Below are 57,671 nucleotides of genomic sequence, written 5' to 3'. Positions count from 1 at the left end.
CACAAATCGCTTTATTCCAGACAGTTGTTTTTAACCATATTCAAATATCGATACATGCTTATGTGTATACATTTGCAGAGCAGTGGGCGATCAAAAAAGGGGGCTTGCCGCCCCCTTTGTTTTAGCACGTGATGACAGTCGGCTCAGACATGCCAGCCGTATTCATACGCCTTCTGCCGGGCCAGTGAGGGCACGTCTGTGGCAACGAAATGCTTGTGCAGAATTTGCACGCTGATCATGTGATTGATGACCGCATCGAGCTTCACCTGCGTCGAGGCCGTGGTGTCCTCGGACTCGTGCAGATCGAACAGCGCCTTGACGCCGGCCTTGTCCAGAATCCCCGCCTGCTCAATCGCCTCATCGGAAAGGTAATTGTCGGACAGGACCTTGAGCGCGGCCCATTTTTCCGGATCGGTATGCGCGGGAGGCGCCATGAAGGCGAACTTTTCCCGTTCGTACAGCGTCGTGGGCAAAATGCCCTTCATCGCTTCACGCAACACGTATTTCTCGGTGCGCCCCTTGATACGCATGGAGGGCGGCAACTGGGCGCAGTACTCGGCCAGGTGATGATCCAGGAACGGCGGCCGGGACTCCATGGAGTTGGCCATGTCGACCCGATCCCCGCCCCAGGTGAGGATCTGGCCTTCCAGCATGGTCTTGATCCAGACGTACTGGGCCTTGTCGAGCGGATGACGCCCCTCGAGCATGTCGCCATCCAGCGCTTCGGCAATCGCCTGACCGGGGGCATACCCTTCGACCTCCTGACGCAATGCGGGCGACAGCAAGCCGGGCACATGTACCGCCGAGGCGAGCCAGGGTTGCAGGCAACTGGGGGTGAAGCCCATCAGTTCGTTCAGGGCCGGATCGCTAACTTCGTCCTCGGCCAGCATCGCGCCCTGGAACAGCTTGTTGGCCTCGGCCAGGATGCTCTCCCATTCGGCCCGCTCGGCCGGCGACAGGGTATCCATGCCGTGCAAAAACATGTCGCGGCGAAAGGCCGGATAACCGCCAAACAGTTCATCCGAGCCCTCGCCGGTCACCACCACCTTGTAACCAGCCTGGTGCACATGCCGGCTCATCAGCAGCTTGGCCACGCCCAGGGTGTTGTAAATGCTGCGCTCGGTATGCCAGAGCGTTTCCTCGAAGTTCTCGTACAGATGACCGGCGTTGAGCAGCATCACATCCTGATCGGCCCCGACCGACTCGGCCATCTCGGTGGCAATCGGGGTTTCGTCGTAATCGGCATCGTCAAAACCGATGGTGAAGGCCTTGACCGGTGATTGCTGACTGGCCGCCGCCATCCCCAGTGTGGAACAGGAATCGATCCCGCCCGACAGGTAGCAGGCGACCGGCACATCAGCTTCCAGGCGCAGTTGAAGTGCATGCAACAGCTGCTTGCGTACACCTTCGATGTAATACTCTTCATCATCGCGATCGTTTTTCTCGCGTTCGCTCTGCAACGGAAAATCCATGTCCCAGTATTTCTGGTCGGTCACCTGGAACTTGCCGTGTTTGCGTTCGATGATGACCACATGGCCGGGTTTGACCTGATTGATATTATCGAAGGCGGTATGCCCCGGCACGGTAGTCTGCATCAACTGATGAAATACCCCTTTGGCATTGAACCGGCGCGGGACATCGGGATGGGCGAACAGCACCTTGAGCTCGGAGCCAAACACGATCTTGTCACCGGTATTGCTCCAGTACAGCGGTTTGACCCCGAAACGATCGCGCACCAGCATCAGCCGATCATGCTGTTTGTCATACAGGGCAAAGGCAAACTCGCCGCGCAGGTGCGGCAGCATGTCCTCCAGTCCCAGGCGCGGATAGAGGTGCAACACCATCTCCGAGTCGCTCTTGGCCTTGAAACGCGCACCTTTCAGGGTCAGTTCGGTGCGAATCCGTTTGTAGTCGTAAAACTCGCCGTTATGCGCCAGCAGCAGGTTACTGTCCTGTGACAGAAAAGGCTGGCGGGCACGCTCTTCGTTGAGATCGATAATTGACAGCCGGGCATGGGAGAATCCCACTCCCTGCTCATCCAGTGTCTTGTAACCGAATCCGTCGGGACCACGATGGTGCTGGATGGCCGCCATGTTGACCAGCAACTGCGGATCGATGGTCTGTTCGGGATTGGCGTGAAATATTCCGGCTATGCCACACATAATATAGTCAGTTAACCTCTATCGATCGTAAGTCTTGAATCGTTAGGTCGTTAGGTCGTTAGGTCGTTAGGTCGTTAGGTCGTTAGGTCGTTAGGTCGTTAGGTCGTTAGGTCGTTAGGTCGTTAGGTCGTTAGGTCGTTAGGTCGTTAGGTCGTTACGATGTGTCACACTCGCTGCCTTACACCCTCGCACTTAGTATCTAGAACCTTACAGTCATGTAGGTCACGCTGGCGTCAGCCTGCGTGACACCCCCGCCGATACGGAGAATGTCAGGTAGCGCTGCGCGGAACCTGACCTACGCCTCTACGCACCTCGCGCCTAGAATCGCACCAGGCTGTTCATAATCGCCATGCGTACATAGACGGCGCCACGTGCCTGGGCGAAGTACCAGTTGTGCGGGGTGTTATCCAGATCGGTTGCCAGCTCTTCGCCGCGCGCCAGCGGGTGCAGGATGATCGATCCTTCTTTTAACGGTGAGTGACTGTCCAGCCGGTATTCGGTACCCAGCTCTTCATAGCTGTCACCGACCCAGGCGATGGCATTGATATACACCACATCCGTATCCGGTAGCTGGGCGTCAAGATCGGCGGTCACGCGCAACTTGAGCCCGGCTTCCTCCAGTTCCTCCTTCTGCCCGCTGGAGAAGGGCTCTTCAGAATTGCAGATGATCACCACTTCCTTGATCGCCGGGCTGAACAGCGCCAGAAAAGACAACAGGCTGCGCACGGTGCGCATGCGACCCGGTACGCCGATTACACAGACGCGAATTTTCTTGTCCGCCGGCGGATTGTCCATCAGGAATTCCGGCCGCCACTTGGCAATCGCGTAGATATCCGCCAGCGCCTGGGTCGGATGCTCATCGGTGCCGTTACCGGCATTGATGATGGGAATGCGCAGGACATCGAGCATCTCGTAGATGGCTTCCTCGTTGGAATCACGCAGGACCACCACATCGCCATAGTGGCTCATCATTTCGGCCACATCGTGTAACGACTCGCCCTTGGCCACGCCGGTGGTCGACGGATCGGTGATGGAGATCACGTCGCCGCCAAGGCGGTGCCAGACGCTTTCGAAGGAGAGCCGGGTCCGGGTACTCGGCTCATAAAATGCACTGATCAGGATTTTGCCCGTGAGTGGAAACTGGCCCATGGTCTGGGTGGTTTCGAACTTGGCCGCCAGCCGACACAGCTGGGTCGCCTGCCCACGGGTAAACTGTTTGCCGGAGACCACCGAGCGATTGGCCAGATCGGCCAGGGCGGCCGGATCCTCCGGAATCTGCTCCATCAGAGACATGGGCATATCCAGCCCATCGGTCCAGTTGGCGGGTTCGATGCGCTCGTCGAGCTTGGGATGTGTTTTGTCTACCATAACTGTTGTTTTATCCAGTCTCTTATCCATAAATAAATCAGAATCAACGGCGTGAGCGCGGAGACTGCCACCGCGGCCGTTACGATAAAGGCGAGAAATCCGGCACTGGCGGTCATGTTGCGCTGCCCTCCTCGCTCTGTTTCAGTTGTTCCCATTCAAATTCGGTTTGCGATAACGCCATGCTGATAAAGACCGTCACCATGGACACCGCCGCCGACACCAGTGCCGCCACGTAAAAGCCGATGCCAAAATAGGCCCAGGTACCGCAGGCGGTGCCCAGTACCATGGCCAGCAAGGCCCCTGTGGCGTTGGCCCGTTTCCAGTATAGCCCGGCAACAACGGGCCAGATAGCACTGGCAACAAAGGCGCCCAGATATTGCAGCAGACTGCCCAGGGTGGAAATGCGCGGCAGGCAGATCAACCAGGTGACCACCCCCAGCAGAATCACGATCCGTTTGGCCATCGTCCGCAGGCGCTCATCGCTGGCCCGGGGATTGATATGGCCCTTGTAGATATCGGTCAGGACCAGATCGCTGGTCGCGGCCAGCAACGAGTCGAGACTCGAAGCCAGTGCCGAGAACACAATAATAAAGACCAGCACGGCGCCGCCAAAGCCCAGCAGTTCGGCGGCGACCATAGGCCCGACCATGTCTGCGGCCGGCACGTTCAGTCCCAGCGCCGGCGCTGCCAGAGCGATAAAGCCGGCCACGATCGGGATCGGCACCCAGATAATGCCCGCCAGCAAATAGGCCCGAAAGCCCACATCCTTGCGAAAGGCAAAGGCGCGGGACCACCAGACATTGGAGTGGAAAATTTCGCCGATGCCGAACAGCAGATTGTTGAACAGGAACATGACCGCGGCCGGCATCAGCAGATTCAGTAATTCCGGACGATCTTCCAGCAGGCTGGTGTGCATCCGGTCGAAACCCACCTCGTTGATCGTCAGGATCGCCAGGGTCACGACGCCGCCGATGATCAGCAGGGTCTGGATAAAGTCGGTGCCGATGACCGCGCGTAACCCCCCGAGCAGGGTATACAACACACAGATGGTCAGTATGACCGTCATTCCAAGCTGGTAATCGATCCCGGTCAGGGCATGAATCAGCACGCCGCCGGCCATACCCAGACTGATCAGCCAGCCGATGGCATAACAGAGTGAGATAACCAGAAACACACGCCAGGTCCAGACACCGTAGCGCAGGCGGATAAAATCCCCGCTGGTATAACCGAACGGCAGCAGCTGGCGAATACGCCGCGCCAGTGGCGCGAACAACATCAGCCCCACCGAGCCCAGCGAATAACCCAGCATGCCCCACAGCCCCAGTTGCAGGGCAAACTGGGGCGCGACCATGGTGGTGTTGCTGGTGACCCAGGTGGCCATGGCCGTGGCGGTACCCAGGGCCATGCCCACGCGCCGGCCGGCCAGCATGTAATCATCCAGCTCCTTGTTCTTGCGACCCCAGAACCAGCCCAGCCAGATCCAGACCACACTGAAAATGGCCAGGATCAGCCAGCCGACATTGGCGTCGAGAATCGCGGAGTTGACGCTATTCATGCCACGACCTTGTTGATCTCCTTGATGGCATCATCGGTGGTCATGACCCGGGAATAGCGATCCTTGACCGTGCGAATCGTCGCCGTATGTAATTCGGGCGTAACGGTAGTACAGCCATCCGCGATCAGGGTCGTGTAAAATCCGAGGTCACTGGCATCGCGAATGGTGGTGGAAACACACTCATTGGTATAGACGCCGCAGACAAACAGGCCGGTAACGCCCATGTTGCGCAGCACATATTCCAGGTTGGTGGCATTGAAGACGCCGCTGGCGCTCTTGTTGATCACGATCTCATCCCCCACCGGCGCCACTTCGGGAATGAACTCCGCCTCCCTGGAACCGGGCGCGGCATGCAAGCCAAGGCGCTTGTGCCCGGGGCTGCGATCCCGCCCGTCCCGGGTCAGGGACTGGATACGAATATGGATCACTTCCAGTTTGTTGGCACGAAAGGTATCCTGCAGGCGCCGCACGTTGGGCAGCACCGTATTCTCCAGCGAATCGAAATAAAACTCTTCGGCCTCGTGCGGCATCTGTTCCCGGTCGACATTTTCGAAAACACCGTAACCCCGTGCGGCATCCAGATATTGCAAATCGATCACCAGCAGCGCGGTATGGTGTTCCTCCAGCGATTGCTGAATCGCCTGTACCGGCGTAATCGAGGCACGATATTTTTCTTCAAGGGGATCGACATCCAGAAACTCCGGATTCAGATCCAGATCTTCACTCAGATCAAACGTCTCATCGGTCATGCGGCTTGTTCTCCGGCAATTTTATACAGAGCATTGAGCATAACATTGGCGCCGCGCTCGATATCCACCAGCTCGGTCCACTCGGCCGCCGAATGGCTGCGTCCGCCCTTGCTGGGCACAAAGACCATCGCGGCACGGGCGATGCGGGCCATCATCTGGGTATCGTGGGCGGCGCCGCTGGCCATGACCAGCGGCTCATGTTTCAACTGTTTGGCCACCGCTTCCAGATCATTGACCAGACCCAGATCGCACTTGACCGGGGGGATCTCGCTGAGAATCTTGAACTCGAACATCAGATCACGTCGCCGGGCGATGGCCGACAACGCCTTGCGAAAGGCGTGCTGCAGATCCTCGAGGGTATGCTCGTCGGTATCGCGCGCCTCCAGGGAAAAATCGACCCGCCCCGGTACCACGTTGGGTGCCCCCGGCTTGATATCCACGCGCCCGATGGTGGCCACGCTGCGTGCCGAGCCATTCTCTTCCAGGATACGTTGAATCTCACTGGAAAATTCCGCCAGCCCCTGAAAGGCGTCGTTGCGCATGTGCATCGGCGTCGTGCCGGCATGGTTGGCGGTCCCGATCAGGCTCACCTCCCACTTGAACAGGCCGGCGATGGCATCCACCACGCCCACGCTCAGCCCCATCTGATCCAGTATCGGGCCCTGTTCGATATGCAGCTCCACAAAGGCATGGATGGCCTCCGGGCGATAGCGGGCATGCAGGGCGTGCATCGCATCATAGCCGCGTTCCTGCATTGCCTCGGCCAGTGATATGCCATCCAGATCGATCGCCTGATGAATCGATTCGGGTGTTAGCTGGCCGGCGATCGATTGCGAGCCGACCATGCCGCCGAAACGGCCCTCTTCATCAGTAAACGAGATCACTTCCATCGGATAGCGCAACGGCAGATTCTGTTCCTTGATAGTGCGCAGACACTCCAGTCCGATCAGCACACCCAGCGCCCCGTCCAGATGACCGGCAGCGGGGACCGTATCCAGATGCGAACCGGTCACGACTGCCGGGGTATCCTCGTTCCAGTTGAGCCGGCCATGAATATTGGCGGCACCGTCTTCATACACTTCCAGCCCGGCCTCTTCCAGTTGTTGTTTGAACCAGGCGCGGCCTTCCATATCAGCATCGCTAAACGCCATGCGATACAGACCATGGTCCTCGTGACGGCCGATAGCCGCCAGTGTATCGATATCTTCCTGCAAGCGTTTGATATTGATTGATAATGTCACTGTGACTCCTTGCTGTGATAGCGTCGATTGCCGATCAGAATCGCGATCAGGATCGATAAAAAGACAATCGCACCGACGGTGAAAAATCCGAAAGCCCGTGACAGGGGATGATGTTCGACCTGTACCTTGACGATGTCAGACCAGGCTCCGGTCGAACCGTTCACATCAACCCGCCGGGCGCGATAATAATAAGTGCCATCGGAACGCCCGGTGACCACTCTCGCCCGATCCCGGCCCTGGTAAAGGGTTTCTGCATTTCGAAACCGGGCGTTATCGGCTTCCTGAATCTCGACATTGACGTTGTCAGCGACGCCTTGCCATTTGAGTTGATAGTACCCGGCCGTGGCGACATCTGTATCCGCCTGCAAATCAAGGGCAAAGGAAAGGGAGGGCATACACACCAGCAAACACAATACAGCCCCCCGTATTTGTCCCTGCACAAGACGCGCAGCCCGGGTGCCAACCAGCGACAGACGCCCGATCGAACGGGTAAAACGGCTTGTTGGTTCAGAAGAATTCAATGAAGTATCCATTATCTTCGCTACAACCAGGTGCCGGGTAGAAACGGCGATGACAAGTGGCCTGGGCAATGCGGCGAAATTTGTTTTCCATTCTGCCATGACTGGCAACAAAATTCACATTAGCCAAAAGTCTAGTTAAAAGAGAGACTTATTGCCAACAAGCTGATACAGACCAGGCGACACAGCCTGGATGTCTCGGTCACACAGGGATTTATTCCAGGGCATCCGGGCAGGCATGGCGATACCTTATATAAATACACGTTTCGGGTATTTGGAACATTTATTCCGTGACTGGCGCCCCGGAAGCGGCGGGTTGCGAAGGGCTCGCGGCTATTTCGCGCCACAAGGAATGAACAACCGTCCAGGAACACGCCGCTTCAGGGAGACTTATACCCGATCTAAATATAAGTAAATTTTATTTCTGCGAACCCGCGTGATCGGGGTTTAAATTTGCCCTCGATCAGCTATAGTTGGCGCGACCTCACCTGTAAGCTTAAAATTCCCACAAAAACAGATGCTTAGTCGGGGGATTGCTATCTCTCTTCGGGTAGGGGGCAGGCCCGGTCACTATCTCCGTCTGGGTACGGTTAATCCATAATTAATTTAGTATATAATGATTTTATAATCCTTTTAATAACCCTGATTAGTCACCGTGCGTGGAGCCCCCCTATAATCGCGCACCCCATTTAAAAGGCTAGGTTTGACGATGGCAGTGATACATGACCCGATTCAGAAGCCCGAAGGGCGCACTGAAACCAAGAACACCACCTGTTATATGTGTGCCTGCCGCTGCGGCATTCGCGTGACCGTGCGTGACGGGGAGGTGCGCTATATCCAGGGCAATCCCGATCATCCGCTGAACAAGGGCATCATCTGTGCCAAGGGCTCCTCGGGGATTATGAAACAGTACTCCCCGGCGCGGCTGACCAAGCCGCTGATGCGCAAGCCCGGCGCCGACCGCGGTGATGCGCAGTTCGAGGAGATCAGCTGGGATCAGGCCTTCGACCTGCTCGAGGAGCGCCTGGGCAACATCCGCGCCACCGATCCGAAAAAATTCGCGCTGTTCACCGGCCGCGATCAGATGCAGGCGCTGACCGGGTTGTTCGCCAAACAGTACGGCACGCCCAACTACGCGGCCCATGGCGGTTTTTGCTCGGTCAACATGGCTGCGGGCATGATCTACACCATCGGCGGTTCCTTCTGGGAATTCGGGGGCCCGGATCTGGAACGTGCCAAACTGTTCGTGATGATCGGCACCGCCGAGGACCATCATTCCAACCCGCTGAAGATGGAGCTGTCCAAGTTCAAGCGCAACGGCGGCCGCTTTATCTCCATCAACCCGGTGCGCACCGGCTACTCCGCTATCGCCGACGAGTGGGTGCCGATCAAACCCGGCACCGACGGCGCGCTGATGCTGGCCCTGACCCACGAGATCATCAAACAGGGGCTGTTCGACCGGGATTTTCTGGTCAACTACACCAACTCCGCCGAGCTGGTGAACCTGGACGAGAACAGCTCCGAATACGGCATGTTCGTGCGCTTCGAGGTCCCCGAAGAAGAGGGCTGCTTCGATCCGCAGAACAAGCTGTGGTGGGACCGCGATCTGAACAAGCCGATCTCCACCCACACCCCGGGCGCCGACCCGTACCTGCTGGGCGAGTTCAAACTGCCCGACGGTACCCCGGTCAAACCGGCCTTCCAGATGCTGACCGAACGGATCCAGCAGTACACCCCGGAATGGGCCGAGAACATCACCGGCATTCCGGCCGAGACCATCCGTCGCCTGGCCTATGAAATGGGCATTACCGCCCGCGACGAGAAGATCGAACTGCCGATCGCCTGGACCGATGTGTGGGACAACGAACACGAGTCCGTGACCGGCAACCCGGTCGCCTTCCATGCCATGCGCGGACTGGCCGCCCACTCCAACGGCTTCCAGACCATTCGCGCGATGAGCATCCTGATGTCCATTCTGGGCACCATCGACCGTCCCGGCGGCTTCCGCCACAAGGCGCCCTTCCCGCGCCCGATTCCGCCGTGCCCGAAGAACCCGACCTCGCCGGACGACGTGCAACCGAATACGCCGCTGAACGGCATGCCGCTGGGCTGGCCGGCGGATCCGGACGATCTGTTCGTCGACGATCAGGGACAGCCGGTGCGCATCGACAAGGCCTTCTCCTGGGAGCATCCGCTCTCCGTGCACGGGCTGATGCACAACGTGATCACCAACGCGCATCGCGGCGATCCCTACAACATCGACACCCTGCTCCTGTTCATGGCCAATATGGCGTGGAACTCCACCATGAACACCGATCAGGTACGTCAGATGCTCAACGACAAGGACGACAACGGCGAGTACAAGATCCCGTTTCTGGTCGTGGCCGACGCCTTCCAGTCGGAGACCGTGGCCTACGCCGATCTGGTGCTGCCGGATACCACCTACCTGGAACGCCATGACGTGATGTCCATGCTGGATCGGCCCATCTCCGAATACGACGGCCCGGTCGACTCGGTGCGGATTCCGGTGGTGCCGCCAACCGGCGAGTGCAAGCCGTTCCAGGAAGTGCTCATCGAGCTGGGCTCGCGGCTCAAGCTGCCGGCCTTCGTGGATGAAAACGGCAACCGCAAATACCGCGACTATCCGGACTTTGTCACCAACTTCGAAACCGCCCCCGGTTCCGGCATCGGCTTTCTGGCCGGCTGGCGCGGCAAGGGCGGCGAGAAGGCCATGCGTGGCGAGCCCAATCCGGACCAGTGGAAGATGTACGAGAAAAATAACTGCGTCTTCCATTACGAGCTGCCCAAGTCCTACCAGTACATGCGTAACTGGAACCAGGGTTACCTGCAGTGGGCCCAGGGCAACGCCCTGACCCGCTATGCCGAGCCGATCAACTGCCATATCTATTCCGAAGTGCTGCAGAAGTTCCGCCTGGCCGCGCAGGATCGCAACCCCGGTGGCCGGGTGCCGCCCAAACATCTGCGCAAGCGCATCGAGACCTTCTTCGATCCGCTGCCGTTCTACTATGAACCGCTGGAATCGCAGCTGAGCGACAAGCACAAGTACCCGCTCAATGCGATCACCCAGCGGCCGATGGCCATGTATCACAGCTGGGACTCGCAGAACGCCTGGCTGCGCCAGATCCATACCTATAACTATCTCTACCTGCATCCGCAGACCGCCAAAGCGGCCGGTATTGCCGATGAGTCCTGGATGTGGGTCGAGTCCATGCACGGCAAGGTGCGCTGTCTGAGTCGTTACAGTGAGGCAGTCGAACCGGGCACGGTCTGGACCTGGAACGCCATCGGCAAGGCCAGTGGTGCCTGGAACCTGAGCAACGACGCCAATGAGTCCAAGCAGGGCTTTTTGCTGAACCATGTGATTGGCGAGGAACTGCCGGCCCATGAAGCGGGCGAGCACCTCTCCAATTCGGATCCGGTCACCGGCCAGGCCGGCTGGTATGACGTGCGGGTCCGTGTTTACCCGGTCGGAGAAGGTGAAGAACCGGTCACCTTCCCGCAGTACGAGGAAATGCATGCCGTACCGGGTACCCCGCCACGGCGTAAATGGCTGCAGTACTTCGCCGGCATGTTCAACAAGCAAAAAAGCTGACGACACAAAGAGCCGCAGACAGGGACGTTTTGCCTCTTTGTGGAGAATGCATCGATAAAGGTTAAGTGATATGACTCAACTCGCACTTGTAATCGACCTGAACGTTTGCGTGGGTTGCCACGCCTGCGTGACCAGTTGCAAACAGTGGAACACGTCCGGCGCCGCCGGTCCGCTGTTCGACGAAAATCCGTATGACAAGGATCCCACCGGAACCTTCTTCAACCGGGTACAGACCTACGAAGTGGGGACTTATCCGAACACGGAAACCATCCATTTCCCCAAGAGCTGCCTGCATTGCGAGGACGCGCCCTGCGTGCCGGTCTGCCCGACCGGTGCCAGCTACAAGCGCGAGAACGACGGTATCGTGCTGGTGGACTACGACAAATGCATCGGTTGCAAATACTGCTCCTGGGCCTGCCCGTACGGCGCCCGCGAGCTGGACGAAAAAGAGCAGGTGATGACCAAGTGCACCCTGTGCGTGGATCGTATCTACGACGAATCCCTGCCCGAAGCCGAGCGCAAACCGGCCTGCGTCATGGCCTGCCCGACCAACGCCCGGCTGTTCGGCGACGTCCACGATCCGGATTCGGAAGTCTCCGTCGCGATTCGCGAACAGGGCGGTTACCCGCTGATGCCCGAATGGGGCACCAAGCCGGCCAACCACTACCTGCCGCGGCGTAAGACCAAGATGCACATCCACGAAGACGAACTGGTGCGCGTGGACAATCCGCTCAAGAAAGAGGATATCCGCCACAAAACCACCAAGGACGTCACCCTGGACGACTGGCTACTCTAAAACAAAGTGACGAGGGCCGAGTTACGAGTGACGAGGAAAAAAGAAACACCTCGATTCGCTGTTCCTCGTAACTCGGCCCTCGTCCCTCGTAACTCAAATTCGGAGAATTTGCTATGCATCCTGCATTTTCGGTTATTTTTCTCACCACGCTGATCGGTGCCGGTCAGGGGCTGTTTCTGGCGCTGTTCAGCGGTCAGCTGTACTCCGCCGTCAACCTGTTGCCGGCGCAGAGCAGCAGTTTCTATGTTACCGGCAGCATCATCGCCCTGGTGCTGATGGTCGGTGGCCTGGCGGCGTCGTTTTTGCACCTGGGTCGTCCGGAACGGGCCTGGCGGGCCGCCAGCCAGTGGCGCACCTCCTGGCTGTCTCGCGAGGTCATCATCCTGCCGGCCGTCATGGGCCTGGTGTTCGTCTACGGCGTGCTGCACTTCAGTGGCTGGCAGCCCGACTGGTTCGGCAACGGCATCCCCCACCAGCCGGCGCTGATCGTCGGGGCAGTGACGACGCTTGCCGTGTTTGCCCTGTATATCGCCACCGGCATGATCTACGCCAGCATCAAGTTCCTGCAGGAATGGGCCAGTGTCCTGACCGTGATCAACTATACCCTGCTCGGTGCCGCCTCCGGTTTCACCCTGGCCACCGCGCTGGCGGCCTGGCAGGGCTCGGGGCTGGTCGGTTTCTACGGTGTCTGGGCGGTCATTCTGACCGTGGCCGGCCTGATTAGCCGCGCCGCCTCGCTGTATCGCAACGCCCGGATCAAATATAAATCGACCGTGCAAACCGCCATCGGCATGCGCCATAACGCCGTGGTCCAGAAGTCCATGGGTATGATGGGCGGCTCCTACAACACCCGGGAATATTTCCATGGCGCCAGCGCGGCCTTCTTCAAGTCGGTCAAATACATTTTCCTGGTGCTGGTTTTCCCCGTACCTCTGGCCCTGCTATGGGCCGGGCTGGAGGAGGTCAGTGTGGTCCTGCTGGGGGCGGCCTTTCTGGTACAGTACATCGGTCTGCTTTTCGAGCGCTGGTTCTTCTTCGCCCAGGCCAACCATCCGCAGAATCTGTATTACCAGACCATCTGACCGGCCATACCGGCAACTACCTGTAAAAAGCGCATCACTCGATGCGCTTTTTTTCTGAAAATAAGGGTTTTCCCCAATAACGTTCCGCAGCGCCATGCTATATCCTTGTAGAACTTAAGTCATTGTATCGCAAGGGTTATACACCCGATTTCCCCCCCAGGCTGTAGCTGACAAAAAAATTTGAGAACCATTTCACATTGCCGATAACCCCAGATAACAGCACATTTGGGGATGGCTTCCAATCTGGAACCTCGCGAACCTGCGGGAGTAATGTGAAATGGCTTCACACTGGACAATTCTGTCCTCCGGGATGTGGGCACAGCCGGAGGAATACAGGGCAAGACAAGCAACAATAATGAAAAAACCGACCATCCATGTAGTAGACGATGATCAGGCCGTGCGTGAATCGATTCAGTGGTTAATCGAGTCGGTAGGATTGAATATTAAGACGCACGGCTCGGCCAATGAATTTCTGGACAACTACAGGGAAGACTCCCTCGGTTGCCTGATTCTCGATGTTCGCATGCCGGGGATCAGCGGGCTGGATCTGCAGCATATTCTCGCCGACCGGGGCATCGATCTGCCCATCATCTTTGTCACCGGCCACGGCGATGTCCCCATGGCGGTGCGGGCTCTGAAAAACGGCGCGGTCGATTTCATCGAAAAACCGTTTAACGATCAGGTATTGCTGGATACCATCCAGTCGGCGGTGCAAAAACATCGCGACCGGCTCAAACAGCGTGCCGAACTGGAAAACCTGCAGACGCGCTACGACAACCTCACCACCCGCGAACAGGAAGTCATGGACCGCGTCGTCACCGGCAAGCCCAACCGCGACGTGGGCGAGGAACTGGGTATCAGCGTCAAGACCGTGGAAGTCCATCGCGCCAAGGTGATGGAAAAAATGCAGGCCCGCTCCATCGCCGACCTGGTCAAAATGGCCATGATGATGCGCGAAGCCGGCAACGGCAAGAACTCACGTTAGCCGAAGTCAGCGCGTCACTTTCTAAAATCTCGGAGAATAACGCAAAGAACGCAAAGGCGCGGAGTACGCAGACATAATGTTAAATGTCTGGAATATTCGAAAACTTATATCGGAGTGCGCATCGAATTCAAAATTCAATGGATTAAAAGCTTACCCCAATACTTTGCGTTCTTTGCGACTTTGCGTCCTCTGCGTTCCTTCCACAAATCCTAAAAAATGATAGTTAGCTGTCGCTGAAGGCGATCATGCGGTTGCGGCCGGTGTCCTTGGCTTTGTAAAGCGCTTCGTCGGCACAGGCGATCAGCATTTCGGCGTTGGCGGCGTCGTCGGGGTAGCATGCCAGGCCGACACTGAGCGTGATGTTGATCGTCGTGTTGTCGCTGATGGCAAACGCCTTTTCCTCGACCACCCGGCGGATGCGCTCCGCGGTATCCCGGGCATCCGTCTCCGAGGTATCGGTGAGAATAATTCCGAACTCCTCCCCGCCATAGCGCCCCACGTAGTCCGCCTCACGGACCTGCTTTTTCAACAGCGAGGCCAGCACCCGCAGGGTATGGTCCCCCGCCGGGTGCCCGTAGATATCGTTCACCTGTTTGAAATAATCGAGATCCACCAGCAACAACACAAACGGGTGCCGGGTACGTTTGGCGCGCCGCACTTCATCCTGCAGGCGCTGTTCGAACTCGCGTTTGTTCAACAGCCCGGTGAGGCTGTCATACGAGGCGAGAAATTCGAGTTCATCGGCCATGTTGTTAAAGGTATTGGCCAACTGGCCAAATTCGTCTCGGTCTTCCAGCTCAATCCGGTGGCTCAAATCGCCCTTGCCGAAACGCTCGGTACCCTCGCTTAACACGGCGAGCGGCCTGAGCACCTGGCGAGCCAGCCGGTTGCCAATACCGATCGCCACCAGTACTCCGGCGATGAATACCACCAGCAGCAACACCTGAATCTGTTGCTGGTTATGCAGGGCATTTTGATAGTTCATCCGGATTTCGACCTGCAGGGTGGTATAAACCTCATCCAGTATCCGGCTGGTTTTCTGCTGCTGCTCTTCGAAATGGGTGATATCCGCCAGCGGAACCGTGTGGCCGGTGCTATCCCGCTCGATAATCGCCTCACCCAGCGCGACCAGTTCGCGCCAGCTTGCCGCCGCACGCTTGATATCCGTGCGATATTCCCGCTGCAGGCCGGTATTGTTCAGCAGGGTACTGAACTGGCGATCGATATCCCGGGTCTGTTGGCTGAACCGCTGGCGCTCGCGCTGGCTGCCGGTGAGCAGGTATTTGTCCAGCGGCATATCGAGCTGCAGGATGTCACGATGGAGCTCGCCGACCGGCAGGCCCACCGGCAGGCTTTCCTGAATCACCGCCTCGAACGAATCGATGGTTTGCAGATAAAGCAAATAGCCGACAATGCCCAGCAACAGCAAGGGCACCAGCATCAGGCCGGTACCGAGCAGCATTCGCTTTCGTAGGGAGTATCGCATTCAAATCGCCCCGCCACGGGGGAACAGTCTCTGTCGGATTAGGGGTTTACCCCAAGTTAAATAGGTAATAAGGATATCGGCAGAGGATATCACTACTTTAGAATATTTGAATTAGTTCCGAGTGAGCGCTCACTTATCCTCCGACACCGGATTGCACACCGTCATCCGACGGCTACTGGCTCTGTCAGATCGGCCCACAATAGCGCCAATTAACCGGATTTTTGAAGGTTTTTCAGCACATTACAAACTACTAATTTTCACCTATAATCAAAATATTTCCATGGCAACGCACTCGGTTATTGTATGGCAGACCTCATCGACCCCTTCGGCAGACGCATCGAATATGTCCGGCTCTCGGTCACGGACCGCTGCGACCTGCGCTGCAAGTACTGCATGCCCGAAGGATTCAAAGACTTCGAGGAGCCGGCACACTGGCTGACACCGGATGAAATCGAACGGGTCATCGGCGCCTTCGGCCGGCTCGGCACCCGCCGGGTACGCGTCACCGGCGGCGAGCCGCTGGTACGCAAGAACCTCCCCGGGCTGGCCGCCCGCCTGGCGGCCCTGCCCGGGATCGAGGATCTGTCGCTGAGCACCAATGCCACCCGCCTGGACAAGCACGGTCAGGCGCTGTTCGACGCCGGCGTCAGCCGCATCAATGTCAGCCTGGATACCCTCAAACCCGAGCGCTTCAAGGAAATCACCCAGGGCAAGCTGGAAAAAGTCCTCAACGGTCTGATGGCCGCCAAACAGGCCGGCTTCCATCCCATCAAGATCAACATGGTGGTGATGAAAGGCGTCAACGACGATGAAGTCGAGGACATGGTCGACTTTTGTATCGAACATGACTTCACCCTGCGTTTTATCGAGACCATGCCGGTCGGCGAAACCGGCCGCGCCGCCACCGATCAGTACCTCAGTTTGCAGGACGTCAAAGCACGTCTGGCTGAACGTTTCGAACTGCTGCCCGGCATGATGCCCGGCGGCGGCCCGGCCCGTTATGTGCAGGTGGCCGGCACGGATTTGCGCATTGGCTTTATTACCCCCATCTCGCAACACTTCTGCGAGACCTGCAACCGGGTGCGATTATCCGTGGACGGCACCCTGTACATGTGCCTCGGCCAGGAAGAGCGCTACCCGCTGCGCGAGCTTCTACGCGCCGGGATCACAGATGCCGAACTGGAACAGCACATCGTCAAGGCCATTGCCCTCAAACCCGAGCGCCACGAGTTCAACGAAAAACCGGAACAGGTGCTGCGCTTCATGTCCATGACGGGTGGCTGATATTTCCACTGTTCAAACCAGGTGGAAGTAACGCAAAGAACGCGGAGACGCAAAGTTCGCAAAGAAAATAACTTTATTTTCTTCAGTTTCCAACATATCCCTTATTGCGCGCACACGGTAAGCAGTTAATATCGAATCTATATGCCAACAAACATGTGCGCATGAAAACAGCGCAATGCCATTAAGATACAGAAAATATTTTTATAACAACTTTGCGTTCTCTGCGCCTTTGCGTTCTCCGCGTTAATTTCCAGTAACACAGATTAAAGGCGAGATACCCCGTTTATTTATCTAATGGCTGGTGCCCTCGGTGTAGCGCGTTTTGTTGTAGACGTTGTACTTGCCCGACGGTTTGTTCATCGGCAGACGCTTGACCTCTTCGAGGGTCTTTGCATCGTAGACGATGACATAACCTTCCTCGTCCCAGATACTCAGCAGGGCGTGGCGGCCGCCGCGGTCGAATTCGACATGGGCGGCGGTTTTGCCCGGCTCTGGCTTGAGGGTTTTGACGATCTCCAGCGTGGCCTTGTCGATGATGTGCACCTGGTCGTGATTCGGGCCGAAGAAAACATCGACCCAGGCGTAAGGACTGTTTTTGTGGCTGCGCATGAAAAACCCGGGGCCGCCGGTTTTGATCTTTTTAATCGTTTCCCAGGTTTGCATATCGATGATGCTGACCTCTCCGGCCTTGAGGTTGGGCGTCGCCAGCACGCGCCGTCCCTGGTAGTCCCAGCTGATCCCGGAGCCCAGATGCGGTAATCCCTGAAGATCAACCTCGGCGATCTTGCGCCCGACGATCAGATTCACCACCTGGCCATTGTTGGCATTACGTGCCGCGCCGATCAGGTGTTTGTATTCCTGGTCAAAAAAGAAATCATCCAGATAATCGTCCAGCACGATCCGTCGCAGGGGGAACGGCCCGCGATCCATGTAGCCTTCTTCATAGCGATAGTCATGCATATATCCAACCGCGACCGGCTCCGGTTCGTCCAGATAGCTAATCTCCCAGACTTCCTTGACGTCTTTCAACGCGGCAATAAAGCTGCCTCGCGGCGGAGCCGTATACACGGCGCTGACCCGTGAAGACCGGCCCTGTTTGTCCCTGACATCGAAAATCCGTATGAGGGAGAGATCCTTGGCATCAAGCAATACCAGCGTATGCGGCAGGTAGTTACCAACCATGACATAGCGCCCGTCGGCGGAGACGGCCAGATTGCGGGTATTGATCCCGGCGCGCACCTCGGCCACGGTCTTGAGGTTGTACATATCGAACTTGCTGATCCAGCCGTCACGCGAGGCAAAATAGACGTAACGCCCGCCCGGCGAATACTTGGGCCCGCCATGCAGGGCGAAATGAGTCTCGAAGCGATGAATGGGTTCAAACCTGTCACCATCCAGCACGGTCGCGTGATGATCCCCGAGTTCCACCACAATAAACAGGTTGAGCGGGTCGGCTTCGAAGATCGGTGTATCCGAGAGTTCGGACTGCCGATAATGAAGTTGATGCGAGGCGGTTATCTCCGCCTCACCCCATGAAGGCGATTCCGGCAAGGGGGTATAGATATACTCGACCAGCGCGGCAACCTGCGCATCAGTGAGTTTGTCGGCGAAGCCCGGCATTTGCGTGGCCGGCCGTCCCTGCCGAATAACCTCGGCCGCCTCGTTCTTTTTCAACCGTTTGAGATTGCCGGGCAACAGCGCCGGCCCCATGGCGCCCAGCCGATTCGGGGCATGACAGCTGGCACAGTTTTTCTGATAAACCCTGTCCGGACTCGCAACAACCGCGAAGGATAACGACAACAGTACGAGGACCGTTTTAATCCGACGACCTGCGAGAGGATCAAACAACTTCGACATGCACTTATCCTTTTGAATCCCTGGATCCAGCCCGCACAATACGTTCAATTCAATGTAACACTGAAAGCACCGAAAGCACCGAAAGCGCTGAAAACACTGAATGTCATTCTTCGGTGCAGGTCGGTGTATTCAGTGTTTTCGGTGGATTAAAAACCCTTTTTCTAAATAAAAGTTCGCAATACCCGAGCACGCCTGTAGGGTGGAACAAGCGAAGCGATTCCACCTGCGCCCGGAAAAACCTGGATCCGTCGCGTTGCTCCTTGATTCAGGCTACTCAGTAAAATGGGCAGGTATTCGGAACACGTATTTAGACTATTCACAAGTAAACCACTCCCTGTTCAGGATTTAAGCTGTGCAACCTGACGATGACGGGAATAGGGATAGAGCTGCAATCGTTCGTGGAGGCCGGTATAACCGATTTCTTCGTCGGTCAGATAGCAGGCCGGATCTTCCTGCCAGGGATCGCCGCTCAACTGCCAGGCACGTACCCGGGTATTCCCGCCACAGACGGCCAGATGTCGGCACTGGGCACAGCGGCCCTTGAGTGGACGCTGTTCGGCCTTGAGGCCGGCCATCAACGGGTCACTGGTATCTTCCCAGATTTTGGAGAAGGGGCGCTGTTTGACATTGCCCAGGGTGTAATCCCACCAGAAGGTATCGGGATGCACATTACCCAGATTATCGATGTTGGCAATATTCACACCCGTGGCATTGCCGCCCCACTGTTCCAGTCGCGCCTGCATGTAGTCCAGATGCTGCGGGAAATTGCGCGCGATCCAGAATAACAGGTAGACGCCGTCGGCATCGTTGTTGCCAGTGACAAATTCCCGTTCGGTCCCGTTCTGGATATTTTCCCAGCAGGTTTCGAACAGCAGATCCATGGCATCCCGGGTCAACTGATGCACAACATCATCCTTGCGGTTTTTATTACCCCGACCGGCATAGTTGAGATGCGACAGATAGAATTTGTCAATTTCTTCCTGTTCCATCAGCTCAAGGAGTTGGGGTAACTCGCTGGCGTTATCCATGGTCAGTGTAAACCGCAGACCGACCTTGATGCCATGATCACGGCACAGCCGAATGCCATTCATCGCTTCCTCGAAAGCGCCCTGTTTACGTCGAAAATAGTCATGGGTCTCTTTGACACCGTCGACACTGATGCCGACATAGTCGTAACCCACCGCCGCGATCTGCTCGATATTATCCTCGCTGATCATGGTGCCGTTGGTGGACAGGCCGACATAAAAACCCATGGACTTCGCTCGATGCGAAATATCAAAAATATCCCCTCGCATCAGCGGCTCGCCACCGGAGAGGATCAGCACCGGTACGCCATACCCCTTGAGGTCATCCATCACTTCATAGACCTGTTGCGTATCCAGTTCCCCCGGAAAATCCTTGTCGGCCGAAATGGAGTAACAATGCTTGCAGGTCAGATTGCAGCGACGAATCAGGTTCCAGATCACAACCGGCCCTGTGGGCTCGTGCCGGGGAGGCAATATAGCGTCCGCCCCCTTGACGAGTTTGTCCAGCTCTTTCATATACCGGGTAATTCTGAACATAATGGCCTCCTAGGGGGTCAGCCGCATTCCGGTCTTTTTAAGAATACGGCGGCTGAATAACACGTCGTGACCGCGATCGTTCTCACCCAGCAAGCGGGCGATTTCATCGACCTTTTCCAGTGCCTCTTCACGGCTGCCAGCGTGAACCATCGCGAACAGATTGTAGGGCCAGGCCGGAAGATGACGGGGTCGACGGTAACAATGGCTGACAAAATCGAGCGCACCGACCTGCTTGCCCAGCGCCTCCACGTGCTCATCGGGCACGTTCCAGACACTCATGCCGTTGGCGGTATAACCGAGCCTGTAATGATTCGGCACCGCGGCGATACGACGGATAATCCCGTCATCCGACATTCGACGCAGGCGCTGCATCACTTCCTCGGCGCTGATATCCAGCTTCCTTGCCACCGCCTCATAGGGGCGGCGCTCCAGCGGCAGGCCGTCCTGAGTCGCCAGGATAATCCGGCGATCCGTCTCGTCCAGCATCGATACTTTATCTTCTTTTAATGCCTGCATTGTTTTCAACCCGTCGTTCACACAGCCAGCTTGAGCCCGACGAAATACTCATCCTGCTTGGGCATGTTGTAGCAACTGTAACCGCTATCGAGTTCAATTTCGGTCAGTATCGCGTCAATGTGTTTGGGGTTTTCCGTGGCAATCACAAACCACATATTGAAATGGTGTTCTCTTTCATAATTATGGGCGACTTCGGGAAAACTGTTGACGATTTCAACCACCCTGTCGAAATCGTCCTCGCGCACACTCATGCCCACCAGTGTAAACGCACCGCCAAGCCTTTCCGCCTGATACATTGGCCCGAAGCGGGTTAATGTCTTGTCAGCCAGCAGCCGCTCCAGACGAGCGATCAGTTCACTTTCATCGAGCCCAAGCTGGCCTGCCACCTCGGAAAATGGCTGTTCCGTGATCGGAAACCCCTCTTGCAGGGTATTAATGATTTGTTTGTCAATCGCGTCAAGTTGCATAGTGTCTCTCGTCCCGATTCGACTCAACATTGCTGCCTGTGGTCCGATAAACAGCCCCGCGCTGCTTGAAGCGACGTCGACTGAACAAAACACGATGCGGCAGTGACTCCAGGTGACATTGCGCGATCAGCCAGTCGATACGCTGCAATACATCCTCGCGCGATTTGCCATGGATCATGCAAAACAGGTTATACGGCCAGTCGGGCAGGACCCGCGGGCGACGATAACATAGCGTGATAAAGTCATATTGACTCAGACAGCGCCCCAGTTCCGAGACCCGCTCATCGGGGACATCCCAGACCAGCATGGCGTTGGCCCGGTAACCCAGCTCGCGGTGACGGACGACAACGCCCATGCGCTTGATTACGCCCTGTTGCTGCAAGGCCGCCAGGCGGGCCAGAACCTCCGGCTCGTCAATTCCCAGCTGATCGGCAATCTGCGCATAAGGGCGCGAACACAGCGCCAGGCCGTTCTCGATGGCACGGATCAGCGCATTGTCCACCGCATCCAGTTCGGCCAGATGCCGGTTGATACTTTGCAGCTGTGTTTTCAGGGTTTTCATGTCCATTGCAGATCAAATCCCAGATCAATATGGAAGTCCTCGAGGAGCGGAAGTGCAAGGATGGTATGGCTGGTTCTCTCTTCCATCTCCCCGAGGACTGAACACAACTCGGCCTCACTGCCGGCCGTGGCGACAAACCACAGATTGAACTCGTGTTCGCGTTCGTAATTGTGATTGACATGCGGATAGCTGTTAATAATTTCAGCCACCGATTCCAGTTCCTCCTCGGCAACCGACATGGCCGCCAGAGTGCTGGCGCCCACCCGGTTGGGCCGAAATACCGCACCGACCCGGCTGACCAGACCCTCGCGCTGCAGCCTGTCCAGGCTATCGAGTACCTGCTGTTCGCTGACCCCGAGCTGTTCGGCCATGTCGGCATAGGGCGTCGGCGACAACGGAAAACCGTGCTGATAATCGTTCAACAGATGGCGTTCGAGTTCACTCAGTTGCCGGTCGTTGTTCATAAGCCTATCCGATGCGCCCGGTTGGTCAGAAAAATTCCGCTGGGCGAGCTCATTTCCAGCGAGGTAATCTCGCGCCGGGTATAGGCGTCATACACGCGCACCCGATTGGCGTCGCGCACCGAAACCCAGACTTCATGCCCGCGAGGGGTAAACTCCATATGCAATACGGCCGGGCCCGGCTTGAGCGTATCGATCACTTCCAGACTGGCAACATCGATCACCTGAATGGTGTCGTTGTCCGGATGGGCAAAATTGACCCAGACATAATGCTGATCCGGACTGGCCATGACAAAGACCGGTTGACTGTGCACCGCTATGCGCCTGACCAGTTTCCAGTTTGAGCGATCGATGACCAGTACTTCATGGCCGCCCACCGCCGGCACCAGGGCATAATCACCGGCCATCGCCCAGCCTTCCAGATGCGGCATCTTGTAAACCGGCAGTTTTTCTTCACCACGTCCATAGTCGCCCAGAATCCGTTTGACACCAAGCTGCGGCTGCCAGAGATCGAGCAGCGCCAGGCCATCCTCGCCAAACAGGCCGGCGATGTAATAGCGCCCTTCGCCGGAGATCAGTGCGTCATAAGGTTGTTTGCCCACATCCCGGTAACGGGTGATGTCGGGGTCGTCCGGCTGACTCATATCGGCGACCCAGATTTCATCGGCCTCATACAGACTGAAGACAAACCGTTTTTGCGGCGCATCCACCAGACCCACGACCTTGGAGCGTTTACCGTTTGCGCCGATCGCCGGAATGTCGGCCACGAGCTCCAGCGTTTGCGCATTGAAGATCTTGACCCCGCCGGGCTCGTAATTGGAGACGGCAATCAGCGCGCCATCCTGGGAGATGGCGCCGCCGATACTGTTGCCGGACTGGATAATGCGCCTGTCGATCCGCTGCAACAGCATATCCACCTTGCTCAGCCCGCCATCGCGCCCGAACACATAGGCATAACGCTCGTCCCGCGAATAAACCACCGAAGCATGGGAGAGATCGCCCAGCCCCTCGATCCGGGCCAGCGCGCGGCGGTCGCTGGTATCGATAATCTGTACGCTGCCCGTCGCCCGCTCGATCACCAGGCCGAGATCGCCGGTCGCCCGCGGTGCCAGGCTCTGACAGCCTGTCACGAACAGGAACACCAGTAGCAGCAGGGCGCGATAATACGCGATCATACGGCTCATTCGTCCACTCCCCGATACAGCAATTCAATAATCCAGCGGGCTTCCTCCCGGCTCAACAGATTGGACCAGGGCGGCATCGGTGTGCCGGGCCGGCCATGCAGCACGGTTGCGAGCATCGCGTCTTTCGGCTTGTCGCCCAGGGCAGCGGGCGTCAGGGCCGGTCCCAGCCCGCCCTTGAGGGTCAGGCCGTGGCACGAACCGCAATCCTGCATGACCAGGTGACGCAGTTCAGCCGCGCGCCTGTCAGTGATCGACTCCGCGCTCCAGCCGGTGGTGGTTATGGCGAACATACTGACAATCAGCAACACACCGAACGACAGTCTATAGAACATGGTGTGCGTCCTCTTTAACAGAGGCCTGTTGTCGGGGCAGATACCAGTCCATCTGCTCGGCCAGCGCCACCACCTTGCCGATCACAAACAGGACCGGCGGTCTGAAGGCCTGTCGCTCTGTTTGCTCCGCCAGATCGGCGAGCGTGCCAATCAGGCGGCGCTGCCGGGGGGTTGCCCCGTCCTGAATAGCCGCCGCCGGAGTGTCGGTCGGCAGACCGGCGTCGATCAGCTTGCGGGTAATATAGTGAATATTGGCCAGGCCCATATACACCACGAGCGTGGTATCTTCGTTGGCCAGCTTTTGCCAATCGTGTTGCAAATCAAGATTGTTGCGGGAGTGGCCGGTAATGATCTGCACACCGGTGGCAAGACCCCGATGGGTCATGGGAATACCGGCATAGGTCGTCGCCGCGGTGGCCGCCGTGACGCCGGGTATGATTTCAAAATCGATATCGTGTCGGGCAAGAAACGTCGCTTCCTCGCTGCCGCGACCGAACACCAGCGGATCGCCGCCTTTGAGGCGAACGATGGTCCTGGCCTTGTGGGCCATCTTGACCAGCAGGGCGTTGATCTCATCCTGCGGCAGCGTGTGATGATCCGTGGCCTTGCCGACAAAGATGCGACTGCTGCCGGCGGGGATCAGATCGAGAATCGGTTCGGAGACCAGTCTATCGTAGACGATCACATCGGCCTGTTTGATCAGACGCAGTGCCTTGACCGTCAACAGATCCGGATCGCCGGGCCCGGTACCGACCAGATACACACAGGACTTGTTTTTCATCACGCACCAGCCTTTGGTGTTTCTTACAAACCTTGCAGGTCGGGATTCAGGCCGAATTGACGGGGCATGAACCCCGAACTGCAATTTCTGTAGTGTTGGCAGGCAGAGCCTTGTTGCCCTGCCTGCCGGTTTCACCGTTTAATACACGTCCTTCATGGTGTTGTACACATTGAACTTGCCGGTCGGAGTCACCAGGCTCTTGTCCTTGATAACCTTCTTCAGCTTCAATGTCTTGTCATCCACGATAACCAGCGCGGACTGCTGTTCCTTGCCGTTCCAGACCGAGAACCAGACCTCGTCGCCCGCCTTGTTGTACTCGGGCTGGACAACTCGTTTCGGTCCTTCGCCAAGGTCGGCCCATTCGGCAATCGGCAGTACCTTGAAACCTTCATCCAGATTGCGAGTATCGAATACGGCAACCGACTGGCTGATTTTCTCTTCCGGGTTCAGTGCCGTATCCACATACAGATGATGCGACTCGGGATGGGTCTTGATGAACAGCGAACCGCCACCCTGGCCTTTCAGCGTCCGAACCACCTTCCAGGCATACTGCTTGTGGTTTTTCGGATCGGTACCGATCAGCGAGATGGTGTCATCACCCAGATGGCTGGTCGCCCACACCGGACCGTATTTCGGATCCACGAAGTTGGCACCACGACCAGGATGCGGAATCTTGCCGACATCGATCATCGCTTCAAGCTTGCTGTCCCTGGAGTCGATTACCGCAATTTTGTTAGAGTTGTTCGCTGCCGTCAGGAAATAGCGTTCGGTGGCATCCCAACCGCCATCATGCAGGAACCGGGCTGCCTCAATGTTGGTGATCTTCAGATTTTCCAGATCCTCGTAGTTCACCATCTTGACTATGCCGGTTTCCTTGACGTTAACGATAAACTCCGGTTTTTCATGCGAAGCGACAATCGCGGCCACACGCGGTTCCGGATGATACTCCTGGGTATCCACGGTCATACCACGGGTAGCGACAATCTTCTTGGGCTCCAGGGTGTTGCCGTCCATGATGACAAACTGCGGCGGCCAGTAGGTTCCGGCGATTGCATACTTGTCTTCATAGCCCTTGTACTTGGACGTTTCTACCGAACGTGCTTCCATGCCGACCTTGATTCTGGCGACGGTGTCCGGTTTCTTCATCCAAAGATCAATCAGATTGATCTTGGCATCACGCCCGATAACAAAAATATAACGTCCTGAATGAGACATGCGCGAGATGTGCACCGCGTAGCCTGTATCCACAGTCGTTATAATCTTCTTGCTGTCGCCGTCGATCAGAGCAACCTTGCCCGCATCGCGCAAAGTGACCGAGAAGATATTGTCGAGGTTATACTTGTTCTGTTTTTTCTTCGGCCGCTCTTCCGGTGGAACAATAACCTCCCAGGTATCCTTCATATCGGCCATGCTGAATTCCGGCGGAGTCGGTGGCTCGTGCTGCAGAAAGCGGGCCATCATGTCGATCTCTTCCTCACTCAACTCTCCGGACGTACCCCAGTTGGGCATCCCGGCCGGCGAACCGTAATTTATGAAGGTCTTCAGGTACTCCGTGCCCTTCTTCCGCGTCTCCTCCGTGGTCAGAGGTTTGCCGGTCGCACCTTTACGCAAAACCCCGTGGCAACCGGCGCAGCGTTCAAAGTAGATCTGTTTGGAGCGGGCAAATTCCTGCTCCGTAATTTTCGGCCCTGCGGCACTGCGGGTGTCACTGGTTTCCGAGTCCGGTACCGGCGCGCCCTTGTAACGCATCTCTTCTTCGGGCGTACCGGGATGACCGCTATCGGTGGCCGCCCACAGTGGTACAGCGGTAACTGAAAGGGCAAATGCCGCGCAAACGCTGGCGACCGTTTTGCCTGTGTTGAGGTATTTCATTGTCGTCCCCTCCTGGTGATAATTTAGCTTCATTGTTGTTTTATGACTTTGTGAACAACGACGCCTTGACATCGATCAAACCGCAGAATTTTCACTTCCCTGGATCGGATTTGACTAAGGCTAGTTGGCGATTCATGCATTTCAAGCCATGATTGAGCCGCCCACTGCGCGGGGTGAGTTTCTGTTGCTAACAGCGTCACAACTTTCAATGCTGTAGCAGGCCGACAGCGGCCTGGAGACGCACTGCAGCGCCGTCCCCGCCCTCAGGTAGGCGGGTCAGATGGTGGCGCCTTGGCGGCCACACCGCCTTCGCTGCGCCGATGTCGTTCCTGGCGACGGCGCTTGTCGATCAGCGGCGGACATTTTTGAGTATTCCAGTAGGTTATTTGGCAAGCGAGGCAATAATGGCACTCGGTTTCGATGATCTCGCCGGTGCCGCGAATCGATCCCACCTCACATTCGTTGCGACAGATCTGACAGGGATGCCCGCACTCCTTGCGCCGCCGCAGCCAGTCGAAAATCCGGAACCGGGCCGGAAAGGTCAATGCCGCCCCCAACGGACAGACATAGCGGCAAAAGAACTTGCGAATAAACAGACTGGCCAGCAGCATCAGCAAGGCGTAAAACACGAAGCCCCATTCACGCTGAAAGCGCAGGGTAATGGCGGTCTTGAACGGCTCCACCTCGGCATAGGTCTCGGCAAGGCTCATCGAATGCAGTGACAGGCCGAACAGTCCCAGCAGGATGATGTACTTGATGGCCCACAGCCGCTCGTGCACGATCTCGGGAAACTCGAACGAGGGGACCTTCAAATAGCGTCCCAGGCGGAAGACAAACTCCTGCAGGGCGCCGTAGGGACACAACCAGCCGCAATAGACGCCGCGCCCCCACAAGACGATGGTGACGGCGACAAACGACCAGAGAATAAACATCGCCGGGTCGATGAGAAAACTTTCCCAGCTGAACTCCCGGAACAGGGAGCGCAGGAAGGTCAGCACATTGACAATGGACAGCTGGGCAAGGGAATACCAGCCGATGAACAGCACGGTATACATCAAAAAGCCGGTGCGCAGCCGCTGCAGCAGGCGAGGATGGCGCGCCAGCCAGTCCTGCATAATCAGGATGAACAGCAAGACCAGCAGGCCCAGTGCCAGTACCACGATTTGAAAAATACGCTCCTGCCAGACCTGCACCCAGATAGGCGCATGTGCCCCAGAGGTTGCCCCGGCTGTGCCCGTCTTGTCAGCCGGGGCTAGCTCGTCCGACAGAGTCAAAGACTTGCCCACCTCTTCCAGCGAGCGCGTGATACCGGCATTGAGCACCATCACCGTAATCGTGGCACCGCTGATACCATCGAGCACCGTCGCCCCCTGCCTGGGACGCCCGCCGATCTTCAGCGTTTCCCCGATACGTTTTCCGACGTACTGGTCGATAAACTGTTGCAGATCGTCATCCGTGATCCCGACCACCAGGATTGGCTCCTCGTGCGCGAGTATCCGAACCCCGGTAATCGTGCCCGCCGTATCGATTGTCACCAGGGTATGGATCGGCTCGCCGGAATAGGCCGGGATGGAAACAATATAGCTGGTAACAAAGGCATAACCCAGCAAGACATTGCCCCGATAGATCCGTGTAACCGGCGGTTTCTCTCCGACTTCCTCAAGCCGGTCGGCGACCGGGAAGAATTCCCGTACCTGCGACAGATCAAACTCCACGCTATCCGCCGACAGCGGCCCGACGACAAGCAGCAGCAGACAGGCGACAACTATTTGTTTTATCACTGCCAGCAACACTGCCCCCGGTTGATAAATGGCAAGATCCGGTGCTCACAGGCACGCTTACAGTCTAGTCAAAATCCCGCAATTGTCGCCTTGATACGGGTCAACATAAACCCGTCTATTCTCAAGGGCCCAGATTAATAACGCAAAGGACGCAAAGACGCGGAGAACGCAAAGATACATTAATTATTTAGTACAAGCAGCTAATGCAAATACGAACTTACAATGTGGATTTTACTCGTTCTCATAATACATTTTTGTTAGTAATCTCCCAGCAGAATATTCAAAACAGACGTGTGACAATACTTATATAAATATTCCTTTGCGCTCTTTGCGTCTTTGCGTCCTTTGCGTTACTTACACAGCTTCAACTAGTCAGATACTGTGCTGGGTGATGCGGGCGTAGAGCAGCGGCAGGTCGCGGGGCAGTTCGGCCGGTTTGCGGATCACCACGAACGCATCGTTGCCGAAGATATAGGGCAGGTAGTCATTCCCTTTCTCATCAATGGTGACGCAAAACGGCTGGATCCCCTGCTTGCGTGCTTCGACGATGGCCATGCGGGTATCCTCGATGCCGAAACGCCCTTCGTAATGATCCAGATCGTTGGGCTTGCCGTCGGTCAGAATCAGCAATAGCTGATCGTGCGCGACCTGTTTGCCCAGGGTTCGGGTGGCCTGACGAATCGCCGTGCCCATGCGGGTGTAGAAGCCCGGCTTGATGACGTTGATCCGCCCACGTATCTCGGCGTTATGTTTTTCCGAGAAGGTCTTGATGGTATGAAAGCGGACATGATCCCGGTAGCGGGAGGAGAAGCCGTAAATGGCAAACCGATCGCCGCTGGCGGAGAGCGCTTCGGAAAACAGCATCAGGCTGTCGCGAATGATATCGATCACCCGCGATTCATTGTTGACCCAGGTATCGGTCGAGAGGGAGAGATCGGCCAGCAGCAGGCAGGAGAGATCCCGGCGACCGCCGCGAAAATCGCGATACAGCCGCTGTTCGGCCATGGCCTGGCCGCGCAGACGCTCGCTGGAATGTTCCAGATAGGCATGCAGATCGATCTCGCTGCCATCGCTTTGCTGGTTGAACCAGACTCGTTGCGGCACCAGCGACTCGAACTGTTTTTTTAACCGCCGCGCGGTGGTCAGAAGATGTTCGGGCAACTCGCAAGCCGGGGCATCACAAGCGATCATCGGCAAGACATAGCAATGATCCGCCAGCCATTCCTGTTTACGATAGTCCCATTCCGGCAGCCGTATCCCTTCGCCGATCACCCGATCGTCATCGTCCTCGCCGGGCAGATCCAGATCAAAACGCAGCCGCTTGGCAGTGCTCTTGCTGTCCCGGGCGACGCTCACCACTTCCATGTCATCCAGGGTCTGCTGGGCGCCGTCGATGTCGTCATCCTCTTCGGTACTGCGATCCACCTTGACGTATTCGGCCCAGCTGAGAATATTCTCGAACCGGTCCAGCACCAGTCCCTTGTCCCCGTCCGGCATATCGACCTGCTCGGCGCGATGCCGGCGCTCGTCGTCCAGTTGCTCGACTTCCCCCTCCGTCTCGGGCAGATCGTCCTGCCCCGGCTGTTGTCCGCTGCGCCGATCCGGCGCCCGCGGCGGCGCCGGATGCAGCCACAACAGGACCGGCTGCGGCGACTTGCCGGCCTCGGGCAGATCGGCCACCTCGCCGGGAGTGAGCAGCGCGGTACGAATCGCCTGCTCGCGGGCCGCCTCGTCGCGCGGCAGGCCGGCGGGCTCGGGACGTCGGGCCAGCTCCGCCTCCACCAGCCGCCGATAACGGGGCGCCAGGCCCGGATAATGCTGTAACACCTGGCGGGTCAGCCACTGGCTCCGGGTAAACCAGGCCTCTTCAGTCGGCCGGTATTCGGCCGCCAGGGCCGCCAGCCAGAGATACAGATCCCGGTTCAGACTGCGTTCAGGGTAGGCATCGACCCGGGCCGGCAAAAACAGTGACTCCTCGGTGCGCCAGCACAGCTCGACCTTGTCACCGCTGCCGGCGATACGCTCCAGCAGACTGCGCCGGCCCTCGTGTTCGCTGGCACTGGTCGCCTCGATCCGCAGCCCGCCCTCGCCCCCGGCGGCGCGAAACAGAATGCCGACGGTCTTGCTGATCTCGGCCAGCGTCACCGCCTGTTCGGGATAACTGCGCTGCGCCGAACGGGTGATGAAGCGATGCCACAATTTGCCAACAAATTCTTCCATTTCTAAATTTTAAAAACCTCACCGCAGAGACTAAAAGATATAATTTTGGATGTTGAATTTTAAATTTTGAATTGCGGTTGTATATCTCATTCAAAATTCAACATTAAGAATTCAAAATTGCATTGCTTTGCGCCTCTGCGGTAAATCTTTTATCGCCGATAGCAGTCGTCCGGCACGTTGGGTTTGATGCCGAAGTCGCGCTCGGAGGTATCGCGCGCGCATTCGTCCTGGATCCATTGCAGCAGGGGTGTCTGGATCTTGCCGCTGTTGCCCGGTCCGCCGGCCTGGACCTGTTCGCAGGCTTCCAGGCACTGGGCGCATTCGGTGCAGGTGAACATGTGGCGTTTGATATCCCGCGGCTTGAGTCGCATCGGGCAGGCCTGCTCACAGGCGGCGTTGCAGCTGCGGCAATCGGCCGCGCGGCTACGATCGAAACCGACCACCATGGCCTTCTTGTTAGCCATCCAGGCAATACTCTGAAACACGCCCACGGCACAGGCGAAGCGGCAGAATAGATGCCGGGCAAACAGAAACTCGATACTCAGGGCGATCGTCGCCGCGCTGAGAAAAATGGTTTCGTTGCGGGTCAGTTCCAGATTGATCAAGTGGGAGTAAACCTGCACCGGTGGCAGCAAATAGGTGAGAAACACCACCGCCCATAAAAAGGCAAAACCGATCGCCGCCAACCAGACCAGCGGCCAGAGGCTGCGCCGGACGGGAACATAGCGCCCGTCGGGGCGCAGCTCGTCGGATTTCTGTTTATCCCAGAGGCTGAACTTGCCGCTGGCGCGACGCATCAGGTTATTGATGGTTTCCACCACGGAAAAATGGGGACACAACCAGCCGCAATAGAGTCGACCGTATTTCCAGGCCGTATAGATAAACGCCCCAACCAGCAATACCAGGGGCAGCAAGCCGCGCCAGACCAGATTCCAGGTGGCCTGGGCGGTGCTCAGTTCACCGCTTTGCCAGCCCGCCAGCCCGAGGGTCCAGTCCTGGCCGAACAGGATCAAGTGCCCCAGGGTCAGATCGATACGAAAAATGTCGAACACCGGCGCCAGGATAAACAGCACGAAGAAACCGACCTGATACAGCCGCCGCTTGCGTTGCACGCGCGAATAGTGGCCGTCGCGATTCAGTGCGTCGAACTGCACAAACTGCGTCTTGCCCTGATTTTTCACGCTACAATCCATGACACTTTTTACCGATCAACGGGTATTCAAACGGTTTGCCGGCCATGGCCCTGGCCAGGCCAATGGTGCCCAGGATCACCAGCGTGGTATGTGCGACGGTGAAATAGAGCACCAGCACTACCCAGGTATAGGCGGCGTCATAGCCCCCGAGTAACAGGATGGCGATATTGGCCAGTATCAACAGGACCCCGGCCCAGAGGCTGGCAAACAACGTCTGCTCCAGATGACAGCGGGCCAGCGGTGCGCTCTGGTCGACGTGCCGCCAGTAAAGCACCAGCAGGGCGATAAAGGCGATTCCCGGCAACAGCAGCAGGTTCACCAGATAGAGGGCTTCGGCAATCACAGCCAGTGACTGCCCCGGTGGCGGTTGTTCATTGTCCGTAGGTTGCATAAACCACTTCCATTAACGCTTCGACAGTCTCTTCGTCATCGGTCAACGGTTCAATCAACGCGGCACGGCAGGCCTCGGCCGGCTCGAAACCGCTTTGAATCAGAATGGCGGTATAGAGCAGCAGGCGCGTGCTGGCACTCTCTTCCAGATCGTGTTCTTTTAACTTGCGCAGGGACTGGCCCAGTGAGACCAGGCGTTTGGCATTGAATTCGTCCACCCCGCTTTCCTGCATGACGATCTGCTGTTCCTGTTCAAACGGCGGGTAATCGAAACGTATGGAGATAAACCGCTGGCGGGTGCTCGGCTTCATGCCTTTGAGCAGGTTCTGGTAACCCGGGTTATAGGAGACCACCAGCATGAACTCGGGCGGCGCCTGTAACTCCTCGCCGGTACGCTCGATAGGCAGGATGCGTCGGTCGTCGGACAGGGGGTGCAATACCACCGTGGTGTCCTTGCGCGCCTCGACCACCTCGTCCAGATAACAGATGCCGCCCTCGCGCACCGCGCGGGTCAGCGGACCGTCCACCCAGTACGTCGCGCCGTCGCCGATCAGGTGCCGGCCGACCAGATCGGCCGAGGTCAGATCGTCATGGCAGGAGACCGTATACAGCGGCCGCCCAAGCTGTGCCGCCATATAGCTGATAAAGCGGGTCTTGCCGCAACCGGTCGGCCCCTTGATCAGCACCGGCAAGCGGTTCTTCCAGGCATGCTCGAACAGGGCGATCTCGTTGGCGGTGGGCAAGTAGAAAGGTTCTTCCCCTTCACTCTGCCCGGCCATCTGTTTTGCAAACTCACTCATCTCGCCTCTCCTATAGGGTTCCCAGCCACCAGGCCAGCCCGATCAGGCCAATTACGCCGACCAGGTAGACCGTAACGATCATGCGCCATAACAACCGGCTTTGTCTCAAACCCATGAACCTGTCGGCCACCAGCCGGGTCTTGAGCAGGGTGGCAACCAGCAGCAATGTCACCACGCTGCCGCCGGAAAGTCCCATCTCGCCCACCACCAGCATCGCGAGAGTCAGCCCGACCAGCGCCAGCCAGACCCGGGTGCACGGTCGAACCAGTCCGCCGGTGCGTTTGCCAACGGTTGTTTCACTGTGAGTCCGGGCATCCATTTTCATCTTGTCTCAGCGTATGACATAAACCAGCGGAAATAAAATAATCCAGACCAGATCCACCATATGCCAGTAACTGGCCCCGGTTTCCATGCCGGTATGCTCCCGCGCGCTGTAATCGCCCTGGCGTATCTTGACCGCCAGAATGGTAAGAATCACCAGTCCCAGTATGACGTGCATAAAATGGAAAAAGGTCATCGACAGATAAAACATATAGAAGGTATTACTGCTGAGGGTAATACCTTGCTCGTATTTGGCATAAAACTCGAACAGTTTTATGATAATAAAGAGACTGCCCAGCCCGATTGCCGCCCACATCCAGTAACTCGCCTGTTTTTGCAGGCTCTCACGGATCGCCGCGATAGAGCGAACCACAAAATAGCTGCTGGTAATCAGCACCAGCGTATTGATCGCGCCGGCGGTACGGTTCAGTTGCAGCTGGGAAGCATTAAAGAGTTCGACATTCTGACTGCGTGCAAACGCATAGGATAAAAAGAAGATACCGAACGCCAGTAACTCGGCGTAAATGACAATCCAAATCACAAAATCGCCCGGTGGATACTCCTCTTTGCCTGCTGTCAGTGCTGTCGTTTGTTGCATAGCCTGTTTGGAGAAAGTCAGGGCCCTGCCAGATAATGACAGGGCCCTTCCTTTTTTCCGGACTTGAGCGGCCTTATGCCTTGGCCGGTGCAGTCCGCTCCTCGCCTCCTATGAAGAAGCTGATGATGTACAGAACCAGGCCGATCAGGAAGATCACGCCGGCCACTTCACGCATCCAGTAGAACAGGGCAATCTTGTCCTGCACCACCATGAACGACTGGGCATCCTCGGCGATACGCTGCAACCAGATCTGCAGAATCCCGGCGCCGGTCAAAAACAGCGTGATGAACACCATCGCGACGGTCATCAACCAGAAGGACCACATCTCCAGCACCTGGGACTTGTCGCTGTTGGCGGCCGCCCGTCCCCGCAACATCGGCATGGCGTAGGAAATAATCGCCAGCACAATCATCACGTAGGCACCGTAGAAGGCCATGTGACCGTGGGCCGCGGTGATCTGAGAGCCGTGGGTGTAGAAGTTCACCGGTGACAGGGTATGCAGGAAGCCCCACACGCCCGCGCCGAGGAACGCCATCACCGGAGTGCCGATGGCCCACAACATGGCCGCCTTGTTGGGATGCTGGCGACGCCGGCGGTTGGCCATATTAAAGGCGAAGATCACCATCATGAAGAACGGAATCGGCTCCAGGGCGGAGAAGATGGAACCCCACCACTGCCAGTATTCCGGGGTACCGATCCAGTAATAGTGATGGCCGGTCCCGATGATCCCGGTCAGCAGGGTCATGGCGATAATGACATACAGCCATTTTTCCACCACTTCGCGATCCACGCCGGTCAGCTTGATCAGTACAAAGGCCAGAATCGCGCCCATGATCAGTTCCCAGACGCCTTCCACCCACAGATGGACAACCCACCACCAGTAGTACTTGTCCAGCACCAGGTTATGCGGGTTATAGAACGCGAACAGGAAGAAGATCGCCAGCCCCCAAAGGCCCAGCATTAATACCGAGCTAACGACCGTCTTGCGTCCCTTGAGAAAGGTCATGCTGACGTTATACAAAAAGCCCAGCACCACGACCACAATCCCGATCTTGATAATCGTCGGCTGCTCCAGGAACTCGCGGCCCATGGTGGGCAGTATCTCGTTCCCGGTGATCTTGGCCAGCGTGGCATAGGGTACCAGCAGGTAGCCCAGCACGGTCACGCCCCCGGCCACCAGGAATATCCAGAACAGGATGTGCGCCAGTTTGGTACTGTGCAGTTCCGTTTCCGCCTCCTCGGGGACCAGGTAATAGGTTGCCCCCATGAAGCCGAACAACAACCAGACGATCAGCAGGTTGGTGTGCACCATGCGCGCCACGTTGAAAGGAATCTCGGGAAACAGGAAATCCCCGATAACATATTGCAAGCCCAGGATCAGACCAAACAGAATCTGACCGACGAACAGAGCAATTGCGGCAATAAAGTAGGGCTTTGCCGCCATTTGTGATTGATATTGCATGATGGATTCTCCCCTTATCCCTGAATGTTCGGCGGCCAGCCGGCAGTATCAATTTCCGAGGCGTATTTCAAAAATGCCGCCACGGCCTTGAGGTCCTCTTCGGACAGATTGAACTGCGGCATACTGCGACGCCCCGGAATCCCCTCTTCAGGTCGGCTCTTGATAAAGGCAATAATCGCCTCTTCGCTGTTGCCGAAGCGCTTGTAAACATTCCCCAGCTCCGGAGCAAAATAAGCCCCCTCACCGAGCAGGGAATGGCAGCCGACACAATTGTTCTCTTCCCAGACCGCTTTGCCCCTGGCAACCTCGGGAGTAATGGCCTCCCGGTTGTCTCGCTCGGGCAGCGCCTTGCTGGTATCAAACGTCAGGGCCAGGAACAGCAGGAAAAAAAATACAGCGCTGCCGTAGAACATGTTCCTGGCCATGGACTTGGTGAATTTCTCGCTCATGGTGGTTCCCCTTCTTCCATAGAGTGGCAGTTGCAGTTATACCGACAGGGTATAGTCAACAACCTTGATCTGCGTCAAACTCAAAACCGGATTTCAGCAAGAACTCCGTCTGAACAGATCGGGGGAGGGATCAGAGGAGGTCGCGCAAGCCCTGTACATCCAGCAGGCTGATATCATTGCCTTTGACTTCGATCAGGCCACTGGCCGAAAGCCGGGTGAGTATCCGGGAGAAGGTTTCAGGTTGAATGGAAAGACGGGAAGCAATCACGCTTTTGGGTGTACTGAGGTGAATTTCGGCCAGTTCGATGGCATCTTCGGGCAACTGATCCAGCAGAAATATCACCAGCCGGTAGGTGGCGTTATGCAGCGTGAGGTTGCTGATCTCGTTGATCCGGGCATGCAGGCGCCGGCTCATTCCGGCCATCAGCCGAAAGCAGGTCTGTTGCGACTCTTCCAGTATCTTGCGAAAACTCTTCATATCGAAACTGTACAGTTCCGTGTCCACAAGGGCCTGAGCCGAGACGGGATAGCGCTTGGCCTGCATGAACATAATGGCTTCGGCAAAGGTATTGCCCGGATAGAGAATTTCCATAACCTTCTCATCGCCGTCGATGGAAAGACTGAAAAGCTTGATCTGCCCCTGATGAACCAGATAGAAGCGATCCGCCGGCTGCCCGGCTTCGAACAGGAGGGATTTGGCCGGCAGGCTGCAGCGCTGTGAGTTGCGCAGCACCCGGGTCAATTGCGCATCATCAAGTTCTTCAAACAAATAAACACGGTGTAACTCGTCAAGTAACGCCTGATCTGCATCCATCTGTTTAAAGCCCTCGATTGCTTAATTGAGTTTGCCAGCTGAGAATTGATCAGGGTCAAAGCCTAGCACACCATGCTAGCTGCAGAATAGCGTACTGTTTCACCGCAGGCGCCCTGACAGTCTCTATGAAATTGCAACTACTGATTGCTGGCCAACTCCCAAGCTGCCTGGAAACCCGGGATATCTGGCAGTCTGCCTGCCATCAACAGGGCGTTGAGCTGGAGATCATCGAGCTGGAAGACGCGCAGGGCCAGCAACTGATTGATACACTGGGGATCAAGAGCTTCCCGGTTTTGCTGGCCGACGGCAAAATCAAGGTCGTCGGTCGACCGGATCCGCAACGGGCCGCCAACATTATTAAGCAATTACTAATATCCTGAAAAACAAAACAACGGCCCGGTGCCGTCGTTGACTGAACTTTTCCTGTTCTCCCACGCCTTATCTGGTATACCTTGAAAGTGACGCTTGCCGACCTTGCCGGAGAACTTGCCATGCCATCGCTACGCTATGGATTGTTTCTTGCGATCCTGCTGCTGCCTGTCGCCTTGCTGGCCGACAGTCAGCGGGCGATAACGAATATACTGCAACAAACCGAGCCGCCTGAAGGCATCGTGTTTGAAATCATCACTGCCGACAGCGAGGGTTTGAGCTGGGCGTTACCCCTGGCCCGCTCCTATATTGAGCAATTACGTGAACAATTTCCGGCCCTGCCGATCGCCGTGGTCAGCCATGGCCAGGAACAGTTTGCCCTGCAAACCGGCAAAAGCGATCAACAGCCGGCGGTACACAAACAGGTCCAGTCGCTGACCGGCGGCGATATCCCGGTTTATGTCTGTGGCACCTATGCAGGCTGGCGCGGTCTGAGCGACGAGGATTTCCCCGATTATGTCAATGTGGCCGCCGCCGGGCCGGCACAGGTCAATGACTATGTGTCACTGGGCTATACCCGGGTGCTGATTCGCCAGCGACCGCACTAGCCCGAAACCTTTTTATGAACGTTCAGCGGCCGTTCAGCTTGCACCGGCTAGAGTCTCTCCAGGCCTCGGATAAACCGGGAACCCAAGGAGAACAGCCATGCAAACCTCGAAAACTCTCATCACGGTCCTGCTCACCGCCAGTAGCCTGTTGCTGGCCAGCCCGGCCAGTGCCGGCAACGGCCTACCGGGCCAATCGCATAGCTACCCGTCCAGCCATTACCAACAGGGTCAGCTGCAACACGTGCACGACCGGTCACACCGCAAATACCGGAAATACCAGTACAATCACCGCGGTAAACACCACGGTAAACACAAACGCAAATACCTGGGTCACGACAGAGACCGGCATAAACCCCGCTATCATCACCGCAAACAGTATCATCCCGATGTGATCGTGGTCCCGCGCGGCCGGCACCACCGGCATCATCACGACCGCTATCGCTCGCACCGCTCCTCCGGTCTGTCCACTATCACGGGCGGGGTGATCGGCGGTCTGGTCGGTAATCACATCGGCCACGGGGATCCGGTGGCCACCGGCATCGGCATCATGACCGGCGCTGTCATCGGCGATCGCCTGCGCCATTAACCGCGGCGGCAGGGTGCAGGCAAATGACTGGAGACAAACGCCCGGCTTGGGTATGCTGATGACCTGGCCGGACATCGTCCCGGTGCGAAACATGTCTAACCCGCCACGGGAAACCGCCTGCATGATCCGTCGCTTTCTTATCACCGTCCTGTTTGTCATGCTCAACCTGATGCCGACCGCCGTCCCGACGGCGCATAGCGCCCCCTTGCTAATGGTGAGTAACGGTATGTCACTGGATGCCGCCGTGCGCCAGGCCCGGCAACAGACCGGGGGACGCATTCTCTCGGCCGAGACCGTGCAGCGCAATGGCAAACGCCTCCATCGCATCAAGGTGCTGTTGCCCGACGGCACGGTCAGGATCATGACCTTCAACGCCGGCTAACCGGATGCGTATCCTGGTCGTCGAGGACGAACCCACACTTTGCCGCCAGCTGCAAACCCTGCTGGAACAACACGGTTATGCCGTCGATACCGCCAGTGACGGACGCGAGGCGCTGTTTCAGGGACAGGAAACACCGTTCGATCTGGCCGTGGTGGATCTCGGACTGCCGCAATTGAGCGGCGTCGACGTCATTCACCGCTGGCGCGAAGCCGGTCGCGATTTTCCGATTCTGATTCTGACCGCCCGCGGGCGCTGGCAGGAGAAAGTCGAGGGACTGGAAGCCGGCGCCGATGATTACATGGTCAAGCCGTTTCACGACGAAGAGCTGCTGGCCCGGGTGCGCGCCCTGCTGCGCCGGGCTCATGGCCAGTCCAGGCCGGTAATCCGCAGCGGTCCGATCAGCCTCGACCTGCGTACCCGGACCCTCAGCGTCAACAATCAGCCCCAGGAACTGACCGCCTATGAATACCGGGTCGCCGAGTACCTGATCCTCAATCCGGACAAGGTGGTCTCCAAAACCGAACTCACCGAACACATCTACGATCAGGATTTCGATCGCGACAGCAACGTAATCGAGGTCTTCATCGGCCGACTGCGCAAGAAGCTGGATAACGACGGGACGCTCAAACCGATCGAAACCCTGCGCGGACGCGGCTATCGCTGGACACTGGCAACCCGCGAAGGCGAGGCTTCGTGAGCCGGCTCTCCCTGCAGGCCCGGCTGTTACTGACTTCGCTGCTGATTCTGCTCGGGTTTGTGCTGCTGGTCGGTCTGGCGCTGGATAAGGCATTTCGCGAAAGCGCCGAAACCGCCCTGCAGGATCGCCTGCGCAGTTCAATGTTCGCCCTGCTGGCCGCCACCGAGGTGGAAGAGGACGGCAGCCTGCGTTTCAGTCGTGAGTTGCCTGGCTCACGTTTGAACCAGCCCGGTTCCGGTTTCTATGCCCGCGTTCAGCATGTCGACGATCCGGCCTCAAGTCTGCAATCGCCCTCTCTGCTGGGCGTCGAACTCCCTTTTCCTGACGCCCCGGCGGCCGGCCAGGGCCGGTTCAGTCAGTTACAGGAACACAACGGCCCCACCCTTTATACCTATACCTATACCGTGCGCTGGGAAACCGGGGAACAGGTTTATCCGCTGAGCTACTTTGTCGCCGAGCGGATGGATCGCTATTACGCCCGGATCAATGAGTATCGTCGCAATCTGTGGGGCTGGCTGCTGGGCGCCACGTTACTGTTACTGCTGGCCCAGACACTGGTGTTGCGCTGGGGACTGCGCCCGCTGCGTCGTGTCGAGCGGGATCTGAGCGCCATCAAGGCCGGCCGACAGGAACAATTACAGGGCCACTATCCGCGCGAGCTGCGTGGCCTGACCGAGAACCTGAACCTGTTGCTCAAAAGCGCGCAACAGCAACTGACCCGTTATCGTGACGCGCTGGGCAATGTCTCGCACAGCCTGAAAACCCCGCTGACCGTGCTGCGCGGCACCCTCAAACAACAGGCGCATACCGACCCGGAACTGGCGCGCACCGCCCACGAACAGCTGGCACGCATGCAACAGATCATCGATTACCATTTGCAGCGTGCCGCCACCGCCGGTCCGGCGCGCCTGGGCCGCCCGGTGACGATCCGGCCTGTCGTCCAGCGACTGATCAACAGCCTGCAAAAGTCCCGTGCCGACAAGCCGGTCACCGTCCAGTTGCAGCTGGATGACAGCGCGATGTTTTATGGCGATGAAGGCGATCTCTATGAACTGCTCGGCAACCTGCTGGAAAATGCCTTCAAGTGGTGCCGCGCCCGAATCCAGGTTAGCGCGCGCAGCGAGCGCCCGGGACATCTTTTTCTGTGTGTGGAAGATGATGGCCCGGGGATCGACATCAGCGTCGCCGAACAGGTGCTGGAACGCGGCCGGCGCCTCGATCCCCATGTCGAGGGCCAGGGTCTGGGCCTGGCCATGGTGCACGAAACCGTGCTGCTCTATGGCGGACAGTTACGCATTGACACCGGCGCGCTGGGCGGGGCGGCGATGATTATCGAGCTTCCCGCCGCCTGAGCCACCGGATACAGAATGGATATTCCAAATGACGCGACAGAGGCGGTCCTGGAAAGCCCTGCCGGGCCACCTCGATCCTGAAAGTGATCCCTGTCTCGAAATCAGCGATCTAAAATTAACTGTTCCTAAAAGGAGCGCAGAGGTGTAGGTCAGGTTGCGCGCAGCGTTACCTGACACCTCTCCGTATCGGCATGAATCTCTCGCGGAGGCGCAGAGGCCGCAATGCAAGATCAGACAGTACCGGGCTTTCGGCGAAACTCATTGAAATTGACAGGATGGCAGGGTGTTAAGCGGGTAGTATCGTCTTCTTCGCCGCCATCATGAAAGAAATACTTTGATTTCTTCGCGAGCTCTGCGCCTCCGCGAGAGATCATTATCTCCATATTGGCAGGGGTGTCACACAGGTTAATGCCAGCGTGACCTGCAGGATTAGCCAGCGTATAGGGTGTGCACGAATCTGGAACAGTTATTTAGCCCAGCAACATGCGAATCCCCAGCGCATACAACAACAGGGCAAATATCCGTTTTAATTGCGCCGCCGGCAGGCGATGCGCCAGACGCGCGCCCAGCGGGGCAAACAAGACGCTGGTGGCGACAATGCCAGCGAAGGCCGGCCAGTAGACATAGCCGCTGCTCCATGCGGGCAATGCCGGCTCGTTCCAGCCATTGAGGATAAATCCCGCGGCACCGGCCAGGGCGATAGGCAGCCCGCAGGCCGCGGCGGTGGCCACGGCCTTGCGCATGGCCACATTGCACCAGACCAGAAACGGGACGGTCATAGTGCCACCCCCGATACCGACAACGGCCGACACAGCTCCGATCACCGTGCCGGCCAGCGACAGCCCCGGCCAGTTCGGCAACACCCGATGCGGATTGGGCCGATAGGCCAGGATCATCTGCGTGGCCACCGTCAGCTCGAAGATGGCAAACACCCATTTGAGCACCCGGGTCGGCATTTCGTCGGCGATCACCGAGCCCAGCACCGCCCCCAGCACGATGGCCGGCGCCATGCGGACAAATACCGGCCACTGCACCGCGCCATGTTGATGATGACTGCGTACCGAGGAAATCGAGGTCAACACAATAGTCGCCAGCGAGGTACCGACGGCCAGATGAACGATCACCTCGCTACTGAACTGTTGTTGCTGAAAAATAAAGACCAGCACCGGCACGATAATCAGGCCGCCACCGATCCCCAGCAGGCCGGCCGCCACGCCGGCGAACATGCCCAGTAACAGATACAACAACCCGGTTACCATTCACTCAGTCCATAAAAAATTGATACAGCTGCGAAACCAGAAACAGAACACTCACCGTGGCCCCCGCGACCGGCACCCATAACGGTACCTGAAATCCCTGGTAACTGTCCCCTCGCCGTTTGATCCGCCACAGGGCAACATTCATCAACGTAAAAATGATCAGCGTCACCAAACTGGTCAGCCTGGCCAGGCTGATTAACGGCAATAACAGGGCAAACAACCCAATCGCCGTAATCACCACGAGGATCGCCGGAATCGGTGTCCGGGTTCGCTCACCTACCTGACCGAGCAGCGCGGGCAACCAGCCCTGGCGACTGAGTCCGTACAATACGCGCGACGCCATGATGATCTGAATCAGGGCACCGTTGAGCACCGAAACAAGACTGATCAGGGTAATAAACAACGGCGCCCGGCCGGTAGCCTGTTCATACACCATGGCCAGTGGCGCGTCCGTCTGTGCTAATTTGTCGGGCGCCACGCTGAGAATACTGACCAGGGTTACCAGCAGGTAGAACAGGGTGACGATAATCAATACCAGAATAATCGCCTTCGGCAGATTACGTGATGGATCAATCACTTCCTCCGCCACATTGACCATATCCTCAAAGCCGATAAACGCATAAAAGGCGACGAAGGCCCCCAGCAACACGCCATACCAGACAAACGGCGCTTCGGGTGTGAGCAACTGCGGCCAACGTTCGGGAAGTGAACCCAGACTGTCGCCGGCTACGCCGATAATCAGTACCAGCCCCGCCATTTCAAACAGGGTCATGATCACCGCGATCAGCACGGACTGGGTGATACCCCAGATCACCACCGCGCCCAGCGTCAGAATCATGACGTTCATGACCCAGATATCCGGCCACTGGACAAACACCCGCAGATAACCGGCAAAACCGTGCATCAACGTGGCACTGGACACCACGCCCACCAGCACCATTAACAGGCCGATGACCCGCGACAGGGATGCCCGACCAAAGCCCGCCTGGGCATAGACCGCCTCGCTGGCGCTTTTGGGCAGGCGTGCCGCCAGTTCGGCATAGGAAAACGCGGAAAAACCCGCGATCAACGCCGCAACGAGAAAGGCAAGGGGTGTCAGCATGCCGGCCACACCGGCCACCTTGCCGACCAGAACATAAATCCCGGCCCCCAAAATGGTGCCGATACCATAGAATGTCACCAGCGGCAACGACAGGCTGCGCCTCAACTCATTGGGCCGGGACAAGGAAGATTTGTCATTGTTCATGTGCATATCCTATTCTATGAGTTAAGGCAGTACATCCAGATTGCTCGATTTTTCACCATAATTCGATGGTCAGGATGCAGGAACGCATCAAACAGGAGTAACAAAACGTGTCGAACCATGTTCGGGACAACCCTGCATCGCCCTATCTCAGCGGCGAGCAATTGTTGAATCGTCTCCAGGACGGGGCCATCGGTATTGATCGCGAAGCCAAAATCACCTTCATCAATCCCGCTGCCTGGCAAGTACTCGGCCAGAGTACAGAACAATACCTGGGCAAACCGGTGGCGGATATTTTCACGGCACAACCGCAATCCCCCACGCTCAACAGCGCCCTCATTCAGCAGTGCCTGGAACAGAAAAAGTCCTTTGGGCCTTATCGGCGTCAGCAACTGAAAAAATCCGGCCATCAGACAATCACCGTCGATTTCAGCATTACACCACTGGATAGCACGACGGCGGTCATTATTTTTCACGATGTCAGCCATCTTGAACGGTATGATATTTCCCTGAACCAATTACCGAACTTCGACCCCCTGACCGGCTTACTGAATCGCGATGCAATACAACAAAATCTGACGGAACTGCATCTGCAACACAAAGCCTCGGGTAAACCCTATACGGTTCTGTTGCTCGACCTGGATCGCTTCAAGCTGATTAATGACAGTTACGGGCACTCTGCAGGTGATCTGCTCTTGCAGCATATTGCCAATCAACTCAAACAGCTTCTGGGTGAACGTGAGTATATCGGTCGCTGGGGCGGAGAAGAGTTTTTATGCATACTGCCCGAGGTCGATTTCGAGACCGGATTGAAAATCGCCGAACAAATACGCAAAGGCATCGCGAATTTCTCGCTCAGTACCGGGCAACGGGAAATCTTCACCACCACCAGCATCGGTGTCGCCAACTATTCTCAGGACGGCAAGCACGTTGCCGATATATTAAGAGTCGCCGACGCTGCACTGTATGAAGCCAAACGCGCGGGGCGCGACCGGATATCCAGCAGTCGGGAAAAACACGGCTCGTTTTTAAGCATCGCGACCCAACTGGAAAACGCCCTGCGTGAAAACCGGATTATTCCGGCTTACCAGCCCCTGATCGATCTGCAAACCGGTGAGCAAGTCGCCGATGAAGCTCTGGCCCGCATCATCAGCCCTGACGGCGAGCCGCTGCCGGCCGAACAATTTATCGATGCCGCGGTCCACCTGCAACTGGTGCACCGGATCGACTATGAGGTGGCACGCCAGGCCATTTTGCGTTGCAGCAACAGTGTGCTTCAGGGGGAATCACCCCACCCGCATTTTGTAAACATCTCCGCCGAACTGCTGCGCCATCCGCAGTTGATTCAGGGCATACTGGATACGGCCCTGCAGGAATGCAAAGCCTGCGGGGATCGGCTCGGCAACGAAAAACCGCTGGTAATCGAAATTACCGAACAGGCCCTGCTGCACAACCTCGGCGAAGCCCGGAAAATTCTCGCGCCGTTTCTCGACTTCGGCCTGCGCCTGGCCATCGATGATTTTGGCGTCGGTTACTCCTCTCTCAACTATCTGTCCGACCTGCCGGTCTCTTTTTTAAAAATCGACGGCCAGTTGATCCGCCGGGTAACAACCGAGCCCCGGGTACGGGCCATCGTCAAGGGTATACAGGGCATTGCCAGCGATCTCGACCTGATTACCGTCGGCGAGTTTGTCGAAGATCAACCGACCGTGGAAGCCTTGCGCGAAATCGGCATCAACTGGGGACAGGGCTACTACTTCGGCAAGCCCCGGATTCTCCACGAACGATTTGACATCTAGGCCCGGCTTTTTTCTAAACCCTGGATATTAACGCGGAGGACGCAGAGTCGCGGAGGCGCAGAGAAATAATTATTTATTTACAGCTTTTCGCCAGACCGGATAGACAGCCAGGTCCGGTTTATTATTACCACTGACAACACTGAATTCACCGAAGACACCGAATATTCCATTTAAAAATATTTTCAGTGACTTCAGTGCTTTTCGGTATTCTCGGTGTTACCTGAACTGAATTAAATTACTCTGCGACTCCGCGCCTCCGCGTCCTCTGCGATATTCAAGCCGGCAATAAGAAAAGATGTCACAGGTGAATAGCCACCGTTATTTAATCCAGACCGTTTTGGCGCTGACGAATTCGTGGATGCCGTGATGGGACAGTTCGCGGCCGTAGCCGGAGTGTTTGATGCCACCGAACGGCAGGCGGGGATCGCTTTTGACGAAGCTGTTGACGAAAGCACAACCGCATTCCATCTGCCGGGCCAGGCGTTCGCCCCGATCCGTATCCCGTGTCCAGACATTGCCACCCAGCCCGAAGCTGCTGTCGTTGGCAATCCGCAGGGCATCGGCCTCGTCCCGCGCCCGGATCACGATGGCCACCGGACCGAACAGCTCCTCGCTATAGGCCCGCATTCCGGGGCTGACCTGATCCAGAATCGACGCCTTGTAATAGGCCCCCGGCCGTTGGTCGTCGATCTCGCAGCCGGTGATATTCACCGCGCCCGCGGCCAGGCTGTCAACCACCTGCTTGTGCAGATCCTCGCGCAAATCCGTGCGTGCCATCGGCGCCAGGCTGGTATTGTCATCCATCGGATCGCCCGCCTGCAGGCTCTCGACGCCAGCCTTGAAGCGGGCAACAAAGTCCTCGGCGACGGCGTCCACCACGATAAAGCGCTTGGCCGCGATGCAGCTCTGCCCGGCATTGAGAAAGCGTGAGGCCACGGCGCTTTTGACCGCCTCGTCCAGATCCGCGTCTTCCAGCACAATAAAGGCATCCGATCCACCCAGTTCCAGGACACTTTTTTTCAACACCGATCCGGCCACCGCCGCTACCTTGCGCCCGGCCGGCTCGCTGCCGGTCAGGGTAACAGCGTGAACGCGGGGATCCTCAATCACCTTTTGTACCTGCGAGGCGCGAATCATCAACGCGGTAAACACGCCATCAGGGAACCCGGCTTCGCGGAATATTTCCTCAATAGCCATGGCACATTGCGGTACGTTGGAGGCATGCTTGAGCAGACCGGTATTGCCGGCGCACAGGGCGGGTGCGGCAAAGCGGAAAACCTGCCAGAAGGGGAAATTCCACGGCATGACGGCCAGTACCGTCCCCAGCGGCTGATAGGCCACATAGCTTTTGCCCGCATCGCTTTCGATGGGCTCGTCGTGTAAAAACTCCGGCGCCTTGTCGGCATAGTATTCACAGACCCAGGCACATTTTTCGATCTCCCCGCGAGCTTCGCCAATCAGTTTGCCCATCTCCCGGGTAATCAGACCGGCATATTTTTCCTTGTTGTCCCGCAGTACCCCGGCTACCCCGCGCATCAGCTCGCAGCGTTCGGCAATGGAGCGCTCGGCCCATTGCGGCGCAACGGCAGCCGTATCCGCCAGGGCATTGTCGATCCGGGCATCTTCCCAGGCCGGAAACTCGCCATCCTTTTCACCGGTTGCCGGATTGATCACTTCGAAACTCATGCGGACTCCTTTGTCATTCGCCGTTTTCCCTAAATTATCCTATTTAAAGTATAGACGCCAAATCCGCGTTCATGCTTGAATTTTATTCGACTCGCATTTCGCCCATTGGCATGTCTATAATATGGTCAAATGATAACCATACACACCATTTAATAAGGTCAGTCACTCATGAAACGTCGTATTTGTATCCTAGGTGGGACCGGGTTTGTCGGCCATCACGTTATCAGCAGTCTGGCCCGGGAAGGACACAGCATCCGGGTATTAACCCGGCGCCGGGAAAAACATCGCGAACTGCTGGTCATGCCGACCGTGGAAGTGTTCGATGCCGACATCCATGATGAGAGCACGCTAAACCGGTTTTTCGCCGACCAGGATGCGGTAATCAATCTGGTGGGTATTCTCAATGAACGGCATGATAACGGCAAAGGCTTTTATCATGCCCATGTCGAGTTGACCGATAAGGTCATCCGCACCTGTCGCACGTATGGTATCGAGCGCCTGCTGCACATGAGTGCCCTCAACGCCGATCCGGGCACCGGCAGCAGTTATTATCTGCGCAGCAAGGGCGAAGCGGAACACCGCGTCCATGCCGCCGGCGATCTCAATGTCACATCGTTTCGCCCGTCGGTGATCTTCGGGCCGGAAGACAGCTTCATCAACCGTTTCGCATCACTGCTGAAAAAAACCCCGGGACTGTTTCCGCTGGCCTGTGCCAATGCCCGTTTTGCCCCCGTATACGTCGGTGATGTCGCCGATGCGTTCAGCCACAGCCTTAACGACCCGAGCACCTACGGGCAACGTTATAACCTCTGTGGTCCCCATGAATATACCCTGCAGGAGGTCGTCGAGCGCATTATCGAGACGCTGAATATCCGGCGCCGGATTATCCCGCTGGGACGACTCGGCTCCGCCCTGCAGGCCAATCTGCTCGAATATGCCCCGGGCAAACCTTTCTCCCGCGACAACTATCGCTCCCTGCAAATGGACAGTATCTGCCCGGAAGGAGACCAGGTTTTACGCGAGGTCTTCGGGATTGAGCCGGCCGCGCTGGAAGCGGTCATGCCCCAATATCTGCGCGACGAAACCTGGCGAAACCGTTATCAGCTGTTCCGCAGCAAGGCGCGACGCGACTGACGTTCAGGGCCAGTTCATCCGTCCACTGCCGGGCAGCTTGAACTGACGGTCAGTTCCATGCATCCTGCTGGCCCGGTAATATCCGAAACTGCCTGACTCCAGAGGCACCTGTTTGACAAACCCGAGGCACGCATGACGACGAATCAGGACTTGATGCAGCGCGATCTGGCTGTACTGTGGCATCCCTGCACCCAGATGAAAGATCATGAATGGCTTCCCATGACGCCGATCAAACGCGGCGAAGGGGTCTGGCTGGAAGATTTCGACGGCAACCGCTATATCGATGCGATCAGCTCCTGGTGGGTCAATCTGTTCGGTCATTGCAACCCGCGGATCAATGACCGGATCAAGCAGCAACTGGATACCCTGGAACATGTCATCCTGGCCGGGTTCTCCCACGAGCCCGTAATTGAGCTGTCCGAACGGCTGATTGAGCTCACCCCGCCCGGTCTGGCGCACTGTTTCTATGCCGATAATGGCTCCTCGGCGATCGAAGTGGCGCTCAAGATGAGCTATCACTACTGGCATAACACCGGCAAACCCCAAAAAACCAAATTCATCACGCTGAGCAACAGCTATCACGGCGAAACCCTGGGTGCGCTGGCCGCCGGTGATGTCGCCCTGTACAAGGAAACCTACAAACCGCTGTTGATGGAAGTGATCACCGCTCCCTCCCCGGACTGCTTTTTTCGTGAGCAGGGCGAAAGCTGCCGCGATTACAGTGCCCGCCAGTTTGAACACATGCGCAAGCTGCTGGAACAGCATGCGGACGAGACCTGCGCTGTCATTGTCGAACCGCTGGTCCAGTGCGCCGGCACCATGCGCATGTACGATCCGATCTATCTCAAGTTGTTGCGCGAGGCCTGCGATGAGTTCGGTGTACACCTCATCGCCGATGAAATTGCCGTCGGCTTCGGTCGCACAGGCACCCTGTTTGCCTGCGAGCAGGCGGATATCACCCCCGATTTTCTCTGTTTATCCAAAGGACTGACCGGTGGCTATCTGCCCGTCTCCGTCACGCTAACCCATGAACAGATCTACCAGGGCTTTTATGATGAATATGAAAAGCTCTCCGCCTTTTTACATTCGCACAGCTACAACGGCAATCCGCTGGGTTGTGCCGCCGCACTGGCCACCCTGGATATCTTCCAGCAGGACGATGTGATCGAGCAAAACAAACAGCTCGCGCAAACCATGCAACAGGCGACCGAACATCTCAAGGATCACCCGCATGTGGGAGAAGTCCGCCAGACCGGCATGATCCTGGCCGTGGAAATGGTCAAAAACAGGGCGGCCAATGAAACCTACCCCTGGCAGGAACGTCGCGGCCTGACCATCTATCAGCACGCCCTGAAAAACGAGGCCCTGTTGCGCCCGCTGGGCAATGTCTCTTATCTGATGCCCCCCTATGTCATCACCCCGGAACAAATCGAACATCTGGCACGGGTCATGACCGAAGGGATCGATCTGGCCACCCGCAATAACTGAACCGACAAACATGCGCATTCCCCGTCTCTACCAGAATTGCCCGCTTGCTGCCGGTGCCACTATCGAACTGGATGAGACAGCCGTACGTCATGGCATCCAGGTGTTACGCCTGAAGCCGGACGACATGGTGATTCTGTTCAACGGGGACGGTCATGATTACCAGGCCCGGTTAATTGCCATTTCCAAAAAGCAGGCGACGGCAAGAATCGAAAACGCCATTGCAGCAGATAACGAATCCCCCCTGCCTACCCATCTGGCCCTGGGAATAGCCAAGGGCGAACGCATGGATTATGCGCTGCAAAAAGCCGTGGAACTGGGCATCAACCGCCTGACCCCACTGGTCACCGAACGCTGCGTGGTTCAGCTGGATGAAAAGCGCGAACAAAAACGCCGCCAGCACTGGCAGGGCGTGATCCGCGGGGCCTGCGAACAGAGCGGCCGGGCCCGCCTGCCACAGCTGGATGATGTCATGCGTTACACGGACTTCCTCGAGCTGCCGTTACCCGGCCAGCGCATGATCCTCGACCCGCGCAGTAACCAGACCCTGTCGCAATGCACACGCCCGCAACAGCTAATCCTGATGATCGGCCCGGAAGGCGGTTTCACGCAGCCAGAACGGGAACTGGCCTATCAACATAATGCCCTCGGCATCCGCCTGGGCCCGCGCATCCTGCGTACCGAAACCGCCGTCGTCGCCGGCCTCACCGCCGCCCAAACCCTGTGGGGCGACCTCGATCGCGCCACTTTTTAATGTTGATGGAAGGAACGCAAAGATCGCAAAGACGCAGAGGGCGCAAAGATAAAATATTAAATGTTCAGTTTTAAACCGGGGATGCGTATTTAATTCAATATTGCATCAGGTTTCTTTGCGTTCTTTGCGTCTCCGCGTCCTTTGCGTTATTTTCAGTGTCTAACTATACAACCTGCAGGCGCTGGATGCGAGCTTCTAGGTCGTCGATGTCGGGCACGACGAGGGAGACGCCGTCGAGCTGGACGAAACCGGCGATGGACTGGCGTCCTTCGCTGTTGCGCTGGTCGGGAACGATCTGCTGTTCGCGAACCAGTTTGAGGCTGGGGATGCCCTGGGTGATGAAGGCGATATAGGGAAGGTCCGGGTTGCCCTGCAGGGTATTGAGCACGGCAATCCGCGAACCGCCCAGATTACCCGGATTCTGACCACCACTGGCGATCTCGAAGGAGACCAGCGGTACCTTATGTTCGCGCCAGATGATCTTGCCCAGATACCAGTCGGGCGCGTCCGGCAACGGCTCGGGCTCGATATAACCGGTCACTTCGGCTACCGCCGCATTGGGTAGCAGGATGGATTCTTCGTACATCGGGATCTGCAGACAATGGATGGCATCACTGGCCTGCTTGCCAGTTACTGCCATTCCTTCACGGCGCGTATCAATTTGGGTAGTTTCAGCCATAGTCCGTCTGCCGTTGTGTCACATATTCTGTCAGTTTAGCGGCCAATTGCTCCGGAGTTCCAGTATAACTGCTGACGCCGGTTTTGCGCACCTGGTCGGGCATATTGCTGATCACGCAACTGTCGGCCGACTGAGTCCAGATGGGCCCGCCCATGGCATGCATGGCACGCACGCCAAGCACCCCGTCATCACACATGCCACTGAAAATAATCGCGCCGCTGTTCTCCCCGAAGCGCGCCCCGGTATCGGTCAGTACCGTATCGATGGAAGGCGTATAAAACGAGGGCGCCGCCAGCGGTAACAATTGAATCACCCCGATCGGGCTGACCTGCAGACGCTGATTGACCGGCGCCACGATCACCTCGCCATGGCGCAATGTATGCCCGACCCGGGCCGGCATAACCTGCAACGGGCAAATACGATCCAGTTCCCTGGCCAACAAGGGTTCGAAATTGGAGCCCAGATGCTGGGCCACGATCAGACTCGCCGGCAGCGTCGAGGGCAATTCGGCCAGAAAACGTTTAAGCGCATCGGGGCCCCCCAGTGATGCTCCCAGTACCCACACCTGACTTGCCAGGCTGTTGTCTCGCGCCAGCAGGGTTTCATTGACCGTGAAACTGCCCAGGTCGATATCGGGCGTCTCCCATTCAAGACGCCCGGTAATCTCGGCAATTTTTCCCATCAAAGTGCCGAACCATTTGCCATGGCGTGCGGGCTCGTTAAATGCCAGTGCACTGACATCATTAAAAATGATCGGGATCTCGGTCGATTCGAGCAGTTCTTCAAGTAGCTGGTTATGTCGTTCGCTACGTTCATCCAGCTCAATTAACAGCACATCGATCTTGTTACCGGCAAGCTTGGCAATAAAGTGCTCGCTGAACGGTTCATTGAGAACCACCTGTAAACCCGCGCGCTCGAATATCTGCTGCAGATGCTCGCGATGCCGAGAGGATCCCGAAGCCACGGCAATACGTATCCCGCGTAACTCACTCTGCAACTGGCTTTGTGACATGAAAATTGGTTATCCACAGGAGCGGCCGGTGCCGCTATCAGCTTGTTATACATCCGACTGCCGCTGCGAGCGCTCCTGCCCTGCAAAACTGGCGAAAAAATATCGAACTGAACTATGCCTCGCTGCCGATCAAAGAGTCGATATTTTCCAGCAATGTGGCATCGTTATACGGTTTCCCCATATAAATGTTGACACCGACATCCAGGGCCCGTTGTCGATGTTTCTGGCCGGTACGGGATGTGATCATGATAATCGGTACATCCTGGGTTCGAGCATCGCCCCGCATGTTCGCCGCCAGTTCGTAACCGTCCATGCGCGGCATTTCCACGTCCAGCAGCATGACATCGGGTACGGTTTCCTGCAGCTGACCAAGCGCGTCCACACCGTCCTTGGCCTGCACCACTTCGAAGCCGTTCCGCTCGAGCAGCCGCGTGGTCACCTTGCGTACGGTAATCGAGTCGTCCACCACCATGACCACCGGCCTGGTTTGGGCTACCGGCGGAGCTTCCGGCGTGAGTTCGATCACATCTTCTTCACTCTGCACGGCGGCCAGGCGGACCAGCACGGCCAGATCCAGGATCAGGACCACCCCGCCGTCCCCCATAATCGTGGCACCGGAGATACCGCGCAGTGTACTCAGTTGCGGGCCGACCGGTTTGACCACGATTTCACGGCTGCCGGTCAGGCCTTCCACCCGGATAGCCGCGCGATAGTCACCGCTGCGCACCAGCAACAACGGAACCCGTTCCTCGTCATCGGGCAGTGGCGGCACCTGCCCGCCCAGCAGATTGCCCAGATGCATCAGTTCATAATCTTCATTGACCCAGTGGTAGGCGGGATGTTCGCTCTGCATCAACTCACGCAGCTCGGCGCCACGGATTCGTTCCACACCCTGCACGTTGAGCAGCGGTACGGCATACAGCTCGTCCCCGACATACACCATCAGGGCGCGCGAGATCGCCAGGGTCAGCGGCAGGCTGATGGTAAAGCTGGTGCCCTGACCTTCATGGGTATCAATCTCCAGCAGACCGCCCAGCTGTTTGATCTCGCTGTTGACCACATCCATGCCGACGCCCCGCCCGGCAATCTGGGTCACCTGCTCGGCGGTACTGAAGCCGGACTGCATGATCATGTTGAGCAGGGTTTCCTTGGTCACTTTGTCTTCCGACCTGAGCAGGCCGCGTTCGATGGCCTTTTTGTGAATCGCCTGCAGATCGATGCCTTTGCCGTCGTCGTTGACGCGGATAATGATGTCCGAACCTTCACGGGAGAGGGCCATGTTGATGGTCCCGGCGGCGGGTTTACCGGCGGCCTGACGCTGTTCCGGTGTTTCGATGCCGTGGGCAACAGCATTACGCAGCATGTGTTCGATGGGCGGAATGATCCGCTCCAGCACCTGGCGATCCAGTTCCGATTCCACGCCATGCATCTGCAATTCCACCTGCCGGCTCATTTCGTCGGCGGTCTGGCGCACGATGCGACGCAGGCGTGGCGCCTGACCGGAAAACGGCACCATGCGGGTACGCATCAACCCTTCCTGGAGTTCGGTGTTGACCCGTGACTGCTGCAGCAACAGGGTTTCCGATTCGCGGGTCACGTTGCCCAGGATGCCCTTGATGCTGTCCAGGTCGTTGAGACTCTCCATCATCCCCCGTGACAGGTGCTGCATCTGGGTGAAGCGATCAAACTCGAGAGGATCAAAATCGTCATAGCCTTTTTCCAGGCGTTCTTCTTTTTTGAACTGAATCTGGGTCTCCGCCTCGATTTCAAACTTGCGCAGCTGTTCGCGCAAACGCGAGACCGTGTCGTCCAGCTCCTGCAGATTGAAGCGAAACGCATTGGTCTGCTGCTCCATGCGCGAACGATAGATACTGACCTCGCCGGCAAAGTTGACCAGATTATCCAGCAGATCGGCGCGGACCCGCACTTGCTCGTGTTGCACCCGCGAGGCTTTGCGCCGGTCCCGCGAGCCATCATCCTCCTCTTCCTGCAGTTCCCGGGTGACCGCCGGAGCCGGTGGTTCGGCCGCCGGGGCCGGGGCTTCGGCGGTTTCAGCCGTGTCCTCGACCAGCTCCACGCCCGGCTTTTCTTCCAGATCAATCACGTCCTGTTCGGCCGGGGCTTCTTCGGCCTCAGGTATGGCGGTTGTCGCGTCGCTATCTTCCTGTTCGGCCGGCGACGCCTCGTCGGCGGGTGCGGATTTAGCGGAGCGTCCCAGCAGACTGTCGGTCTCCAGAATAAGATCCTCGGCCGGCAGCGGACGCTGGTTTTCCTTGACCTTCTCCAGCATGCCGACCAGGCGATCCTGGGCCCGTTGCATGAGTCCGAACATCGGCTGGGAAACCGGCATATGACCATCGACGACCGCGGTCAGCATGGATTCGATGCTGTGTCCCAGATCGCCGATTTCGGTCACCCCGGCCATGCGCGCCCCGCCCTTGAGCGTATGCAGCTGACGCTGCAGGGCCTCGATCAGTTCCTGGTTATCCGGTTCATCGCGCCACTGCAACAGGGTGTTATCGCTTTGCTCCAGGATCTCCTCACCTTCTTCGATGAAGATCTCGAGCAACTCCTCGTCATAATCCGGCGGCGGGCCCTGCGGCGCCGCCGCAGCGGGCTCGGCGGGTTCAGGTTCGGGTTGTTGTAACTCCTGCAAAGAGGCGCTGGAATCCGGCGGCACAAAGTTATCCAATAGCGACTGGATGGCGTGCATTAACCCGCTGCTATCCGGCAGCTCAGCCCCGGGCTGCTCGATCAGATCCAGCACCCGGGTGACAAAGGTGTGCAGCTCTTCCAGCACCCCAACGGCGGTGGCATCCACCGGCTGATGATATTGCTGCAATTCCTTGGTGTATTTTTCGAACAGGCTGCACAGCTCGGAAACCGGGGTAATACCGGTGGTGCGGGAACTGCCGGTCAGGGTGTGCAGGGCCCGCAGCAAATCATTGCTGGCACTGCGATCCTGGTTGGCATGCCAGCCCTGGATATAGCTTTCCAGGGTGGCCAGATGGGTGGCCACTTCCTTGCGATAGATATCCAGCAGGACCGGATCGATCTCCGGTTCCGCCTCCTCGGCTTCGCTTTGCTCAACCGCCGACGGTTCTTCCGCAGCGACGGGAGATTCAGGCGCTTCGGTTTCGGCTTCCGCCCTCTCTGCCTGCGGCACTTCGGCTTCGAATTCCGGTTCCTTTTCTGCTTCCGTTTCCGTTTCCGGTTCCGGTTCCGGTTCCGCTTCTGACGCCTGATCGACCCCGGGTGCCGCTGGTTCAGCGGCGTCCTCCAGCACGACCGGCTTTCCCTGGCGGAGGGTGTCGGCATATTCCATCAATGCCAGGAGGCTTTGCGGTGGCCGTTCTTTTTTGGCAAACAGGGCAAACATCTCGGGCAGGGCTTGCTCGGCCCGTTCGAGAACCTGAAACATTTCCGGGCCCGGAGTAATGGTCTTGTCGATCACCCGGTTGAGCATGTTTTCAAACGCCCAGGCAAATTCACCGACATCGCTGGCACCGACCAGTCGGCCGCTGCCTTTGAGGGTATGGAAAGAGCGGCGCAGATCCTTGAGCGCGGCTTCATCCTGCTGATTGTTGATCCATTGCGGTAACAACCGCTGGATATTGGCATGTTCTTCTTCAGCCTCTTCCATGAAGATTTCAATGATCTCGTCATCGACCTCATCGATGGCCGGCGCACTTAGACTCGCTGACGAGGTTACGGCTTCGGCTTCGAACGAAGTAGCGGGTTCGGGTTCTAATTCCGGTTCCGTTTCCGTTTCCGGTTCCGGTTCCGCTTCCACTTCTGGCGCCGGTTCGGCCGCACTTATCCCCGACGCTGCCTCGTCACCAGCCGGTTCGCCACCCTCTTCGAACTCCGCAGCAAGCTCGCCCAGATCGAATTGTGCCGAGTCCGATGCCTCTAAACTCAGGGCATCGGCCTGGCCGCCCGTATCGCTTTCCAGGCCGATATCGTCCAGGTTATCGAAGTTGACGTTGAGATCATCGAGCGTTTCCAGAACGATGCTCTGTTCATCGTCGTCATCGTCAGCGGCTTCGGGTAACGGCGAGCTGAGGGAGATCTCCTCCTCCTGCTGCAGATCGTTGAGGGTGTCATCGGTGCTGTTGGCCAGGATCTGTTCTTCGCGATCCGGCTCCTCCAGCTCGGGTTGTTCGATCTGCAGGGTCAGGGAGTCCTCTTCCTCGCTGGCAGTCTCGTCATCCAGTTCGAGTTGCAGGGAGTCGTCCTCCCCGGGAGCCGGCAGATCCACCAGTGTATCTTCATCCACCGGACCGGATTCGAGATCCTCGGGAATTGCCAGATCCGGCTGGGTGTTATCGGCCGCCGGCGCAGGACCGGGGGGGGTCGACGGCGCGACGCCACCCTGTTCGAGTTTGGCCAGGCTCTGTTCGGCCACCTCGAGAATGGCATCGGGATTGCCCCACTTGCCGGCCAGCGATTCAAGATAATACTCGATGCTGCTGATCGCATCGGCCAGATGCTCCATGCTGTCTTCATCGGCGCCCGCCTCGCCGCTATGCAAGCGGTGAATATAACCATTGATTCGGTGCAGCTGGCCGGCGGCCCGCTCCAGATCGAGGATCAGGATACTGCCGCGAATCTGTTCGAGAATCTGCGGCACGTTATCAAGGACCTCGCGATTACCCGGCTTGCGGCTGAAATCGCTGAGTGACTCCTTGACCCTGGCCAGTTCGATCTTGGCCTGCTCGATAACGGTTTGCAGCAGTTTCTGTCGTTCGACCCCCTGCAAGCGCTCGGCGCTCTGGGTCTTGTCGGCCGATTCATCATATTCTTCGTTAGCAGCCCGGGCTGTCGCCATTTCACCCAGTGAATTCTCGATCGACAGCATTGCCCCGGCCATGTCCATCAGGGTATTGTCATCGACCTCGCGTTCGCCGTTGACCATCGCCTCGAGGATCTCGAGCTGTTCGTTGAGCACATTACGCTGCACCCCCAGCCCCAGCATACCCAGGGTATCGCCCATCTGTTTGAGCGTGGCGCAAAGGGGTTTGAGTTCATCAATATGCCGCTCTTCGGCGCGCACGAACAGATCCAGGTTATCCTTGATCCGGGTCAGATCCTCAAGCAGCACCGTGGAGACGGTATGCATCAACTGCGCGTTGGGACCGGTCAGATCGGCACGCGCCCGTTCCAGGGTGCTGGTATCCGGCAGCACATCTTCCAGGTTGAAGGCCTGTTTAATCTCACGGGTCAGGTCGCCTTCCGAGCGGGAATTGGCCACGTAATACAGCAGGTTCTTCAACAACTCGGCAGGCGGTTCATGACTGAGCGCGGTCACACCGTTGTCGATGATTTTCTTGAACTGGCGATCCAGTTGTCCGAGCAACAGCTTGATAGAGACATTACTGTCCAGACCGCCCTGACGCAGACTTTCCACCAGACCGCCGGCCACCCACAGCAGACGATTGATCTCTTCTTCGGTAGCTGATTCGCGCAGGGTGTCGATCACCTCGGCAATGCGTGCCAGCGAGGCATCACTGTCGCGATCCCGGAACCAGCCCAGTAACCCCAGATGATAGTTATGCCGCAGCTTGCGGGTCAGATCGCTGATGTTTTCGCCGGTGATCGTCTCATTCGACGGTGCCTTGACCGCCAGATCGGGATTGAACAGCGCATTTTCGGAAAGCAGGGCCTCACCACGGGCCGCGCGCAGATCATTGAGCAGCGGCAGCAAGACCATCGGCATGTCATGATGGCCGGCCAGCAGATGATCGAGATAATCGGGCAGTTGCAGGATACCCCGCATCAACACCTCAAAGGCATCATTGCGGTTACCGATCTTGCCTTCCAGAAGGCTGTCGGTGAGTTTTTCCATTTCCTCGGCGGCCAGGGCGGCACCGTACAACTCGACCATCTGCAGGGTTCCGTAGACCTGGTGCAGATAGTTTTTGACAAATTGCAGCTGGGTTTCGTCGGCCTCGTCCTCGACAAACACCTCGAGCGAGGAACGCGCCTGCCCCAGGGTATCGTCCAGTTCCGATTTAACCCAGCTCAAGGTGTTGAGATCGAGTCCGTTATCCACACTCATGCTCCGAACTCCTGTGCAACCCGCCGATAGGCAAGTACGCCCTGAAAGCTTTCGCTGTAGACGTGCGGATTCTGCCAGTCAATGATCTCGCCGGCGCCCAGGAC

The 57,671-nt window shown here is 57.5% G+C and carries 50 protein-coding genes (1 of these 50 running past the window's edge); 15 read left to right on the top strand and 35 right to left on the bottom strand.

Features of this window, described 5'->3' with window-relative positions:
• Nucleotides 1-143: 143 nt before the first annotated feature.
• The 7 genes from asnB to U5K34_RS13175 all read right to left on the bottom strand — a co-directional run bounded on the left by asnB (nucleotide 144) and on the right by U5K34_RS13175 (nucleotide 7,707).
• Complete coding sequence (gene asnB / locus U5K34_RS13205; RefSeq protein WP_322568865.1) at nucleotides 144-2,162, bottom strand: asparagine synthase (glutamine-hydrolyzing); 2,019 nt, start codon at nucleotides 2,160-2,162, stop codon at nucleotides 144-146.
• Between the two features lie 318 nt (nucleotides 2,163-2,480).
• Nucleotides 2,481-3,530, bottom strand: a complete 1,050-nt coding sequence (locus tag U5K34_RS13200; protein ID WP_322568864.1) for a hypothetical protein — start codon at nucleotides 3,528-3,530, stop codon at nucleotides 2,481-2,483.
• Nucleotides 3,524-3,646, bottom strand: a complete 123-nt coding sequence (locus U5K34_RS13195) for a hypothetical protein (RefSeq protein WP_322568863.1) — start codon at nucleotides 3,644-3,646, stop codon at nucleotides 3,524-3,526. Before U5K34_RS13195 ends, U5K34_RS13200 begins: the two co-directional genes overlap by 7 nt.
• Complete coding sequence (locus U5K34_RS13190; protein ID WP_322568862.1) at nucleotides 3,643-5,085, bottom strand: sodium:solute symporter family protein; 1,443 nt, start codon at nucleotides 5,083-5,085, stop codon at nucleotides 3,643-3,645. Before U5K34_RS13190 ends, U5K34_RS13195 begins: the two co-directional genes overlap by 4 nt.
• On the bottom strand, nucleotides 5,082-5,834 hold the full coding sequence (locus tag U5K34_RS13185) for an isochorismatase family cysteine hydrolase (RefSeq protein WP_322568861.1): 753 nt from the start codon (nucleotides 5,832-5,834) through the stop codon (nucleotides 5,082-5,084). Before U5K34_RS13185 ends, U5K34_RS13190 begins: the two co-directional genes overlap by 4 nt.
• Nucleotides 5,831-7,075 carry a Zn-dependent hydrolase gene (locus U5K34_RS13180; RefSeq protein ID WP_322568860.1) on the bottom strand — a complete coding sequence of 415 codons (1,245 nt, stop codon included), beginning with the start codon at nucleotides 7,073-7,075 and terminating at the stop codon, nucleotides 5,831-5,833. Before U5K34_RS13180 ends, U5K34_RS13185 begins: the two co-directional genes overlap by 4 nt.
• Nucleotides 7,072-7,707: a hypothetical protein gene (locus U5K34_RS13175; RefSeq protein WP_322568859.1), complete on the bottom strand. Its 636-nt coding sequence runs from the start codon at nucleotides 7,705-7,707 to the stop codon at nucleotides 7,072-7,074. The genes U5K34_RS13180 and U5K34_RS13175 overlap by 4 nt, the downstream gene beginning before the upstream one ends.
• Nucleotides 7,708-8,302: 595 nt before the next feature.
• Between U5K34_RS13175 and U5K34_RS13170 the strand changes: the two genes are divergently transcribed.
• The 4 genes from U5K34_RS13170 (at nucleotide 8,303) to U5K34_RS13155 (ending at nucleotide 14,069) form a co-directional block, all read left to right on the top strand.
• Nucleotides 8,303-11,206, top strand: coding sequence for a molybdopterin oxidoreductase family protein (locus U5K34_RS13170; RefSeq protein WP_322568858.1), 2,904 nt, complete (start codon nucleotides 8,303-8,305; stop codon nucleotides 11,204-11,206).
• Between the two features lie 70 nt (nucleotides 11,207-11,276).
• Nucleotides 11,277-12,002, top strand: coding sequence for a 4Fe-4S dicluster domain-containing protein (locus tag U5K34_RS13165; protein ID WP_322568857.1), 726 nt, complete (start codon nucleotides 11,277-11,279; stop codon nucleotides 12,000-12,002).
• A 113-nt stretch (nucleotides 12,003-12,115) separates the two neighbouring features.
• Complete coding sequence (locus U5K34_RS13160; protein ID WP_322568856.1) at nucleotides 12,116-13,084, top strand: dimethyl sulfoxide reductase anchor subunit family protein; 969 nt, start codon at nucleotides 12,116-12,118, stop codon at nucleotides 13,082-13,084.
• A gap of 355 nt (nucleotides 13,085-13,439) precedes the next feature.
• The gene (locus tag U5K34_RS13155; protein ID WP_322568855.1) at nucleotides 13,440-14,069 is read left to right on the top strand and encodes a response regulator transcription factor; all 630 of its coding nucleotides are present in this window, start codon (nucleotides 13,440-13,442) and stop codon (nucleotides 14,067-14,069) included.
• Between the two features lie 223 nt (nucleotides 14,070-14,292).
• Here the strand turns inward: U5K34_RS13155 and U5K34_RS13150 are convergent, their stop codons facing one another.
• Entirely contained in the window at nucleotides 14,293-15,531 is a 1,239-nt protein-coding gene (locus U5K34_RS13150) for a diguanylate cyclase (protein WP_322568854.1), read from the bottom strand.
• A gap of 327 nt (nucleotides 15,532-15,858) precedes the next feature.
• On the opposite strand from U5K34_RS13150, the gene moaA reads away from it, so the two are divergent.
• Nucleotides 15,859-16,839: a GTP 3',8-cyclase MoaA gene (moaA, locus tag U5K34_RS13145; RefSeq protein ID WP_322568853.1), complete on the top strand. Its 981-nt coding sequence runs from the start codon at nucleotides 15,859-15,861 to the stop codon at nucleotides 16,837-16,839.
• A 291-nt stretch (nucleotides 16,840-17,130) separates the two neighbouring features.
• Here moaA and U5K34_RS13140 read toward each other — a convergent pair whose 3' ends face one another.
• The 20 genes from U5K34_RS13140 to U5K34_RS13045 all read right to left on the bottom strand — a co-directional run bounded on the left by U5K34_RS13140 (nucleotide 17,131) and on the right by U5K34_RS13045 (nucleotide 36,461).
• Nucleotides 17,131-18,696 carry a cytochrome D1 domain-containing protein gene (locus U5K34_RS13140; protein WP_322568852.1) on the bottom strand — a complete coding sequence of 522 codons (1,566 nt, stop codon included), beginning with the start codon at nucleotides 18,694-18,696 and terminating at the stop codon, nucleotides 17,131-17,133.
• Nucleotides 18,697-19,034: 338 nt separating this feature from the next.
• Nucleotides 19,035-20,258, bottom strand: a complete 1,224-nt coding sequence (gene nirJ / locus U5K34_RS13135; RefSeq protein WP_322568851.1) for a heme d1 biosynthesis radical SAM protein NirJ — start codon at nucleotides 20,256-20,258, stop codon at nucleotides 19,035-19,037.
• A gap of 9 nt (nucleotides 20,259-20,267) precedes the next feature.
• Nucleotides 20,268-20,774: an AsnC family transcriptional regulator gene (locus tag U5K34_RS13130; protein WP_322568850.1), complete on the bottom strand. Its 507-nt coding sequence runs from the start codon at nucleotides 20,772-20,774 to the stop codon at nucleotides 20,268-20,270.
• Nucleotides 20,775-20,791: 17 nt separating this feature from the next.
• Nucleotides 20,792-21,241 (bottom strand): Lrp/AsnC family transcriptional regulator, encoded by a 450-nt coding sequence (locus tag U5K34_RS13125; RefSeq protein WP_322568849.1) that lies wholly within the window; start codon nucleotides 21,239-21,241, stop codon nucleotides 20,792-20,794.
• Nucleotides 21,231-21,809 (bottom strand): AsnC family transcriptional regulator, encoded by a 579-nt coding sequence (locus tag U5K34_RS13120; protein WP_322568848.1) that lies wholly within the window; start codon nucleotides 21,807-21,809, stop codon nucleotides 21,231-21,233. The genes U5K34_RS13125 and U5K34_RS13120 overlap by 11 nt, the downstream gene beginning before the upstream one ends.
• A complete protein-coding gene (locus U5K34_RS13115; protein WP_322568847.1) occupies nucleotides 21,800-22,267 on the bottom strand; it encodes an Lrp/AsnC family transcriptional regulator in 468 nt (155 codons plus the stop codon). The genes U5K34_RS13120 and U5K34_RS13115 overlap by 10 nt, the downstream gene beginning before the upstream one ends.
• Entirely contained in the window at nucleotides 22,264-23,439 is a 1,176-nt protein-coding gene (locus U5K34_RS13110) for a cytochrome D1 domain-containing protein (protein ID WP_416224104.1), read from the bottom strand. The genes U5K34_RS13115 and U5K34_RS13110 overlap by 4 nt, the downstream gene beginning before the upstream one ends.
• Before the next feature lie 5 nt (nucleotides 23,440-23,444).
• On the bottom strand, nucleotides 23,445-23,738 hold the full coding sequence (locus U5K34_RS13105; protein ID WP_416224103.1) for a c-type cytochrome: 294 nt from the start codon (nucleotides 23,736-23,738) through the stop codon (nucleotides 23,445-23,447).
• 31 nt (nucleotides 23,739-23,769) lie between these two features.
• Entirely contained in the window at nucleotides 23,770-24,561 is a 792-nt protein-coding gene (cobA, locus tag U5K34_RS13100; RefSeq protein WP_322568844.1) for a uroporphyrinogen-III C-methyltransferase, read from the bottom strand.
• 138 nt (nucleotides 24,562-24,699) lie between these two features.
• A complete protein-coding gene (locus U5K34_RS13095) occupies nucleotides 24,700-26,433 on the bottom strand; it encodes a nitrite reductase (protein WP_322568843.1) in 1,734 nt (577 codons plus the stop codon).
• A 263-nt stretch (nucleotides 26,434-26,696) separates the two neighbouring features.
• On the bottom strand, nucleotides 26,697-28,214 hold the full coding sequence (locus U5K34_RS13090) for a 4Fe-4S binding protein (protein WP_322568842.1): 1,518 nt from the start codon (nucleotides 28,212-28,214) through the stop codon (nucleotides 26,697-26,699).
• 372 nt (nucleotides 28,215-28,586) lie between these two features.
• Nucleotides 28,587-30,434 carry a nitric oxide reductase activation protein NorD gene (locus tag U5K34_RS13085; protein WP_322568841.1) on the bottom strand — a complete coding sequence of 616 codons (1,848 nt, stop codon included), beginning with the start codon at nucleotides 30,432-30,434 and terminating at the stop codon, nucleotides 28,587-28,589.
• Nucleotides 30,435-30,583: 149 nt separating this feature from the next.
• The gene (locus U5K34_RS13080) at nucleotides 30,584-31,627 is read right to left on the bottom strand and encodes a 4Fe-4S binding protein (RefSeq protein ID WP_322568840.1); all 1,044 of its coding nucleotides are present in this window, start codon (nucleotides 31,625-31,627) and stop codon (nucleotides 30,584-30,586) included.
• Nucleotides 31,617-32,018, bottom strand: coding sequence for a hypothetical protein (locus U5K34_RS13075; protein WP_322568839.1), 402 nt, complete (start codon nucleotides 32,016-32,018; stop codon nucleotides 31,617-31,619). Before U5K34_RS13075 ends, U5K34_RS13080 begins: the two co-directional genes overlap by 11 nt.
• Complete coding sequence (locus tag U5K34_RS13070; RefSeq protein ID WP_416224102.1) at nucleotides 31,999-32,796, bottom strand: CbbQ/NirQ/NorQ/GpvN family protein; 798 nt, start codon at nucleotides 32,794-32,796, stop codon at nucleotides 31,999-32,001. The genes U5K34_RS13075 and U5K34_RS13070 overlap by 20 nt, the downstream gene beginning before the upstream one ends.
• Before the next feature lie 31 nt (nucleotides 32,797-32,827).
• Nucleotides 32,828-33,142, bottom strand: coding sequence for a cytochrome C oxidase subunit IV family protein (locus U5K34_RS13065; RefSeq protein ID WP_322568837.1), 315 nt, complete (start codon nucleotides 33,140-33,142; stop codon nucleotides 32,828-32,830).
• 6 nt (nucleotides 33,143-33,148) lie between these two features.
• Nucleotides 33,149-33,679 (bottom strand): cytochrome c oxidase subunit 3 family protein, encoded by a 531-nt coding sequence (locus U5K34_RS13060; protein ID WP_322568836.1) that lies wholly within the window; start codon nucleotides 33,677-33,679, stop codon nucleotides 33,149-33,151.
• Nucleotides 33,680-33,809: 130 nt separating this feature from the next.
• A complete protein-coding gene (locus tag U5K34_RS13055) occupies nucleotides 33,810-35,198 on the bottom strand; it encodes a cbb3-type cytochrome c oxidase subunit I (protein ID WP_322568835.1) in 1,389 nt (462 codons plus the stop codon).
• 14 nt (nucleotides 35,199-35,212) lie between these two features.
• Nucleotides 35,213-35,647: a cytochrome c gene (locus U5K34_RS13050; RefSeq protein WP_322568834.1), complete on the bottom strand. Its 435-nt coding sequence runs from the start codon at nucleotides 35,645-35,647 to the stop codon at nucleotides 35,213-35,215.
• A gap of 130 nt (nucleotides 35,648-35,777) precedes the next feature.
• Entirely contained in the window at nucleotides 35,778-36,461 is a 684-nt protein-coding gene (locus U5K34_RS13045; RefSeq protein ID WP_322568833.1) for a Crp/Fnr family transcriptional regulator, read from the bottom strand.
• A gap of 125 nt (nucleotides 36,462-36,586) precedes the next feature.
• Here U5K34_RS13045 and U5K34_RS13040 point away from each other — a divergent pair, with 125 nt between their 5' ends.
• The 6 genes from U5K34_RS13040 (at nucleotide 36,587) to U5K34_RS13015 (ending at nucleotide 40,455) form a co-directional block, all read left to right on the top strand.
• Entirely contained in the window at nucleotides 36,587-36,841 is a 255-nt protein-coding gene (locus U5K34_RS13040; RefSeq protein WP_322568832.1) for a thioredoxin family protein, read from the top strand.
• 111 nt (nucleotides 36,842-36,952) lie between these two features.
• Nucleotides 36,953-37,438 carry a DsrE family protein gene (locus U5K34_RS13035; protein WP_322568831.1) on the top strand — a complete coding sequence of 162 codons (486 nt, stop codon included), beginning with the start codon at nucleotides 36,953-36,955 and terminating at the stop codon, nucleotides 37,436-37,438.
• Between the two features lie 97 nt (nucleotides 37,439-37,535).
• Nucleotides 37,536-38,024 carry a hypothetical protein gene (locus tag U5K34_RS13030; RefSeq protein WP_322568830.1) on the top strand — a complete coding sequence of 163 codons (489 nt, stop codon included), beginning with the start codon at nucleotides 37,536-37,538 and terminating at the stop codon, nucleotides 38,022-38,024.
• Between the two features lie 52 nt (nucleotides 38,025-38,076).
• The gene (locus tag U5K34_RS13025) at nucleotides 38,077-38,406 is read left to right on the top strand and encodes a hypothetical protein (RefSeq protein WP_322568829.1); all 330 of its coding nucleotides are present in this window, start codon (nucleotides 38,077-38,079) and stop codon (nucleotides 38,404-38,406) included.
• Between the two features lie 4 nt (nucleotides 38,407-38,410).
• On the top strand, nucleotides 38,411-39,103 hold the full coding sequence (locus U5K34_RS13020) for a response regulator transcription factor (protein ID WP_322568828.1): 693 nt from the start codon (nucleotides 38,411-38,413) through the stop codon (nucleotides 39,101-39,103).
• A complete protein-coding gene (locus U5K34_RS13015; protein WP_322568827.1) occupies nucleotides 39,100-40,455 on the top strand; it encodes an ATP-binding protein in 1,356 nt (451 codons plus the stop codon). Before U5K34_RS13020 ends, U5K34_RS13015 begins: the two co-directional genes overlap by 4 nt.
• Nucleotides 40,456-40,925: 470 nt before the next feature.
• Here the strand turns inward: U5K34_RS13015 and U5K34_RS13010 are convergent, their stop codons facing one another.
• Together U5K34_RS13010 and U5K34_RS13005 are read right to left on the bottom strand one after the other, a co-directional pair.
• Nucleotides 40,926-41,714, bottom strand: a complete 789-nt coding sequence (locus U5K34_RS13010) for a sulfite exporter TauE/SafE family protein (RefSeq protein WP_322568826.1) — start codon at nucleotides 41,712-41,714, stop codon at nucleotides 40,926-40,928.
• Between the two features lie 4 nt (nucleotides 41,715-41,718).
• Nucleotides 41,719-42,960 carry an APC family permease gene (locus tag U5K34_RS13005; RefSeq protein ID WP_322568825.1) on the bottom strand — a complete coding sequence of 414 codons (1,242 nt, stop codon included), beginning with the start codon at nucleotides 42,958-42,960 and terminating at the stop codon, nucleotides 41,719-41,721.
• Nucleotides 42,961-43,067: 107 nt separating this feature from the next.
• Between U5K34_RS13005 and U5K34_RS13000 the strand changes: the two genes are divergently transcribed.
• The gene (locus U5K34_RS13000) at nucleotides 43,068-44,756 is read left to right on the top strand and encodes an EAL domain-containing protein (protein WP_322568824.1); all 1,689 of its coding nucleotides are present in this window, start codon (nucleotides 43,068-43,070) and stop codon (nucleotides 44,754-44,756) included.
• Between the two features lie 318 nt (nucleotides 44,757-45,074).
• Here the strand turns inward: U5K34_RS13000 and U5K34_RS12995 are convergent, their stop codons facing one another.
• Entirely contained in the window at nucleotides 45,075-46,442 is a 1,368-nt protein-coding gene (locus U5K34_RS12995) for an NAD-dependent succinate-semialdehyde dehydrogenase (protein ID WP_322568823.1), read from the bottom strand.
• 168 nt (nucleotides 46,443-46,610) lie between these two features.
• On the opposite strand from U5K34_RS12995, the gene U5K34_RS12990 reads away from it, so the two are divergent.
• The 3 genes from U5K34_RS12990 to U5K34_RS12980 all read left to right on the top strand — a co-directional run bounded on the left by U5K34_RS12990 (nucleotide 46,611) and on the right by U5K34_RS12980 (nucleotide 49,815).
• Nucleotides 46,611-47,576 (top strand): complex I NDUFA9 subunit family protein, encoded by a 966-nt coding sequence (locus U5K34_RS12990; protein WP_322568822.1) that lies wholly within the window; start codon nucleotides 46,611-46,613, stop codon nucleotides 47,574-47,576.
• 132 nt (nucleotides 47,577-47,708) lie between these two features.
• The gene (locus U5K34_RS12985) at nucleotides 47,709-49,064 is read left to right on the top strand and encodes an adenosylmethionine--8-amino-7-oxononanoate transaminase (protein ID WP_322568821.1); all 1,356 of its coding nucleotides are present in this window, start codon (nucleotides 47,709-47,711) and stop codon (nucleotides 49,062-49,064) included.
• A 10-nt stretch (nucleotides 49,065-49,074) separates the two neighbouring features.
• The gene (locus U5K34_RS12980; protein ID WP_322568820.1) at nucleotides 49,075-49,815 is read left to right on the top strand and encodes a 16S rRNA (uracil(1498)-N(3))-methyltransferase; all 741 of its coding nucleotides are present in this window, start codon (nucleotides 49,075-49,077) and stop codon (nucleotides 49,813-49,815) included.
• 163 nt (nucleotides 49,816-49,978) lie between these two features.
• Here U5K34_RS12980 and U5K34_RS12975 read toward each other — a convergent pair whose 3' ends face one another.
• From U5K34_RS12975 to U5K34_RS12960, 4 genes are all read right to left on the bottom strand, one after another.
• A complete protein-coding gene (locus tag U5K34_RS12975) occupies nucleotides 49,979-50,494 on the bottom strand; it encodes a chemotaxis protein CheW (protein WP_322568819.1) in 516 nt (171 codons plus the stop codon).
• Nucleotides 50,487-51,506: a chemotaxis protein CheB gene (locus tag U5K34_RS12970; RefSeq protein WP_322568818.1), complete on the bottom strand. Its 1,020-nt coding sequence runs from the start codon at nucleotides 51,504-51,506 to the stop codon at nucleotides 50,487-50,489. Before U5K34_RS12970 ends, U5K34_RS12975 begins: the two co-directional genes overlap by 8 nt.
• A 112-nt stretch (nucleotides 51,507-51,618) precedes the next feature.
• Nucleotides 51,619-57,567 carry an Hpt domain-containing protein gene (locus tag U5K34_RS12965; RefSeq protein ID WP_322568817.1) on the bottom strand — a complete coding sequence of 1,983 codons (5,949 nt, stop codon included), beginning with the start codon at nucleotides 57,565-57,567 and terminating at the stop codon, nucleotides 51,619-51,621.
• On the bottom strand, nucleotides 57,564-57,671 hold the end of the coding sequence (locus U5K34_RS12960) for a protein-glutamate O-methyltransferase CheR (protein WP_322568867.1). It continues 774 nt past the right edge of the window; the window shows 108 of its 882 coding nt (coding positions 775-882); the start codon falls outside the window, past its right edge — the gene reads right to left on this strand; its stop codon occupies nucleotides 57,564-57,566. Before U5K34_RS12960 ends, U5K34_RS12965 begins: the two co-directional genes overlap by 4 nt.

Origin of the sequence: Thiohalophilus sp., assembly GCF_034521165.1 — a bacterium.
GTDB lineage: Bacteria > Pseudomonadota > Gammaproteobacteria > UBA6429 > Thiohalophilaceae > Thiohalophilus.
Note: the sequence above shows the minus strand (reverse complement) of the source record. Positions and strands in the feature narration are given on the sequence as shown.

What these genes read in the sequence shown, in the direction of transcription:
- U5K34_RS13030 (WP_322568830.1), top strand. Translation starts at nt 37,536, where the DNA reads ATGCAAACCTCGAAAACTCTCATCACGGTCCTGCTCACCGCCAGTAGC.
- U5K34_RS12995 (WP_322568823.1), bottom strand. Translation starts at nt 46,442, where the DNA reads ATGAGTTTCGAAGTGATCAATCCGGCAACCGGTGAAAAGGATGGCGAG.
- U5K34_RS13055 (WP_322568835.1), bottom strand. Translation starts at nt 35,198, where the DNA reads ATGCAATATCAATCACAAATGGCGGCAAAGCCCTACTTTATTGCCGCA.
- U5K34_RS13115 (WP_322568847.1), bottom strand. Translation starts at nt 22,267, where the DNA reads ATGAACAACGACCGGCAACTGAGTGAACTCGAACGCCATCTGTTGAAC.
- U5K34_RS13025 (WP_322568829.1), top strand. Translation starts at nt 38,077, where the DNA reads ATGCTGATGACCTGGCCGGACATCGTCCCGGTGCGAAACATGTCTAAC.
- U5K34_RS13155 (WP_322568855.1), top strand. Translation starts at nt 13,440, where the DNA reads ATGAAAAAACCGACCATCCATGTAGTAGACGATGATCAGGCCGTGCGT.
- U5K34_RS12980 (WP_322568820.1), top strand. Translation starts at nt 49,075, where the DNA reads ATGCGCATTCCCCGTCTCTACCAGAATTGCCCGCTTGCTGCCGGTGCC.
- U5K34_RS13140 (WP_322568852.1), bottom strand. Translation starts at nt 18,696, where the DNA reads ATGTCGAAGTTGTTTGATCCTCTCGCAGGTCGTCGGATTAAAACGGTC.
- U5K34_RS13105 (WP_416224103.1), bottom strand. Translation starts at nt 23,738, where the DNA reads ATGTTCGCCATAACCACCACCGGCTGGAGCGCGGAGTCGATCACTGAC.
- moaA (WP_322568853.1), top strand. Translation starts at nt 15,859, where the DNA reads ATGGCAGACCTCATCGACCCCTTCGGCAGACGCATCGAATATGTCCGG.
- U5K34_RS13035 (WP_322568831.1), top strand. Translation starts at nt 36,953, where the DNA reads ATGCCATCGCTACGCTATGGATTGTTTCTTGCGATCCTGCTGCTGCCT.
- U5K34_RS13075 (WP_322568839.1), bottom strand. Translation starts at nt 32,018, where the DNA reads ATGCAACCTACGGACAATGAACAACCGCCACCGGGGCAGTCACTGGCT.
- U5K34_RS13080 (WP_322568840.1), bottom strand. Translation starts at nt 31,627, where the DNA reads ATGGATTGTAGCGTGAAAAATCAGGGCAAGACGCAGTTTGTGCAGTTC.
- U5K34_RS13085 (WP_322568841.1), bottom strand. Translation starts at nt 30,434, where the DNA reads ATGGAAGAATTTGTTGGCAAATTGTGGCATCGCTTCATCACCCGTTCG.
- U5K34_RS13020 (WP_322568828.1), top strand. Translation starts at nt 38,411, where the DNA reads ATGCGTATCCTGGTCGTCGAGGACGAACCCACACTTTGCCGCCAGCTG.
- U5K34_RS13045 (WP_322568833.1), bottom strand. Translation starts at nt 36,461, where the DNA reads ATGGATGCAGATCAGGCGTTACTTGACGAGTTACACCGTGTTTATTTG.
- U5K34_RS13065 (WP_322568837.1), bottom strand. Translation starts at nt 33,142, where the DNA reads ATGAAAATGGATGCCCGGACTCACAGTGAAACAACCGTTGGCAAACGC.
- U5K34_RS13200 (WP_322568864.1), bottom strand. Translation starts at nt 3,530, where the DNA reads ATGGTAGACAAAACACATCCCAAGCTCGACGAGCGCATCGAACCCGCC.
- U5K34_RS13190 (WP_322568862.1), bottom strand. Translation starts at nt 5,085, where the DNA reads ATGAATAGCGTCAACTCCGCGATTCTCGACGCCAATGTCGGCTGGCTG.
- U5K34_RS13070 (WP_416224102.1), bottom strand. Translation starts at nt 32,796, where the DNA reads ATGGCCGGGCAGAGTGAAGGGGAAGAACCTTTCTACTTGCCCACCGCC.
- U5K34_RS13160 (WP_322568856.1), top strand. Translation starts at nt 12,116, where the DNA reads ATGCATCCTGCATTTTCGGTTATTTTTCTCACCACGCTGATCGGTGCC.
- U5K34_RS12975 (WP_322568819.1), bottom strand. Translation starts at nt 50,494, where the DNA reads ATGGCTGAAACTACCCAAATTGATACGCGCCGTGAAGGAATGGCAGTA.
- U5K34_RS13130 (WP_322568850.1), bottom strand. Translation starts at nt 20,774, where the DNA reads ATGCAGGCATTAAAAGAAGATAAAGTATCGATGCTGGACGAGACGGAT.
- U5K34_RS13195 (WP_322568863.1), bottom strand. Translation starts at nt 3,646, where the DNA reads ATGACCGCCAGTGCCGGATTTCTCGCCTTTATCGTAACGGCCGCGGTG.
- asnB (WP_322568865.1), bottom strand. Translation starts at nt 2,162, where the DNA reads ATGTGTGGCATAGCCGGAATATTTCACGCCAATCCCGAACAGACCATC.
- U5K34_RS12965 (WP_322568817.1), bottom strand. Translation starts at nt 57,567, where the DNA reads ATGAGTGTGGATAACGGACTCGATCTCAACACCTTGAGCTGGGTTAAA.
- U5K34_RS13170 (WP_322568858.1), top strand. Translation starts at nt 8,303, where the DNA reads ATGGCAGTGATACATGACCCGATTCAGAAGCCCGAAGGGCGCACTGAA.
- U5K34_RS13005 (WP_322568825.1), bottom strand. Translation starts at nt 42,960, where the DNA reads ATGAACAATGACAAATCTTCCTTGTCCCGGCCCAATGAGTTGAGGCGC.
- nirJ (WP_322568851.1), bottom strand. Translation starts at nt 20,258, where the DNA reads ATGTTCAGAATTACCCGGTATATGAAAGAGCTGGACAAACTCGTCAAG.
- cobA (WP_322568844.1), bottom strand. Translation starts at nt 24,561, where the DNA reads ATGAAAAACAAGTCCTGTGTGTATCTGGTCGGTACCGGGCCCGGCGAT.
- U5K34_RS13095 (WP_322568843.1), bottom strand. Translation starts at nt 26,433, where the DNA reads ATGAAATACCTCAACACAGGCAAAACGGTCGCCAGCGTTTGCGCGGCA.
- U5K34_RS13010 (WP_322568826.1), bottom strand. Translation starts at nt 41,714, where the DNA reads ATGGTAACCGGGTTGTTGTATCTGTTACTGGGCATGTTCGCCGGCGTG.
- U5K34_RS13040 (WP_322568832.1), top strand. Translation starts at nt 36,587, where the DNA reads ATGAAATTGCAACTACTGATTGCTGGCCAACTCCCAAGCTGCCTGGAA.
- U5K34_RS13185 (WP_322568861.1), bottom strand. Translation starts at nt 5,834, where the DNA reads ATGACCGATGAGACGTTTGATCTGAGTGAAGATCTGGATCTGAATCCG.
- U5K34_RS13110 (WP_416224104.1), bottom strand. Translation starts at nt 23,439, where the DNA reads ATGATCGCGTATTATCGCGCCCTGCTGCTACTGGTGTTCCTGTTCGTG.
- U5K34_RS12985 (WP_322568821.1), top strand. Translation starts at nt 47,709, where the DNA reads ATGACGACGAATCAGGACTTGATGCAGCGCGATCTGGCTGTACTGTGG.
- U5K34_RS12990 (WP_322568822.1), top strand. Translation starts at nt 46,611, where the DNA reads ATGAAACGTCGTATTTGTATCCTAGGTGGGACCGGGTTTGTCGGCCAT.
- U5K34_RS13165 (WP_322568857.1), top strand. Translation starts at nt 11,277, where the DNA reads ATGACTCAACTCGCACTTGTAATCGACCTGAACGTTTGCGTGGGTTGC.
- U5K34_RS13120 (WP_322568848.1), bottom strand. Translation starts at nt 21,809, where the DNA reads ATGGACATGAAAACCCTGAAAACACAGCTGCAAAGTATCAACCGGCAT.
- U5K34_RS13125 (WP_322568849.1), bottom strand. Translation starts at nt 21,241, where the DNA reads ATGCAACTTGACGCGATTGACAAACAAATCATTAATACCCTGCAAGAG.
- U5K34_RS12970 (WP_322568818.1), bottom strand. Translation starts at nt 51,506, where the DNA reads ATGTCACAAAGCCAGTTGCAGAGTGAGTTACGCGGGATACGTATTGCC.
- U5K34_RS13150 (WP_322568854.1), bottom strand. Translation starts at nt 15,531, where the DNA reads ATGCTGCTCGGTACCGGCCTGATGCTGGTGCCCTTGCTGTTGCTGGGC.
- U5K34_RS13050 (WP_322568834.1), bottom strand. Translation starts at nt 35,647, where the DNA reads ATGAGCGAGAAATTCACCAAGTCCATGGCCAGGAACATGTTCTACGGC.